The 57,671-nt window shown below is 62.8% G+C and carries 51 protein-coding genes and 1 pseudogene (2 of these 52 running past the window's edge); 22 read left to right on the top strand and 30 right to left on the bottom strand.

The annotated features are described in order from the left end of the window. The 8 genes and pseudogenes from AC6I6U_RS10175 to AC6I6U_RS10140 form a co-directional block, all read left to right on the top strand. A protein-coding gene (locus AC6I6U_RS10175; RefSeq protein ID WP_497881817.1) for a gamma-aminobutyraldehyde dehydrogenase crosses the window boundary here: on the top strand, positions 1–818 show its 3' portion. 673 nt of this gene lie to the left of the window's left edge; the window shows 818 of its 1,491 coding nt (coding positions 674–1,491); the start codon falls outside the window, past its left edge; its stop codon occupies positions 816–818. A gap of 86 nt (positions 819–904) precedes the next feature. Then, complete coding sequence (gene ydcS / locus AC6I6U_RS10170; protein ID WP_497881816.1) at positions 905–2,056, top strand: putative ABC transporter substrate-binding protein YdcS; 1,152 nt, start codon at positions 905–907, stop codon at positions 2,054–2,056. 195 nt (positions 2,057–2,251) lie between these two features. Further along, positions 2,252–3,277, top strand: coding sequence for an ABC transporter ATP-binding protein (locus tag AC6I6U_RS10165; RefSeq protein ID WP_497881815.1), 1,026 nt, complete (start codon positions 2,252–2,254; stop codon positions 3,275–3,277). 1 nt (position 3,278) lies between these two features. Then, complete coding sequence (locus tag AC6I6U_RS10160) at positions 3,279–4,226, top strand: ABC transporter permease (RefSeq protein ID WP_497881814.1); 948 nt, start codon at positions 3,279–3,281, stop codon at positions 4,224–4,226. Next, positions 4,216–5,040, top strand: coding sequence for an ABC transporter permease (locus tag AC6I6U_RS10155; RefSeq protein ID WP_497881813.1), 825 nt, complete (start codon positions 4,216–4,218; stop codon positions 5,038–5,040). The genes AC6I6U_RS10160 and AC6I6U_RS10155 overlap by 11 nt, the downstream gene beginning before the upstream one ends. Before the next feature lie 147 nt (positions 5,041–5,187). Next, a complete protein-coding gene (locus AC6I6U_RS10150; RefSeq protein WP_497881812.1) occupies positions 5,188–6,612 on the top strand; it encodes a gamma-aminobutyraldehyde dehydrogenase in 1,425 nt (474 codons plus the stop codon). Between the two features lie 297 nt (positions 6,613–6,909). Next, entirely contained in the window at positions 6,910–8,391 is a 1,482-nt protein-coding gene (locus AC6I6U_RS10145; protein ID WP_497881811.1) for an APC family permease, read from the top strand. 64 nt (positions 8,392–8,455) lie between these two features. Continuing rightward, positions 8,456–9,965 (top strand): annotated as a pseudogene (locus tag AC6I6U_RS10140) (NAD(P)-binding protein). A 12-nt stretch (positions 9,966–9,977) separates the two neighbouring features. On the opposite strand, the gene AC6I6U_RS10135 reads toward AC6I6U_RS10140, so the two are convergent. The 4 genes from AC6I6U_RS10135 to AC6I6U_RS10120 form a co-directional block, all read right to left on the bottom strand. After that, positions 9,978–10,169, bottom strand: a complete 192-nt coding sequence (locus AC6I6U_RS10135) for a hypothetical protein (protein WP_497881810.1) — start codon at positions 10,167–10,169, stop codon at positions 9,978–9,980. Between the two features lie 257 nt (positions 10,170–10,426). Further along, positions 10,427–11,533 (bottom strand): NADH:flavin oxidoreductase/NADH oxidase, encoded by a 1,107-nt coding sequence (locus AC6I6U_RS10130; protein ID WP_497881809.1) that lies wholly within the window; start codon positions 11,531–11,533, stop codon positions 10,427–10,429. 186 nt (positions 11,534–11,719) lie between these two features. After that, on the bottom strand, positions 11,720–13,429 hold the full coding sequence (recJ, locus tag AC6I6U_RS10125; protein ID WP_497881808.1) for a single-stranded-DNA-specific exonuclease RecJ: 1,710 nt from the start codon (positions 13,427–13,429) through the stop codon (positions 11,720–11,722). Between the two features lie 52 nt (positions 13,430–13,481). Next, positions 13,482–14,024, bottom strand: a complete 543-nt coding sequence (locus AC6I6U_RS10120) for a YaeQ family protein (RefSeq protein WP_497881807.1) — start codon at positions 14,022–14,024, stop codon at positions 13,482–13,484. Between the two features lie 138 nt (positions 14,025–14,162). On the opposite strand from AC6I6U_RS10120, the gene AC6I6U_RS10115 reads away from it, so the two are divergent. Both AC6I6U_RS10115 and AC6I6U_RS10110 read left to right on the top strand, forming a co-directional pair. Beyond that, positions 14,163–15,362 (top strand): CaiB/BaiF CoA transferase family protein, encoded by a 1,200-nt coding sequence (locus AC6I6U_RS10115; protein WP_497881806.1) that lies wholly within the window; start codon positions 14,163–14,165, stop codon positions 15,360–15,362. Positions 15,363–15,413: 51 nt separating this feature from the next. Then, positions 15,414–16,298, top strand: a complete 885-nt coding sequence (locus AC6I6U_RS10110; protein ID WP_497881805.1) for a TIGR02285 family protein — start codon at positions 15,414–15,416, stop codon at positions 16,296–16,298. 162 nt (positions 16,299–16,460) lie between these two features. Here the strand turns inward: AC6I6U_RS10110 and AC6I6U_RS10105 are convergent, their stop codons facing one another. Then, entirely contained in the window at positions 16,461–16,751 is a 291-nt protein-coding gene (locus AC6I6U_RS10105) for a DUF3509 domain-containing protein (RefSeq protein WP_497881804.1), read from the bottom strand. Between the two features lie 307 nt (positions 16,752–17,058). On the opposite strand from AC6I6U_RS10105, the gene AC6I6U_RS10100 reads away from it, so the two are divergent. Further along, on the top strand, positions 17,059–17,721 hold the full coding sequence (locus AC6I6U_RS10100) for a response regulator (protein ID WP_497881803.1): 663 nt from the start codon (positions 17,059–17,061) through the stop codon (positions 17,719–17,721). Positions 17,722–17,749: 28 nt separating this feature from the next. Here the strand turns inward: AC6I6U_RS10100 and AC6I6U_RS10095 are convergent, their stop codons facing one another. From AC6I6U_RS10095 to ffh, 11 genes are all read right to left on the bottom strand, one after another. Beyond that, the gene (locus AC6I6U_RS10095) at positions 17,750–18,979 is read right to left on the bottom strand and encodes an EAL domain-containing response regulator (RefSeq protein WP_497881802.1); all 1,230 of its coding nucleotides are present in this window, start codon (positions 18,977–18,979) and stop codon (positions 17,750–17,752) included. A gap of 88 nt (positions 18,980–19,067) precedes the next feature. Next, positions 19,068–22,589 (bottom strand): ATP-binding protein, encoded by a 3,522-nt coding sequence (locus AC6I6U_RS10090; RefSeq protein ID WP_497883013.1) that lies wholly within the window; start codon positions 22,587–22,589, stop codon positions 19,068–19,070. Between the two features lie 188 nt (positions 22,590–22,777). Beyond that, a complete protein-coding gene (gene thrC, locus AC6I6U_RS10085) occupies positions 22,778–24,187 on the bottom strand; it encodes a threonine synthase (protein WP_497881801.1) in 1,410 nt (469 codons plus the stop codon). A 31-nt stretch (positions 24,188–24,218) separates the two neighbouring features. Then, the gene (locus tag AC6I6U_RS10080; protein ID WP_497881800.1) at positions 24,219–25,523 is read right to left on the bottom strand and encodes a homoserine dehydrogenase; all 1,305 of its coding nucleotides are present in this window, start codon (positions 25,521–25,523) and stop codon (positions 24,219–24,221) included. A 140-nt stretch (positions 25,524–25,663) separates the two neighbouring features. After that, the gene (locus AC6I6U_RS10075; protein WP_497881799.1) at positions 25,664–26,395 is read right to left on the bottom strand and encodes a DsbC family protein; all 732 of its coding nucleotides are present in this window, start codon (positions 26,393–26,395) and stop codon (positions 25,664–25,666) included. Positions 26,396–26,491: 96 nt separating this feature from the next. Next, positions 26,492–27,388 (bottom strand): site-specific tyrosine recombinase XerD, encoded by an 897-nt coding sequence (gene xerD / locus AC6I6U_RS10070; protein WP_497881798.1) that lies wholly within the window; start codon positions 27,386–27,388, stop codon positions 26,492–26,494. Between the two features lie 111 nt (positions 27,389–27,499). After that, on the bottom strand, positions 27,500–27,850 hold the full coding sequence (rplS, locus tag AC6I6U_RS10065; protein ID WP_497881797.1) for a 50S ribosomal protein L19: 351 nt from the start codon (positions 27,848–27,850) through the stop codon (positions 27,500–27,502). Positions 27,851–27,895: 45 nt separating this feature from the next. After that, a complete protein-coding gene (gene trmD / locus AC6I6U_RS10060) occupies positions 27,896–28,648 on the bottom strand; it encodes a tRNA (guanosine(37)-N1)-methyltransferase TrmD (protein ID WP_121137017.1) in 753 nt (250 codons plus the stop codon). Between the two features lie 3 nt (positions 28,649–28,651). Then, a complete protein-coding gene (gene rimM / locus AC6I6U_RS10055) occupies positions 28,652–29,188 on the bottom strand; it encodes a ribosome maturation factor RimM (RefSeq protein ID WP_497881796.1) in 537 nt (178 codons plus the stop codon). Positions 29,189–29,193: 5 nt separating this feature from the next. Continuing rightward, complete coding sequence (rpsP, locus tag AC6I6U_RS10050) at positions 29,194–29,445, bottom strand: 30S ribosomal protein S16 (protein ID WP_497881795.1); 252 nt, start codon at positions 29,443–29,445, stop codon at positions 29,194–29,196. A 250-nt stretch (positions 29,446–29,695) separates the two neighbouring features. After that, positions 29,696–31,072 carry a signal recognition particle protein gene (ffh, locus tag AC6I6U_RS10045; protein ID WP_497881794.1) on the bottom strand — a complete coding sequence of 459 codons (1,377 nt, stop codon included), beginning with the start codon at positions 31,070–31,072 and terminating at the stop codon, positions 29,696–29,698. A gap of 188 nt (positions 31,073–31,260) precedes the next feature. Between ffh and AC6I6U_RS10040 the strand changes: the two genes are divergently transcribed. From AC6I6U_RS10040 to AC6I6U_RS10030, 3 genes are all read left to right on the top strand, one after another. After that, a complete protein-coding gene (locus AC6I6U_RS10040; RefSeq protein ID WP_497881793.1) occupies positions 31,261–32,073 on the top strand; it encodes a cytochrome C assembly family protein in 813 nt (270 codons plus the stop codon). A gap of 12 nt (positions 32,074–32,085) precedes the next feature. Further along, positions 32,086–33,336 (top strand): HlyC/CorC family transporter, encoded by a 1,251-nt coding sequence (locus AC6I6U_RS10035; RefSeq protein ID WP_497881792.1) that lies wholly within the window; start codon positions 32,086–32,088, stop codon positions 33,334–33,336. A gap of 263 nt (positions 33,337–33,599) precedes the next feature. Further along, positions 33,600–34,916 carry an MFS transporter gene (locus tag AC6I6U_RS10030; RefSeq protein ID WP_497881791.1) on the top strand — a complete coding sequence of 439 codons (1,317 nt, stop codon included), beginning with the start codon at positions 33,600–33,602 and terminating at the stop codon, positions 34,914–34,916. Between the two features lie 130 nt (positions 34,917–35,046). Here AC6I6U_RS10030 and purT read toward each other — a convergent pair whose 3' ends face one another. The 5 genes from purT to AC6I6U_RS10005 form a co-directional block, all read right to left on the bottom strand. Further along, the gene (gene purT, locus AC6I6U_RS10025; protein ID WP_497881790.1) at positions 35,047–36,228 is read right to left on the bottom strand and encodes a formate-dependent phosphoribosylglycinamide formyltransferase; all 1,182 of its coding nucleotides are present in this window, start codon (positions 36,226–36,228) and stop codon (positions 35,047–35,049) included. Between the two features lie 121 nt (positions 36,229–36,349). Next, on the bottom strand, positions 36,350–36,820 hold the full coding sequence (locus AC6I6U_RS10020; protein ID WP_497881789.1) for a preQ0 transporter: 471 nt from the start codon (positions 36,818–36,820) through the stop codon (positions 36,350–36,352). Between the two features lie 101 nt (positions 36,821–36,921). After that, positions 36,922–37,137, bottom strand: coding sequence for a DUF1289 domain-containing protein (locus tag AC6I6U_RS10015; protein WP_497881788.1), 216 nt, complete (start codon positions 37,135–37,137; stop codon positions 36,922–36,924). Then, positions 37,134–37,658, bottom strand: coding sequence for a gamma carbonic anhydrase family protein (locus tag AC6I6U_RS10010; protein ID WP_497881787.1), 525 nt, complete (start codon positions 37,656–37,658; stop codon positions 37,134–37,136). The genes AC6I6U_RS10015 and AC6I6U_RS10010 overlap by 4 nt, the downstream gene beginning before the upstream one ends. A gap of 52 nt (positions 37,659–37,710) precedes the next feature. Next, on the bottom strand, positions 37,711–38,310 hold the full coding sequence (locus AC6I6U_RS10005; protein WP_010444041.1) for a CoA pyrophosphatase: 600 nt from the start codon (positions 38,308–38,310) through the stop codon (positions 37,711–37,713). A gap of 140 nt (positions 38,311–38,450) precedes the next feature. Between AC6I6U_RS10005 and AC6I6U_RS10000 the strand changes: the two genes are divergently transcribed. From AC6I6U_RS10000 to nagE, 7 genes are all read left to right on the top strand, one after another. After that, entirely contained in the window at positions 38,451–39,008 is a 558-nt protein-coding gene (locus tag AC6I6U_RS10000) for an NUDIX hydrolase (protein WP_497881786.1), read from the top strand. A gap of 34 nt (positions 39,009–39,042) precedes the next feature. Beyond that, positions 39,043–39,546 carry a L,D-transpeptidase family protein gene (locus tag AC6I6U_RS09995; RefSeq protein WP_497881785.1) on the top strand — a complete coding sequence of 168 codons (504 nt, stop codon included), beginning with the start codon at positions 39,043–39,045 and terminating at the stop codon, positions 39,544–39,546. A gap of 178 nt (positions 39,547–39,724) precedes the next feature. Further along, complete coding sequence (locus tag AC6I6U_RS09990) at positions 39,725–40,456, top strand: GntR family transcriptional regulator (protein ID WP_497881784.1); 732 nt, start codon at positions 39,725–39,727, stop codon at positions 40,454–40,456. A 19-nt stretch (positions 40,457–40,475) separates the two neighbouring features. Beyond that, a complete protein-coding gene (nagA, locus tag AC6I6U_RS09985) occupies positions 40,476–41,582 on the top strand; it encodes an N-acetylglucosamine-6-phosphate deacetylase (protein WP_497881783.1) in 1,107 nt (368 codons plus the stop codon). Continuing rightward, positions 41,563–42,585 carry an SIS domain-containing protein gene (locus tag AC6I6U_RS09980; RefSeq protein ID WP_497881782.1) on the top strand — a complete coding sequence of 341 codons (1,023 nt, stop codon included), beginning with the start codon at positions 41,563–41,565 and terminating at the stop codon, positions 42,583–42,585. The genes nagA and AC6I6U_RS09980 overlap by 20 nt, the downstream gene beginning before the upstream one ends. A 13-nt stretch (positions 42,586–42,598) precedes the next feature. Next, positions 42,599–45,100 carry a phosphoenolpyruvate--protein phosphotransferase gene (gene ptsP / locus AC6I6U_RS09975; RefSeq protein ID WP_497881781.1) on the top strand — a complete coding sequence of 834 codons (2,502 nt, stop codon included), beginning with the start codon at positions 42,599–42,601 and terminating at the stop codon, positions 45,098–45,100. A gap of 25 nt (positions 45,101–45,125) precedes the next feature. Beyond that, the gene (gene nagE / locus AC6I6U_RS09970; protein WP_497881780.1) at positions 45,126–46,868 is read left to right on the top strand and encodes an N-acetylglucosamine-specific PTS transporter subunit IIBC; all 1,743 of its coding nucleotides are present in this window, start codon (positions 45,126–45,128) and stop codon (positions 46,866–46,868) included. Here the strand turns inward: nagE and AC6I6U_RS09965 are convergent. Both AC6I6U_RS09965 and purL read right to left on the bottom strand, forming a co-directional pair. Further along, on the bottom strand, positions 46,807–47,118 hold the full coding sequence (locus tag AC6I6U_RS09965) for an NGG1p interacting factor NIF3 (RefSeq protein WP_497881779.1): 312 nt from the start codon (positions 47,116–47,118) through the stop codon (positions 46,807–46,809). The two genes, nagE and AC6I6U_RS09965, sit on opposite strands and share 62 nt — an antisense overlap. Before the next feature lie 7 nt (positions 47,119–47,125). Then, positions 47,126–51,022: a phosphoribosylformylglycinamidine synthase gene (gene purL, locus AC6I6U_RS09960; protein WP_497881778.1), complete on the bottom strand. Its 3,897-nt coding sequence runs from the start codon at positions 51,020–51,022 to the stop codon at positions 47,126–47,128. 287 nt (positions 51,023–51,309) lie between these two features. Between purL and mltF the strand changes: the two genes are divergently transcribed. After that, positions 51,310–52,770 carry a membrane-bound lytic murein transglycosylase MltF gene (mltF, locus tag AC6I6U_RS09955; RefSeq protein WP_497881777.1) on the top strand — a complete coding sequence of 487 codons (1,461 nt, stop codon included), beginning with the start codon at positions 51,310–51,312 and terminating at the stop codon, positions 52,768–52,770. 45 nt (positions 52,771–52,815) lie between these two features. On the opposite strand, the gene pdxJ is transcribed toward mltF, so the two are convergent. The 7 genes from pdxJ to lepA all read right to left on the bottom strand — a co-directional run. Continuing rightward, the gene (pdxJ, locus tag AC6I6U_RS09950; protein ID WP_497881776.1) at positions 52,816–53,562 is read right to left on the bottom strand and encodes a pyridoxine 5'-phosphate synthase; all 747 of its coding nucleotides are present in this window, start codon (positions 53,560–53,562) and stop codon (positions 52,816–52,818) included. Positions 53,563–53,665: 103 nt separating this feature from the next. Then, positions 53,666–54,355, bottom strand: a complete 690-nt coding sequence (gene recO, locus AC6I6U_RS09945) for a DNA repair protein RecO (RefSeq protein ID WP_497881775.1) — start codon at positions 54,353–54,355, stop codon at positions 53,666–53,668. Between the two features lie 119 nt (positions 54,356–54,474). Further along, positions 54,475–55,377, bottom strand: coding sequence for a GTPase Era (gene era, locus AC6I6U_RS09940; protein ID WP_497881774.1), 903 nt, complete (start codon positions 55,375–55,377; stop codon positions 54,475–54,477). Further along, positions 55,370–56,059, bottom strand: coding sequence for a ribonuclease III (rnc, locus tag AC6I6U_RS09935; protein ID WP_497881773.1), 690 nt, complete (start codon positions 56,057–56,059; stop codon positions 55,370–55,372). The genes era and rnc overlap by 8 nt, the downstream gene beginning before the upstream one ends. Then, positions 56,056–56,433, bottom strand: coding sequence for a DUF4845 domain-containing protein (locus AC6I6U_RS09930; protein WP_497881772.1), 378 nt, complete (start codon positions 56,431–56,433; stop codon positions 56,056–56,058). Before AC6I6U_RS09930 ends, rnc begins: the two co-directional genes overlap by 4 nt. Positions 56,434–56,500: 67 nt before the next feature. Further along, a complete protein-coding gene (gene lepB / locus AC6I6U_RS09925) occupies positions 56,501–57,355 on the bottom strand; it encodes a signal peptidase I (RefSeq protein WP_497881771.1) in 855 nt (284 codons plus the stop codon). Positions 57,356–57,360: 5 nt separating this feature from the next. Then, a protein-coding gene (lepA, locus tag AC6I6U_RS09920; protein ID WP_497881770.1) for a translation elongation factor 4 crosses the window boundary here: on the bottom strand, positions 57,361–57,671 show its 3' portion. The gene runs 1,489 nt beyond the window's last position; the window shows 311 of its 1,800 coding nt (coding positions 1,490–1,800); its start codon lies off the right edge, out of view; it ends in the stop codon at positions 57,361–57,363.

Genomic DNA, 57,671 nt, shown 5'->3' with positions numbered 1-57,671 from the left:
TCGGCAGCCACCTGGTCAGCCACCCCAGGGTGCGCATGGTGTCGCTGACCGGCGATATCGTCACCGGGCAGAAAATCCTCCAGGCTGCGGCAAAAAGCGTGAAGCGCACCCATCTGGAACTTGGCGGCAAGGCGCCGGTGATCGTCTGCAACGATGCCGATATCCAGGCGGTGGTCGAAGGCGTGCGCAGCCACGGCTACTACAACGCCGGCCAGGACTGCACCGCTGCCTGCCGGATCTACGCCCAGACCGGCATTCATGACAGGCTGGTGGCCGAGCTCGGCGCGGCGGTAAGCAGCCTGCGCTTTGCCGGCAAGCGCGACGCCGACAACGAGATCGGCCCGCTGATCAGCACGCGCCAACGCGACCGCGTCGCCAGCTTCGTCGAACGCGCCCTCGGCCAGCCGCACATCGAACGGGTGACCGGCGCCGCGGTGCATTCCGGCCCCGGCTTCTACTATCAGCCAACCCTGCTCGCCGGCTGCCGACAGAGCGACGAAATCGTCCAGCGCGAGGTGTTCGGCCCGGTGGTCACCGTGACCCGCTTCGACGAACTGAGCCAGGCGGTGGACTGGGCCAACGATTCCGAATACGCCCTGGCCTCGTCGGTCTGGACCCAGAACCTGGAGAAGGCGATGCAGGTCGCTTCGCGCCTGCAGTACGGCTGCACCTGGATCAACAGCCATTTCATGCTGGTCAGCGAGATGCCCCACGGCGGCCTCAAGCGCTCCGGCTACGGCAAGGACCTGTCCAGCGATTCGCTGCAGGACTACAGCGTGGTGCGCCACATCATGGCGCGTCACGGCCAACATCTGTAACACGCACTACCCTAACAACAAGCCGCCAGCGGCATGCAGCACCCCGTTCGACTGCCCCGACCATAATTAAAGAAGAGGGAAAACCGATGTCCGCGCACAAGACCGCACTGCTCAGTGCACTGACCACCGCCCTGCTGGCCAGCGCCAGCCTGCAGGCCGCCGAGCCACTGAAAGCCGTCGGCGCCGGCGAAGGCCAACTCGATATCGTCGCCTGGCCGGGCTACATCGAACGGGGCGAAAGCGACAAGGCCTATGACTGGGTCACCGGCTTCGAGAAGGAAACCGGTTGCAAGGTCAGCGTGAAGACCGCCGCCACCTCCGACGAGATGGTCAGCCTGATGGCCAAGGGCGGCTACGACCTGGTCACCGCTTCGGGCGACGCCTCGCTGCGCCTGATCGTCGGCAAGCGTGTGCAGCCAATCAACCCGGAGCTGATCCCGAACTGGAAGAACCTCGACCCACGCCTCAAAGACGCGCCATGGTACGTGGTCAACAAGCAGACCTACGGCACCCCCTACCAGTGGGGCCCGAACGTGCTGATGTACAACACCAACGTGTTCAAGCAGGCACCCACCAGCTGGAATGTGGTCTTCGAAGCGCAGAACCTGCCGGACGGCAAGCCGAACAAAGGCCGCGTACAGGCCTATGACGGTCCGATCTACATCGCCGATGCGGCGCTGTACCTCAAGTCGGCCAAGCCGGAGCTGGGCATCCAGAGCCCCTACGAGCTGACCGAGTCCCAGTACAAGGCCGTGCTCGACCTGCTGCGCGCCCAGCAGCCGCTGATCCACCGCTACTGGCACGACGCGACCGTGCAGATGAGCGACTTCAAGAACGAAGGCGTCGCCGCCTCCAGTTCCTGGGGCTACATGGTCAACGGCCTGCAGGCCGACAAGCAGCCGGTGGCCTCGACCATTCCCAAGGAAGGCGTGACCGGCTGGGCCGACACCACCCTGCTGCATGCCGAGGCCAAGCACCCCAACTGCGCCTACAAATGGATGGATTGGTCGCTGCAACCCAAGGTCCAGGGCGACGTGGCCGCCTGGTTCGGCTCACTGCCGGCAGTACCGGCGGCGTGCAAGGAGAGCGAACTGCTCGGTGCCGAAGGCTGCAAGACCAACGGCTTCGAGACCTTCGACAAGATCGCCTTCTGGAAGACCCCGCAGGCCGAGGGCGGCAAGTTCGTGCCGTACAGCCGCTGGACCCAGGACTACATCGCGATCATGGGTGGCCGCTGATTCTCCCCCAGCAATAACGAAACCTGTGGCGAGCGGGCTTGCCCGCGCTGGGGCGCAAAGCGCCCCTGAATCCGGCTGCCCGGTTACATCAGATAAAACGCAGTAGTCGGCCTACGGCTGCTTCGCAGCCGAGCGGGGCGGTTCGGCGATCCGACAAGCCCCCTCGCCACACATGTCTTCTTGGAGCACCGCATCATGACGCTTGCAGTCCAGTTCACCCACGTTTCCCGTCAGTTTGGCGAAGTGAAGGCCGTTGACCGGGTTTCCATCGATATCCAGGACGGCGAGTTCTTCTCCATGCTCGGCCCTTCCGGCTCAGGCAAGACCACCTGCCTGCGCCTGATCGCCGGCTTCGAACAACCCAGCGCCGGTTCGATCCGCATCCACGGCGAGGAAGCCGCCGGGCTGCCGCCGTACCAGCGCGACGTGAATACCGTGTTCCAGGATTACGCGCTGTTCCCCCACATGAACGTGCGTGACAACGTCGCCTACGGCCTCAAGGTCAAGGGTGTCGGCAAGGGCGAACGCCTGGCCCGCGCCGAAGAAGCCCTGGCCATGGTCGCCCTGGGCGGTTACGGCGAACGCAAGCCGGTGCAACTGTCCGGCGGCCAGCGCCAGCGCGTGGCCCTGGCACGCGCCCTGGTCAATCGCCCACGGGTGCTGCTGCTCGACGAGCCCCTCGGCGCCCTGGACCTCAAGCTGCGCGAACAGATGCAGAGCGAACTGAAGAAACTGCAACGCCAGCTCGGCATCACTTTCATCTTCGTCACCCACGACCAGACCGAAGCCCTGTCGATGTCCGACCGCGTGGCAGTGTTCAACAAGGGCCGTATCGAACAGGTCGACACCCCACGCAATCTCTACATGAAGCCGGCCACCGCCTTCGTCGCCGAATTCGTCGGCACCTCCAACGTGATCCGTGGCGACCTGGCCCGGCAGTTGGGTGGCAGCGACCTGCCCTTCTCGATTCGTCCGGAGCACGTGCGCTTTGCCGAAGGCCCGGCCGAGGGCAACGAAGTCGAAATCAGCGGCGTGCTGCACGATATCCAGTACCAAGGCAGCGCCACCCGCTTCGAGTTGAAGCTGGACAACGGCCAGACCCTCAACATCAGCCAGCCCAACACCCAGTGGCTGGACACCAGTGCCCGTCACCAGCCCGGCCAGCGCATCACTGCCCGCTGGGCGCGGGAAGCCATGACCCCGTTGGCGAGCGAGGTGTGACATGAGCAGCCTCACGCTGACTTCGTCGACGGCCAGTCCGTCACCCCTGCGGCGGTTTGCCAACCTGCTCTACCGCCGCCCCAACTTCTACCTGGCCCTGCTGCTGGTACCGCCGCTGATCTGGTTCGGCGCGATCTACCTGGGCTCGCTGCTGACCCTGCTCTGGCAAGGTTTCTACACCTTCGACGACTTCACCATGGCGGTCACGCCGGACCTGACCCTGGCGAACTTCGCGGCGCTGTTCAACCCGGCGAACTTCGACATCATCGTCCGTACCCTGGGCATGGCCGTGGTGGTATCGATCGCCGCCGGCATCGTCGCCTTCCCGATCGCCTACTACATGGCGCGCTACACCACCGGCAAGACCAAGGCGTTCTTCTACATCGCGGTGATGATGCCGATGTGGGCCAGCTACATCGTCAAGGCCTACGCCTGGACCCTATTGCTGGCCAAGGGCGGCGTCGCCCAGTGGTTCGTCCAGCACCTGGGCCTGGAACCGCTGCTGCAGCTCGTGCTGGGCATCCCCGGCGTGGGTGGCAGCACCCTGTCGACCTCGCACCTGGGGCGCTTCATGGTGTTCGTCTATATCTGGCTGCCGTTCATGATCCTGCCGATCCAGGCCTCCCTGGAACGCCTGCCGCCCTCGCTGCTGCAAGCCTCAGCCGACCTCGGGGCGAAGCCGCGCCAGACCTTCATGCAGGTGATCCTGCCACTGTCGGTGCCCGGCATCGCCGCCGGCTCGATCTTCACCTTCTCGCTGACCCTGGGCGATTTCATCGTGCCACAGTTGGTCGGCCCGCCCGGCTACTTCGTCGGCAGCATGGTCTACGCCCAGCAGGGCGCCATTGGCAACATGCCGATGGCAGCCGCCTTCACCCTGGTGCCGATCGTGCTGATCGCCGTCTACCTGTCCATCGTCAAACGCCTGGGGGCCTTCGATGCACTCTAAGTCAGAAAAGCATGGAGAGCGCGCTTCCCTCGGTCTGCGTATCGCGGCCTGGGGCGGGCTGGTGTTCCTGCACTTCCCGATCCTGATCATCTTTCTGTATGCCTTCAATACCGAAGACGCGGCGTTCAGCTTCCCACCCCAGGGCTTCACCCTGAAGTGGTTCAGCGTGGCCTTCTCGCGGCCGGACGTGCTGGAAGCGATCAAGCTGTCGCTACAGGTCGCGGCCATCGCCACGCTGATTGCCATGGTCCTCGGCACCCTGGCTTCGGCGGCCTTGTACCGCCGCGAGTTCTTCGGCAAGCAGGGCATCTCGCTGATGCTGATCCTGCCGATCGCCCTGCCGGGGATCATCACGGGTATCGCCCTGCTGGCGACCTTCAAGTCGCTGGGCATCGAGCCCGGCATGTTCACCATCGTCGTCGGGCACGCGACCTTCTGCGTGGTCATCGTCTACAACAACGTCATCGCCCGGCTGCGGCGCACATCCCACAGCCTGATCGAGGCGTCGATGGACCTGGGCGCCGACGGCTGGCAGACCTTCCGCTACATCATCCTGCCGAACCTCGGCTCGGCGCTGCTGGCCGGCGGCATGCTGGCGTTCGCCCTGTCGTTCGACGAGATCATCGTTACCACCTTCACCGCAGGGCACGAACGCACCCTGCCGATCTGGCTGCTCAACCAGCTCAGCCGACCGCGGGACGTGCCGGTCACCAACGTGGTCGCGATGCTGGTGATGCTGGTCACCATGCTGCCGATCCTCGGCGCCTACTACCTGACCCGAGGCGGTGAAAGCGTGGCCGGCAGCGGCAAATAACCGATTACCCAGGATGAACGTCGAACCTGTAGGAGCCGGGCTTGCCCGCGAAGCTGTTGGCGACCCTGAATACGTCTTCGCGGGCAAGCCCGGCTCCTACAAATCGGCGCTCATCGGAACCAGTGATTGCTCCATGAGGATATCGATATGCAAACCAAACTGCTGATCAATGGCCGCCTCGTCACCGGCGAAGGCCCTGCCCAACCCGTGTACAACCCGGCCCTGGGCCAGGTCCTGGTGGAAATCCAGGAAGCCAGCGAAGCCCAGGTCGATGCCGCAGTGCGCGCCGCCGACGCGGCCTTCGACAACTGGTCGCAGACCGCGCCGAAAGACCGCTCGCTGCTGCTGCTCAAGCTCGCCGATGCCATCGAGGCCCACGGCGAGGAACTGGCGAAGCTGGAGTCGGACAACTGCGGCAAGCCACTGAGCGCCGCGCTCAACGACGAGATTCCGGCGATTGCCGACGTGTTCCGTTTCTTCGCCGGCGCCAGCCGCTGCATGAACGGCTCGGCCGCAGGCGAGTACCTGCCGGGCCACACCTCGATGATCCGCCGCGACCCGGTTGGCGTGATCGCTTCCATCGCGCCGTGGAACTACCCGCTGATGATGGTCGCCTGGAAAATCGCCCCGGCCCTGGCCGCCGGCAACACCGTGGTGCTCAAGCCTTCGGAGCAGACGCCGCTGACCGCCCTGCGCCTGGCCGAACTGGCTGCCGAGATCTTCCCGGCCGGCGTGCTGAACCTGGTGTTCGGCCGTGGCCCGAGCGTCGGCAGCCCGCTGGTGACCCATCCGAAAGTGCGCATGGTGTCGCTGACCGGCTCGATCGCCACCGGCTCGAACATCATTTCCAGCACCGCCGACAGCGTCAAGCGCATGCACATGGAACTGGGCGGCAAGGCGCCGGTGATCATCTTCGACGACGCCGATATCGATGCGGCCGTCGACGGCATCCGCACCTTCGGCTTCTACAACGCCGGGCAGGACTGCACCGCCGCCTGCCGCGTGTATGCCCAGGCCGGCATCTACGAGAAGTTCGTCGAGAAACTCGGTGCGGCCGTGAGCAGCATCAAGCCTGGCCTGCAGGCCGATCCGTCGACCGAGCTCGGCCCGCTGATCACCGCCCAGCATCGCGACCGGGTCGTCGGCTTCGTCGAGCGGGCGATCGCCCAGCCGCACATCCGCCTGGTGACCGGTGGTAAAGCAGTGGAAGGCCCCGGATTCTTCTTCGAACCGACCGTGCTTGCGGATGCCCAGCAGGACGACGAGATCGTCCGGCGCGAAGTGTTCGGCCCGGTGGTTTCGGTGACCCGCTTCAGCGACGAGGCGCAGGTGCTGGAGTGGGCAAACGATTCGGACTACGGCCTGGCGTCGTCGGTCTGGACCGCCGATGTCGGCCGCGCCCATCGCCTCTCGGCACGCCTGCAATACGGCTGCACCTGGGTCAATACCCACTTCATGCTGGTCAGCGAAATGCCCCACGGCGGGCAGAAACTGTCCGGCTACGGCAAGGACATGTCCATGTATGGCCTGGAGGACTACACCACCGTACGCCATGTGATGTTCAAGCACTGACCCCCGGACCCTGTGGCGAGCGGGCTCGTCGGGACGCCGCACCGCCGCGCTCGGCTGCAAGGCAGCCGCAAACCAGGCGCTGGAGTTCATCCTGATGCACTGCGATTGCTGGTTTGAGGGCCGCTTTGCGGCCCAGCGCGGGCAAGCCCGCTCGCCACGGGTTCACTCGACAAGACTGATGTTCAGGCAGTAAGCGACACAACCTACGACACAACAACATCGAACCGGGACGGGCCCCATGGCCCGGCCACGGTTTCGAACGGCCAGAATCCGCCGATACTCCGGAGCAATACCGTCATGAGTGCACACCCCCACCTCGGCGCAGATGCCGACAGCGATGCCGAACAACTGCGGCAACTGGGCTACACCTCGAACTTCAATCGCAGCATGAGCCTGTGGGAAAACTTCGCCCTGGGCTTCACCTACCTGTCGCCGGTGGTCGGCGTATACACCCTGTTCGGCCTGTGCCTGGCCGCCGGCGGCCCGCCAATGTTCTGGGCCTACCTGCTGGTGGGCTGCGGGCAACTGCTGGTGTGCCTGATCTTCGGTGAAGTGGTCTCGCAGTTCCCCATCTCCGGCGGCGTCTATCCCTGGGCCCGGCGCCTGGTCGGCAAGCGCTGGGCATGGATGGTCGGCTGGATCTACTCGATCGCCCTGTGCGTGACCATCGCCGCCGTCGCCGTGGGCGCAGGCCCCTACCTCGCGGCCATGCTCGGCTTCGAACCGAGCAACAACACCAACATCGTCATCGCCCTGGTACTGACGCTATTCGCCACCCTGGTCAACCTCAGCGGCACCAAGACCCTGGCACGTATTGCCATGTTCGGTTTTCTCTGCGAGCTGGTCGGCGCGGTGATCGTCGGCGTCTACCTGCTGGTCTTCGAGCGCCACCAGCCCCTGAGCGTGCTGCTCGACACCTTCGACATTCGCGTCGACGGCTCCTACCTCCCGGCGTTCCTCACCGCCTCCCTGGCCGGCATGTTCCTCTACTACGGTTTCGAAGCCTGCGGCGACGTGGCCGAGGAAACCCCGAACCCGAGCAAGCGCATTCCGGTGGCCATGCGCATGACCATCTACATCGGCGGCATCGCCGCGATGTTCGCCTGCCTGGCGCTGATCCTCGCCGTGCCGGACATGCAGGCGGTGATCAACGGTACCGACAAGGACCCGGTAACCACCATCCTCAACAACGCCTTCGGCAGTGTCGGCTCGAAAGTGGTGATGGGCGTGGTGATGATCTCGTTCATCTCCTGCGTGATCAGCCTGCAAGCCGCCGCCAGCCGGCTGCTGTATTCCTACGCCCGCGACGAGATGGTGATCGGCAGCCAGTTGCTCAAGCGCCTCTCGCCGACCACCCAGGTGCCGGTTGCGGCGCTGTTCGTCTCCGGCGTGCTGCCGGGGCTGATCATCGCCCTGGGCTTCTTCCTGCAGGACGCGGTGGCGACCATCGTCAGCTTCGCCGCCATCGGCATCTACCTGGCCTTCCAGATGATCGTGCTCGCCGCGCTGTTCGCCCGGGCCCGCGGCTGGAAACCCAGCGGCAAGTTCAACCTCGGCGCCTGGGGCCTGCCGGTGAATATCGGCGCACTGCTCTATGGCGTCAGCGCCATCGTCAACATGGCCTGGCCACGTACCCCGGATGCGCCCTGGTACACCAACTACGCGATGGTCCTGAGTACCGCCATCGTCATCGGCCTCGGCCTGCTCTACATGTGGCTGGGCAAACCCTACGACCGCGGCACCGCTCCAGCGGGCGACGCCTGGAAAATCAGCCGGTAACGGCAACTGCCCGGGCCGCTCGCCAGTTGCCCGGGCCCATTCCAATAATAAAAAGGAATTCATCATGGACATTACACGCCGCGACTTCCTCAACGGCGTTGCCATCACGATTGCCGCCGGCATGACCCCGCTGCAACTGCTCCAGGCCGCACCCGACGGGCGCTACTACCCACCGGCGCTGACCGGCCTGCGCGGCAGCCATGTCGGCGCATTCGAGGTGGCCCACCAGATGGGCTGGGAGAAAAAGGTTTTCGATACCGACCACCTGCCGATTGCCGCCGAGTACGATCTGGTAGTGGTCGGCGGTGGCCTCAGCGGCCTGGCGGCAGCGTGGTTCTAGCGTGAAAAACACCCGAAAGCGCGCATCCTGATCCCCGAGAACCATGACGACTTCGGCGGCCACGCCAAGCGCAACGAGTTCTCCGCCGGCGGTCGCATGATCCTCGGCTACGGTGGCAGCGAGGCCTTCCAGTCGCCGAACCATCTCTACAGCAAGCAGGTCAACGGCCTGCTGAAAAAGCTCGGGGTCGATATCAAGCGTTTCGAAACCGCCTTCGACCGCTCGTTCTATCCGGAGCTGGGGCTATCACGTGGGGTATTTTTCGACAAAGAGAACTTCGGTGAAGACAAGCTGGTGACGGGCGACCCGACACCAATGGTCGCCGACGACATCGCCCCCCGGCAGTTGAACGCCCGCCCCATCAGCGAATTCATCAACGACTTCCCGCTACCACCGGCCGATCGCCAGGCGCTGGTCGACCTGCACCAGGCCCCCCGCGCCTACCTGGCGGGCAAGAGCGCCAAGGAGAAAGCCGCGCACCTGGCTGCCACCAGCTACCGCGACTTCCTGCTCAAGGATGTCGGCCTGTCGGAAAACGCCGTGAAGTATTTCCAAAGCCGCACCAACGACTTCTCGGCCCTGAGCATCGATGCGGTGGCGGCACTGGACGCCTACAACGTCGGCTTCCCCGGTTTCGGCGCAATGGGCCTCGCCCCAGGCCCACGCACTGAGCCAGAACGTGAAGTTCCCGCTGGTGTACACCAAGGTGGTCGTGCGCAACTGGCAGGCGTTCCAGAAACTCGGCGTGCACGAGATATACGCGGCCACCCAGCCCTACAGCCGGATCAAGCTCGACTACCCGGTGAGCATGGGCGGCTACGAGCATCCGCGCGACCCAGGTCAGCCCATCGGCCTGCACATGGTCTACGTGCCGACCAGCCCGAACAGCGGCATGAACGCCCGCGACCAGGCCCGCGTCGGTCGCGGCAAGCTCTACGGCCAAACCTTCGAGCAACTGGAGGCGCAATTGCGCGGCCAGTTGCAGCGCATGCTCGGCCCCGCTGGTTTCAACCACGAGACCGACATCCTGGCGATCACCATCAACCGCTGGTCCCACGGCTACGCTTACTTCTCCAACAGTCTGTTCGACGATGCCGACGAAAGCGAAAAGCTGATGAAGCTGGCGCGCAAGCCGGTGGGACGGGTGAGCATCGCCAACTCCGATGCGGCGTGGAGCGCGTATGCCCATGCGGCGATCGATGAGGCCTGGCGAGCGGTGGGGGAAACAGGTTAAGCCCAATCGCAGTCAGAACCGCGAAACGCTGCCCATCTGGTTCAGCAGGCAGAACAGCGCGTCGCGGTCTGTTTCAGAGAGTGTCCGATAACGCTCGACCAGTTCCCGCTCCTGCGGACTGAGCCGATGTACCCGCGGTGCGGGCGGCGCCCTGAAACGCCAGAGAAACAGCATGAAACCGAAAACGCTCCGCTCCTTTGCCATGGACCACTTCCTTCTGCGACAGAACAGGGAACTGTCTGGGCCGAGCGCCTCAGACTTAGCCTAAGGGTAGGAAGGATCAGCATCTGGCTAAGATCTTTTCGAAATTTGAAGCAGGAGAAATCACACAGATTGCTGCGTCCGTTGCCTGGATGGTGGCTTCAGTGCAGCTCGAAATACAGTTTGAAGCAGCGGAGCAGGATCAACTCTTCCTGCTCCGCCTCGCCCTCGGACCAACCTTCCACGGTATGAATGGCCCTTTACTCGCGCAAATCCGACTCATGGATCGGCTGGTCACGATGGGTCGCGCGCTGGTACTGCGCCGGCCAGACCGCCTTGCGCCCGCCCAGGTCATCGTCGGCATGCAGCGGCCAGTAAGGGTCGCGCAGCAGTTCGCGGGCCAGCAGGATGATGTCGGCCTGGCAGGTACGCAGGATGTGTTCGGCCTGCGCCGGCTCGGTGATCAGGCCAACCGTACCGGTGGCGATGCCGGATTCCTTGCGCACGCGCTCGGCGAAACGGGTCTGGTAGCCGGGCCCGGTGGGAATCTCCGCATTGGCGGCGGTGCCGCCCGATGACACGTCGATCAGGTCGGCTCCGAGCGCTTTCAGGCGTCGTGCCAGCTCCACGGTTTCATCCGGGTTCCAGCCATCCTCTACCCAATCGGTGGCAGAAACACGGACGAACAGCGGCAGCTCTTCGGGCCACACGGCACGTACCGCCTCGGTCACCTGCAGGACCAGGCGGATGCGGTTTTCGAACGAACCGCCGTACTGGTCGCGACGCTGGTTGCTCAGCGGCGAGAGGAACTGGTGCAGCAAATAGCCGTGGGCCGCATGCACCTCGACCACTTTGAAGCCGGCGACGAGGGCACGCCGTGCCGCCGCGACGAACGCCTGGATCACCTCGGTGATCTGCCCCTCGTCAAGTTGCAGGGGTTGGGTGTGCTGTGGATCGAAGGCGATTGGCGACGGCCCGACCGGTATCCAGCCGCCCTCTTCCGGCTTGACGCTGCCGTGCTTGCCCAGCCAGGGCCGATGGGTGCTGGCCTTGCGGCCGGCATGGGCCAGCTGGATACCTGCCACCGCGCCCTGGGCCGCAATGAACCGGGTGATGCGTTGCAACGGCTCGATCTGTTCATCGCTCCACAGGCCCAGGTCCTGGGCGGTGATGCGGCCATCGGCCGTCACGGCCGTGGCTTCGGTGAAAACCAGGCCGGCACCGCCCACCGCACGGCTGCCCAGGTGAACGAGGTGCCAGTCGTTGGCCAGGCCATCGACGCTGGAGTATTGGCACATGGGCGAAACTGCGATGCGGTTCGGCAGGGTCAGTTGGCGAAGGGTATAGGGTTCAAGCAGCAGACTCATGGGGCACCTCTCAAATCAAGTGGGCTGGCTCCAGGGTTCTGTGAGAACGTCGGCGAGTGACATGAACGAAGGTGAAGACCCGCCCCCCGGCGGGTGGAAAAGAAGACAATGTCACAAGACCATTCAGACAGTGCTTAGAGCCTAGTCGACAATGGGAGAGCCCGGCGGGTTCAACCGCGGCAAATCTCAGCGCGGTTCGATATGGGCGATCAGCAACTGCACGCTTTCCTTGCCACGGAACTCGTTGAGATCGAGCTTGTAGGCCAGCTCGACCCAGTCGACCCGGGCATTCGTCCAGACTTCCGGGTCGATGCTGAAGGCAATGCCGTCCAGCTTCAGCGAACCACATTCGCTCTTGAGCACCACCTTCAGGTGGCGCTCGCCGACGATGCGTTTTTCCACCAGTTGAAAGACGCCGTGAAACAACGGTTCGGGGAAATGCTGCCCCCACGGGCCGGCATTGCGCAGCGCCCGGGCCAGTTCCAGGTTGAACTCTTCGAGGGCCAGCGAGCCATCGGTCTGCAGGCGGCCAGTGAGGTCATCCTCGCTGAGTTGACGGCGCACCTCGGCATCGAAAGCCTCGGCGAACAGCGGGAAGTTCTCCTGTGGCAGGCTCAGGCCCGCAGCCATGGCGTGACCGCCGTACTTGTTCATCAGGTCCGGGTGCTGCGCCGCCACTACGCTTAGGGCATCGCGAATATGAAAGCCGGCGACCGAACGGCCGGAGCCCTTGAGCATGCCATCGCCCGCATCGGCGAAGGCAATGGTCGGACGGTGGTAACGGTCCTTCATGCGTGAAGCGAGAATACCGATCACACCCTGGTGCCAGTCCGGATCGAACAGGCACAGGCCGAACGGCATCGACTCCACCGGCAGTTCCTTGAGCTGGGCCAGGGCCTCGCGCTGCATGCCCTGCTCGATGGATTTTCGATCCTTGTTCATCTCATCCAACTGGCTGGCCATTTCCAGGGCCAGGGCAGGATCCTCACAGAGCAGGCATTCGATGCCCAGGCTCATGTCGTCCAGGCGCCCGGCGGCATTCAGCCGCGGGCCGATGATGAACCCGAGGTCGGTCGAGGTCAGGCGGGCCTGCTCGCGCTTGGCCACTTGCAGGATCGCCTTGATACCTGGACGGGCGCGGCCCACGCGTATCCGCTCCAGCCCCTGGTGCACCAGGATGCGGTTGTTGGCGTCCAGCGGCACCACGTCGGCCACGCTGCCCAGCGCCACCAGGTCCAGCAGTTCGCCGATGTTCGGCTGCGGCCGGCTGTCGTACCAGCCCAGGCTGCGCAACCGCGCGCGCAGGGCCATCAACACATAGAAAATCACTCCGACACCGGCCAGCGCCTTGCTCGGAAACTCACAGCCAGGCTGGTTCGGATTGACGATGGCATCGGCCGCCGGCAGTTCGCTGCCTGGCAAGTGGTGATCGGTGACCAGCACGCTCAAGCCTGCGGCCTTGGCCGCCTGCACGCCATCGATGCTGGAGATGCCGTTATCGACGGTAATCAGCAACTGCGGTTCGCGCTGCAGGGCCACGGCGACGATTTCCGGCGTCAGGCCATAGCCGTAGTCGAAACGGTTGGGCACCAGGTAATCGACATGGGCGGCCCCAAGCAGACGCAGCCCCAGCACACCGACCGTGCTGGCAGTGGCGCCATCGGCATCGAAGTCGCCGACGATCAGAATCCGTTGGCGTTGCTCCAGCGCAACCACCAGCAGGTCCACTGCCGCCTCGATGCCCTTGAGTTGCTGAAAGGGGATCAGCCGCGCCAGGCTCTTGTCCAGTTCGGCCTGGGACTCGACGCCCCGCGCCGCGTACAGGCGGGTCAGCAGTGGCGGCAGGTCGCCGAGGAATGGCAGGGTGGCGGGCAGTGGGCGGGGTTCGATACGCATAACGCTGGTGGAATTTCTCTTCAATGCACAGGGGTTGAAACGGGAGCGGGACTCAGCCCCGCTCGCCCAGCAGCCACTGGAGCTGGACTTCGTGCTGGCCACGGTCGTCGGTCACGAAGACGGTTCCGTCGCTGATCATCACGTCCCACTTGATCACCCGCGGCATGTCCTGGGCGAGGGTTTCCAGTACGTCCTGGGGGACCGCGGCGATATTGACGTTTTTCAGGTTCTTGACCGCAGGAACCACCTTGCCTTCCCAGACCCGCAGGCTACCGTAGGCCAGCAGGCTGGTACGTTCGGTGCGGCGCGAGCACCAGGTCAGGCGATCGGCATCCGGCTGGCCGACTTCGATCCAATGCAGCACCCGATCGTCCAGGCTTTTTTCCCACAGCGCTGGTTCGTCTACATCTGAAAGGCCTCGACCAAAGGCCAGCAGTTCGTTGTACCAGAGGGCGTAGGCCAACAGCCGTACAGCCATCCGCTCTTCGGTTTCCGAAGGATGGCGGGCAATGGTCTGCTTGACGCTCTCGTAGACGTTGCGGTCCATGTCGGTGAGGTTGAGTTCGAACTTGTAGGTCGTGGACGGCTGGGCCATGAACGGGGCTTCTAAAGACGGGAAAGGTGCCAAGTCTAACCGATACGCAGGGTAATCAACGACTACCGATGGTTATGAAGATGGCGCGCGCCATGTTAAAAGGCTCTACATTGCTTATTTTGTCCTACAGGATCGCCCATGCCATTCGCCGCCAAACCTCTCTCCGGCCTGAAAGTCATTGAGCTCGGAACGCTGATCGCCGGTCCCTTCGCCTCGCGGATCTGTGCCGAATTCGGCGCGCAGGTAATCAAGGTCGAATCGCCGGATGGCGGCGATCCGCTGCGCAAGTGGCGCAAGCTGTACGAAGGTACCTCGCTGTGGTGGTTCGTCCAGGCACGGAACAAGAAATCCCTCACACTGAACCTGAAAAACCCTGACGGACTGGCGATTCTCAAACAGTTGCTGAGCGAAGCCGACATCCTGATCGAGAACTTCCGCCCCGGAGTCCTGGAGAAACTCGGCCTGGGTTGGGAAACCCTGCATGCACTCAATCCCAGGCTGGTGATGGTGCGGTTGTCGGGCTTCGGCCAGACCGGACCGATGAAGGACCAGCCAGGCTTCGGCGCGGTCGGCGAATCCATGGGCGGGTTGCGCTACATCACCGGCTTCGAGGATCGTCCGCCGGTACGTACCGGCATTTCCATCGGCGACTCGATCGCCGCGTTGTGGGGCGTGATCGGCGCGCTGATGGCCCTGCGTCATCGCGAAGTGAACGGTGGACAGGGCCAGGTAGTCGATGTCGCCCTGTATGAAGCCATCTTCGCGATGATGGAAAGCATGGTGCCGGAGTTCGACGTCTTCGGTTTCATCCGCGAACGCACCGGCAACATCATGCCCGGTATCACCCCGTCGTCGATCCACACCACGGCCGATGGCCGGCATGTGCAGATTGGCGCCAACGGCGATGCGATCTTCAAGCGCTTCATGCTGGCCATCGGCCGCGATGACCTGGCAAACGACCCGGGACTGGCCAGCAACGACGGCCGCGACAGTCGACGTGACGAGCTGTACGGGGTGATCGACCGCTGGGTCAACTCACAACCGCTGGACGCGGTACTCGCCGTGCTGGCGGCGGCCGAGGTTCCTGCCAGTCGGATCTACAGCGCTGAAGACATGTTCGGCGATCCGCAATTCCTCGCCAGGGAAATGTTCCTGCAGGCCAAGCTGCCGGATGGCAAGGATTTCAAGATGCCGGGCATCGTGCCGAAACTCTCGCAGACACCCGGCTCCAGCGAATGGGTCGGGCCGCAGTTGGGCGAACACAACACCGAAGTGTTGAGTGACCTGGGCTACGATGAGACACAGATTGCCCGCCTGCGTGAAAACGGCGCCATTTGACGTGTCACGGTAACCAACGACTGGTTTCAAGCCGAGGAAGGTATCCACCTCATGACCCCCAGTGCCTTGTGGCGACGCCTCGCTCCCGCGCTGTTGACGATGCTGCTCGGCGCACTTTCGACAGGAGCGCAGGCCAGGGAAACCCTGGTCTGGCTGCTGCGGGACTTGCCGCCCCTGAGCATTTTCGACGGGCCGCAGGAGGGCCAGGGTGCCGTCGACCGGATGCTGCCGCTGCTGATGGAGCGGTTGCCGGAGTACGACCACACCATCCTGCGGGTCAACCGGGCACGGGGCATGCAAATGCTCGGTGGGGCATCGTTCACCTGCGATCCGGCGCTGTTGTGGACCGCCGCACGCGCACAGAAGATGCTGTTCTCCATCCGCAGCATGGGCACCACCAGCAACGGCCTGGTGGTGCGTCAGCAGGATCGGGCACTGATCGAGCCGTTTCTGCTCGATGGCCAGGTCGATCTCGCCGCGCTGCTGCACAGCGATAGCCTGCAACTGGGGATCATCGCCGAACGCAGCTACGGCCATCCCATCGATGATGTGCTGGCCCAGACCAGCGAGCAACACCTGGTACGCCATTATGGCAATGATGCCCTCGGCAGCCTGTTGCAGATGCAACGCGTGGGGCGCCTGAAGGCCTTGCTCGGCTACGGGGTGGAGGTCCGCTACCAGGCCCATCAGCAGCATATCGATGATGACCAGCTGGCGTTCTACCCCATCAAGGGCACGGCAAGCTATCAGTTCATCCGGGTCGCCTGCTCCAACACGCCGCAAGGCCGGGCGGCGATTCCCCATATCAACGAGATTCTGCGCGAATTGCGTCGGGACCAGTTGGTGGAGCTCTATGCCCACTGGCTGGCGCCTGCCGAGCAGGGAAAATATCGGGACGATGCCAAGCGCTTTTTTCTTGCCCCCGAGGACCAGTGACAAATTCCAGGCAAAAGAAACCCCGAGAAGTGGGGAGACGACTCGGGGTTAAACATGGCCTACAAAGACCAGTACGACAAGCCACATACACCGGAGCACAATGCCTGCTCTTGCCGTTATAAAGTCTGACAGTACCTTGGGAAGGAAGGTTCCAAAAAAAATCTACAGGCTGGCGCTACGTGCGCCACCCTGTTCGGCAGCGTTGCGCCAGGCGGCAATCATGCACGGCTCCAGACGCCCTTCAGCGATTCGAAGATCACGATGCAGGCCATCGACCACATCCGTCAGCAGGCGCTTGTCGGTCAACTGGGCCTGATTCACCTCGCGTTCCACCAGGACCGGCCCGGCAACACCGCTCACGCTCACTACACATTCACCATGGCCACCGGACGGTGTCAGGGTAACGGAATACGGGCTCAGCGCCTCACTGAGCAACAGGCTGATACTTTCCATCTCGATCACCACTCAATAGTCAAAACCCGAAGGTCGAAAACAAAGGTGCCTGGAGTCAGTGACCGCCAGCCGGTGAAGAAAGTTCGCCGAGTCCGTTCAAGTCCTGCGAACTGATCGACGTCTGTCGAACATGAACGAGAAAGATGACAAGGAAAAAACAGTGGGGAAAGCGCGGCTAAAATCAGATCAGCGGTTTTTAGACTTTCACTACAAGCCACATCGGCTTTACTCACAGACATGAGCCAATACATCTGTTTTTTTGCTTTGCCTTCATCCGCACCACCGCCGTGCCCATCGGAGACCTGCCTTGAGTTCCTTCCCCAATACGCCCCTACGGATCGTCCTGGCGGATGATCATCCGATTTTCCTGATCGGCTTGCGGGCTGTCCTCGACCGGGTTCCCGAACTGCAGGTCGTAGGCGAAGCCAGCAGCCCCGGAGAACTCTTCGACCTGCTTGCACATTGCCCCTGCGACACGCTTATCACTGATTTCATGATGCCGACCACCGAGGGCAACGATGGCCTGCGGATGATCGAAGCCCTGTTGCGCCACTATCCGCAGCTTCCGATCGTGGTCGTGACCATGCTCAACAACGCCGGACTTTTTCGCTACATCCTGGATCAGGGAGTCAGGGGGCTGCTGAGCAAGGCCAGCCTCGCGGATGAACTTCCGGTTGCCATTCAGCATGTCCGCCAAGACAAACCATTCGTGGCCAATTCCGTGCGCCAGACCCTCGCCCAGGCTGGGGAAGTGGGCACGCACCGGCTGGGTGACCGCGAGTTGCTCTCTCCTCGCGAGCTGGAAGTCACCCGCCTGCTGGCGGCGGGCCGAACGGTCGGAGAGATTGCCACCAGCCTGTGCCGCAGCAAACAGACCGTCAGCGCCCAAAAGATCAGCGCGATGCGCAAGCTCGGGCTGTCCAACGATGCGGCCCTGTTTCTGTACCTCCAGGAACAGGGGCTGGCCTAGGCTCTGTATGAAAAACCTGGTGTGGGGGCTAGTTCGCACACTCGGGAACACTGGTAATGCCGGCCATCGTCAGCCACGGTAGCAGTTCCATGCGACTCATCGGCGCGGCAATGAAGCGCCCCTGGACCAGCACGTTACCCAACGCCTGGACCAGCCGATACTCCTCGTCGGTTTCAATCCCGGTGATGACCGCCCGCAAGCCCATGCCCTGGGCAATGCTCAAGACCCCAGCAACGATCGAGCGCTTGCGCGAGTCCTCGGCCATGCCACTGACGAAGCGCGGGGCGATCCGGAGTTCCGAAAACGGCAGTTCAAGCAAACGTTGCAGACCTGCACTCGCCACGCCGAAATCGCCGATCGACAACTGGCACCCAAGCATTCGCAGACGCAGCATCCCCTCAGCCTGTGCTGCCTCGCTGGTGCAGTCTGCGCCGTCGAGCACTTCCACGGTCAGCCACTCGGCGGGCAGACCGAAGCGCCCCAACAGTTCGCCCAGGCGTGTGGCGAAGTCCGCCTGCTCAACCATCAGCCCGGCTACATTGACCGTCACTGACAGATACTGTCCGGTGCCCAGGTATACTTCGGCTGACAGACCTATGGCCTGCTCGAACATATGCCAGGCAAGGGCCTGGGACAAGCCGGCATACTCGAGCACCGGGATGAAGGTATCCGGCAGCAGCATGCCCTGCTCCGGGTGCCGCCAGCGAGCCAGGGCCTCGACGCCCTGCACCCGACCATCGCAACTCACCTTGGGCTGGAAAAAGGCTTCGCAGTGTTTCTGGATCGCCCCGGTCCCGGCGCCCGCCTGAAGCTCATGCAGCGAGAGCAGCTCGCAGACCTGCGCCAATGGCAGACCAGGGCGCTGGCGGCCGAAACGTCGCTGATAGGTGGCCAGCAGTTCGCCCAGTATGGCTGCCGATGCGGGTTTGAGCAGACAGCCCAGCACATGCAGCCCCTGCTGCCGGGCGATGTGTGCAGCCCCTTCACGCAATTCCGCCTCCAGGCTACTGAGGATGATCAACGCCTGGGCCTCGCGGGTTTCAGCCAGGTGCCTGATCAGTTCCAGGCCGTCGCCATCCTCCAGGTACAGATCGCAGATGGCGACATCGATCGGCCCTCGATTGGCCAGAGACTGGCGTGCACTCTCGACGTTTTCGGCAGTAAGCACATCGAAGACACCATTGGCATTGAGCATCTGGTGCAACGCCATGAGTTGAAAAGGGTTGTCTTCAAGAATCAGGATCCTGAGCGCACGCATCGATGATCTCCGCAGGTGGAAGCGGTCATTTATCCGCAAAGGCCTTCCACCTTAGCCATGCAGATCGGCGTTCCCCATAGGACAAGTCCTAAAATGCCGGTTTCTCCTGCAAATTCGGCTCGATGTCGGCAATCATCCGGTCTATCACGGCCTTGAGTATTTGCCAGTGGGCACGCAAACGCTCGCCCTGCTTCAGCTTGATGCAACTGTCCATGTCGGCGCAGGCCTGCGCCAGCGTAAAGGCATCGACGAGGCAGGCGATTCCCTTGAGGCGATGGACACAGGCCGCCACACCGCCCCAGTCATCCCTGTCGACCAGGGTTTCCAGTTCACGACGCTCATCACGCAGGTTCTTCCAGAGTTCCAGCAGCATGTGCTGGAGTACGTTCGCATTGGCATGGGTCATGTGCCTGAGCGTCTGGATATCGAAGGACTTTTGCCGAGAATCGATCTGCGCAAGCAAGCGGGTCAGGTCTTCGAGAAGCACCGGCTTGACCAGCAGGTCGTTCATGCCGGCCTGCTGGCAGCGTTGACGTTCGTCACTGACGGCGTTGGCCGTACAGCCGATGATCACACACGCAGGCCGCTGCTCCTCGGTCTCGGCCTGTCGTAGAGCCCTGGCCAGCTCATAGCCGCTCATCCCGGGCATGTTGCAATCGCTGATGAGCAGGTCGAAGCGCCCGGTTCTCCAAGCCTGCAAGGCGGCCTGTGCGGTCGAACAGGCCTCTACGCGCTGCCCAAGGAAACTGAGCTGCTGCTGCAGGACCAGGCGATTGGCGGACAGGTCATCGACAATCAGTACATCAAGACAAGGCAACCGGGAGGTCGTGCCGTCGAGCGACGCCTGCAGCGAAGGCTGGGTTTCATGCTTGAGCGGCAGCTCGATGTGCACGCGAGTGCCTTGCCCCACATGGCTTTCGAGGGCGATGGTGCCATCCATCAATTCCACCAGCTGTTTGCAGATGCTCAAGCCGAGGCCGGTACCCTCATGCTCCTCATCGGCTTCGCTACGGGCCTGCATGAACGGGGCAAACAGGATCGCCTGCTGTTCCGGGCCTATTCCCCTGCCAGAGTCCTCGATATCGATGGACAACCGATCGACCTCCATCGATTGCCAGAGGCGCGACACCCGAACACGGACAACCCCCTTGCTGGTGAACTTCAATGCATTGCCGATCAGGTTGTGCAGAATCTGGCGCAAACGCAACGGATCGAGCCGGTAGAGGCCTTCCAGGGGAAGATCGATATCCAGGCTCAAGACAATCTCCTTCTCTCTCGCCACCGCCTCGAACAGTTGCACGACACCCGCGAGCAGTGCCCTCAAGTCGGTCGGTTGCAGCACCAGGCGCATGCCTCCGGCCTCGATCTTGGCAAGGTCAAGGCTGTCGCCGATCAAGGCGGTCAGTTCCCGGGCCGACTGATAGGCGACCTGGAGCCCTTGCGGGAACACCTGCCCACGGGCCAGCGCCTGCTCACGCTCCACTTCGAGCAAACCGATGATCGCCCCCATGGGCGTGCGTATCTCGTGGCTCATGGTTGCCAGGAACGCACTCTTGGCGTGGCTGGCCCGCTCGGCCTGCCGCCGGGCTTCAGTCAATTGAACCTCAAGCTGCTTTCTTTCGGTGATATCGATCCAGCCACCCAGCAATCCCTGCAACTGCGCACCGGCCGAGTGGAACGGCACCATCCACAGGTAGACGTCCATGCTACCGTCGGGAAACGCCAGTTGGCGGTCGCTGAACACCGGCTGCTGGCTCTCCAACAGCAACAGGAATTCGCGGTGCAACGCCTCGGCAACCTCCGGCAGCAACGCACCCTCTTCGGTGATACGGCGTCCCGCAACCTGCTCCAGTGTTGTCGAAAGGCGTTGCTCATAACTGCGGTTGCAAGTGATCAACCGTCCCTGCAGATCGCGGACGAAAATCGGATCGGGGATACCGTCGAGCAAGGCACGCTGGAATGCCAATCGGTCGTTGAGTTCCTGTTCGGCCAGGCGACGCTGGCCAATCTGGATGTTCAGACGGCGGTTCCAGCCCAGCGAGACGCCCCCCAGCAACAACAGGGCAGCGGCAAGGCCATAAACCCAGCGCGGCACCCGCGCCCAGACCGATGCCGGCGGTGCCACGGGAACGGCGCCCAACCACTTGATCCGTAGCGCCCGCAGCTCCGCGACAGGAAAGGCCTCCAGGGATTTGTTGAGAATGCCAAGCAGCTCGGGAGCGCTCTTGACCACCGAGAAGTTGTCCGCAGACCAGAGACCTTCGACGCTGCGTCCGACCTTCAGTTTGCCCGGCGGATACAGATAGGCTCGGGCATCACTCTGGATGGTAGCCGCCGCCTCGCCGCGCTCGACCAGTGACCTGGCATCCTCCTGGGTCTTGACGCTGCGCAGCACGACATCCGGATACTCCCGGCGAATCAAGCCTTGCAGCGCATGCTCCTCGGGTAATGCCAGTACCCGGCCAGCCAGTTGCCTGAACGAGCCCAGCGAACCGTCATGGGCCGGCACGACAAACACCCAGGAACTGCCACCAAACGCATAGGTGAAATTCAGGAACGCCTTGCGCTCGGGGCTTTCCGCCAGCGAGCCATTCATCAGCGCCCGGCCATCCTTGAGCATGTCGAGGGTCTGGACCGTGGAAAAACTCTCCTCGAAGACGAACTGCAACCCGGTCATCCGGGATATGCGTGCCAGCAGGTCCGCATTGAGGCCAACCCAACGACCATGGACATCCTTGTAGATGTAGGGGGGGTACTGCTGGGAAGCGACGGTCACCCGCGGATGGCTGTCGATCCAGGCCTGCTCCGCTGAAGCCAGCTTGACCCGGGACTGGGCGATATCGGAACCGAACCCGGTGGTCCAGCGCGCCAGTATCTCGCGTCGCACCGCTTCGTCGAGGCTGTCCAACACTCGCTGGACCAGGCCACTGAGCAGCGGCTCGGAACGGCGCGTGGCGAACGCGAACCCGATCGAAGGCAGGGCGCTTTGCCCACGGATCTGCAAGCCCAGGTGTGGACGCATGGTTTCGTAGGCGCGAACGATGACCTCGTTGCCGATAAACGCATCAACCTCGCCCTGGACCAATGCTTCCAATGCACTGTAGAGGGTCGGCGCCAGGATGACCCGGCTCTTGGGGTAAGTGGCATGTACCACCTGCGCATCGGCATAACCTTCCAGCAGCACCACCTTGCAGCCATCGAGACTGTCCCGCTCGGGAGCGTCGCTGCGCGTGACAATTACCGAGCGATCCGGCATGTAGTCGGAAGTGAATGCCAGCTCTGGAAAACCTCGCTCAAATCCGTTGGCGCTGGTCAGCAGATCGATATGCCCGTTTCGCAGCGCCTCCACGGCCTGGTCGCGCTCGGCAAAGCCCAGAACCTCCACCGCCACCCCCAGCCGATCACGAATCAGCCCCACATAGTCGGCGCTGATGCCCTGATAGCGATTGCGGTCGCTGGTGATATCGACCGGCTCATAGTCGGCCACCGAGATACCGACCCGCAGCTTGCGGCCGGTCCCCAGCCAGCGCTGTTCGTCCGCACTGAGAGGCAAGCGGGAGAACTCGACAAAGGACTTGGGCAGATTGAACGGCAGCCCCTGGGCGGCCATCAATGGGCCAGACAGGTTCGCAAGAACTACCCAGGCCAGAATGAAATAGATCGATCGCCGCAGAAACGCCATGACGAACTTCTCGCCCCCCCTGATTCAATGAAATGAAAAAACAGGGGAAAGTTTGTCACGCAAAAACGATAAAGCCCGCCAAGGGGCGGGCTCTAAAGTGTGACCGTTCTAGTCGGTCAGAGCGGCTTGCCACGGTTGCCATGCTGGCTGACAAAGGCCTGCATGACTTTCAGGTCATTGGCCAGAACGGTGCAACGCTCATCTCGCTCAAACAAATCTGAAAGGTGTGCAGGTAGTTCAAGCGCTTTTCCTACGCCAGCTTTCTCAACTGCCTCAGGGAACTTGACCGGATGCGCAGTACCGAGGATCACCATCGGGATGTCCAGGCTACGACGGCACTCACGGGCTGCCTTCACGCCGATGGCGGTATGCGGGTCGAGTACTTCGCCGGTCTGGGCAAAGACCTCGGCGATGGTCTCGCAGGTTTGCGCATCGTCCACCGCCAGGGAATCGAACAGCTTGCGCGCTTCAGTCCAGCGATCCTGCTCGACGCTGAAGCCGCCACCCTGCCTGAAGGTGTCCATCAGGCCGGCAATGGCTGCACCGTTGCGACCGTGCAGGTCGAACAGCAGGCGCTCGAAGTTCGACGAGACCATGATGTCCATGGACGGCGACAGCGTGGCATGCAGGGTTTCCTTGACGTACTGGTTGCCGCTCATGAAACGGTGCAGGATGTCATTGCGGTTGGTCGCGACGATCAGCTGGTTGATCGGCAAGCCCATGTTGCGCGCCAGGTAACCGGCGAAGATGTCGCCGAAGTTGCCGGTCGGCACCGAGAACGAGACCGAACGCGCCGGGCCACCCAGTTGCAGCGCCGCGTGGAAGTAGTAGACGATCTGGGCCATGATCCGCGCCCAGTTGATCGAGTTCACCGCCACCAGGCGCGTCCCCTTGAGGAAGCTCTGGTCGGCGAAGCTGTTCTTGACCATCTCCTGGCAGTCGTCGAAGTTGCCTTCGATGGCGATGTTGTGGATGTTCTCGCCGAAGAGAGTGGTCATCTGCCGACGCTGCACTTCCGACACCCGCTGGTGCGGGTGCAGGATGAAGATGTCGACGTTTTCGCAGTGCTTGCAGCCTTCGATCGCCGCCGAACCGGTATCGCCGGAGGTCGCACCGATGATCACCACGCGCTCGCCGCGCTTTTCCAGCACGTAGTCGAGCAGGCGACCCAGCAGTTGCAGGGCGAAGTCCTTGAAGGCCAGGGTCGGGCCGTGGAACAGCTCCAGCACCCACTCGTTGCCGTTCAACTGGCGCAGTGGCGCAACAGCGTTGTGGGCGAAGACACCGTAGGTTTCCTCGAGGATCTTCTTGAAGTCCGCATCCGGAATGCTGCCGGTGACGAACGGACGCATGACCCGGAAAGCCAGCTCGTGGTAGGGCAGGCCGGCCCAGGAAGCGATTTCCTCCTGGGTGAAACGTGGCAGGTTCTCCGGCACGTACAGGCCGCCGTCGCTGGCCAGGCCGGCCAGCAACACGTCTTCGAAATTCAGCGCGGGCGCCTGGCCGCGGGTACTGATGTAACGCATGAAAAATTCCTCTCCAGTCGGCGACGCCAACTCAGTTCAAATGCTCGACGCGGATCCGCACGACAGGGCCGACCACGCCCTGCAGGGCCTCCAGCGCTTCGATGGCATCGTTGATGCGTTGTTCGACCACGCGATGGGTCAACAGTATCATCGGCACCAGCCCGTCCTGCTCCTCGACTTCCTTCTGCATGATCGACTCGATGTTGATCCCGCGCTCGGACAGGATGCTCGCCACCTGGGCCAGCACACCCGGATGATCCTTGGCCTGGATACGCAGGTAGTAGGCGCTTTCACACGCGTCGATCGGCAGGATCGGGTGAGCCGACAGCGAGTCCGGCTGGAAGGCCAGGTGCGGCACGCGATTCTCCGGATCGGAGGTCATGGCACGCACCACGTCGACCAGGTCGGCGATCACCGAGGACGCGGTCGGCTCCATGCCGGCACCGGCGCCGTAGAACAACGTCGAACCGGCGGCATCGCCATTGACCATGACCGCGTTCATCACGCCATTGACGTTGGCGATCAGGCGATCGGCCGGGATCAGCGTCGGGTGAACCCGCAGTTCGATACCGGCGGCGGTGCTGCGCGCCACGCCCAGGTGCTTGATGCGATAGCCCAGGGCCTCGGCATAGTTCACGTCGGCGGTGGTCAGTTGGGTGATGCCTTCGGTGTAGGCCTTGTCGAACTGCAGCGGGATACCGAAGGCGATGGATGCCAGGATGGTCAGCTTGTGCGCCGCATCGATCCCCTCGACGTCGAAGGTCGGGTCGGCCTCGGCATAACCCAGGGCCTGGGCTTCGACCAGCACGTCCTCGAAGGTGCGACCCTTCTCGCGCATTTCGGTGAGGATGAAGTTGCCCGTGCCGTTGATGATGCCGGCAACCCAGTTGATGCGGTTGGCCGACAGGCCTTCGCGAATCGCCTTGATCACCGGGATACCGCCCGCCACTGCGGCCTCGAAGGCCACGATGACGCCCATTTCACGGGCCTTGGCGAAAATTTCGTTACCGTGCACGGCGATCAGCGCCTTGTTCGCGGTGACCACGTGCTTGCCGTTCTCGATCGCTTTGAGTACCAGCTCACGGGCAACGGTATAGCCGCCCATCAACTCTACGACGACGTCGATCTCAGGGTTCGTGGCCACTTCGAAGACATCGTTGGTAATCGCAATACCGGTCGTTTGGAACTGAGGCTTTGGCGTGCGAATGGCAATTTGCGCCACTTCGATCCCACGCCCGGCACGACGAGCAATTTCCTCGGCGTTACGCTGAAGTACGTTGAAGGTGCCGCCACCGACGGTACCTAACCCACAGATGCCTACTTTGACCGGTTTCACTCTTGACTCCCCATGAAACGGCCGACACAAGGTCGGCCGTGAAAAACAGCCGCTGATCCACCAGCGGCTTGCTGTTTAAGACCGACGGGCCAGATGCCTGTGGTCGTGCTCGTCTGAAGGCTGACTGCGACGAGACTGAATTACTTGGCTGCCAGCGCCAGTTTGGCAACTTGTGCGGCCGGCTGGTAGCCCGGAATTACCTGACCGTCGGCCAAAACGATGGCCGGTGTACCGTTGACCCCGATCGACTGGCCAAGGGCGAACTGGCGGGAGACCGGGTTGGCGCACTTGGCAGCCTTGATCTCCTCGCCTTCGACCATCTTGTCCATGGCCGCGCGCTTGTCGGTCGAGCACCAGACCGCCTGCAATTGCTGGTCACCCGGCGAGCCCAGGCCCTGGCGCGGGAACGCCACGTAGCGAACCTCGATGCCCATTTTGTTCAAGGCCGGCACTTCGGCGTGCAGCTTGTGGCAGTACGGGCAGGTCGTGTCGGTGAACACGGTAATGTGCGACTTGGTTTCGCCGACCGCCGGATAAACCACGGTCTCGGCCACCGGAATGCCGTTGATCAGCTTCGAGATACCCAGGCGCTCGGTCTTCTCGGTCAGGTTGACCGGCTTGCCATCCTTGAGCTGGAACAGGTAACCCTGCATGACGAACTGGCCGTCGGCACTGGCGTACAGCACGCGACTGCCCTTGAGCTTGACTTCATACAGGCCACTCAGCGGACTGGCAGTGATGCTCTCCACCGGGGTTTCCAGCTGGAGGCTGTCAAGGCTCTTGCGGATCGCCTGCTCGGCAGCGTCGTCGGCCAGGGCGAAGGTACTGGCCAACGCCAGGGCGGCGGCGGCGAAAATCTGAGTCAAGCGCATGGGAACTCCTGATAGCGGGCAACGGGGATCAGGCACCCGCATTGCAAACCGATAGAGCCTAACACATAAGCCCGGCGTGGCCGAACCCCGTATACCTTAGCCACGCGGGTGATGCCGAGCGTGCATGTCCTGCAGACGGGCACGGGCGACATGGGTGTAGATCTGGGTCGTCGACAGGTCGCTGTGACCGAGCAGCATCTGCACCACCCGCAGGTCCGCGCCATGATTGAGCAAGTGGGTAGCAAAGGCATGTCGCAGGGTATGTGGCGACAGCGACTTGGAGATACCGGCAACCTGGGCCTGGTGCTTGATCCGGTGCCAGAAGGTCTGGCGGGTCATCTGTTCGCCACGCAGGCTGGGGAACAGCACGTCGCTGGGCCGCCCAGCAAGCAGTTCGCCACGGGCATCGCGCAGATAGCGCTCGATCCAGACGATCGCCTCCTCGCCCATCGGCACCAGCCGCTCCTTGCTGCCCTTGCCCATCACCCGCAACACACCCTGGCGCAGGTTGACCTGTTCGAGGGTCAGGCTGACCAGTTCGGTCACCCGCAACCCGCAGGCATACAGCACTTCGAGCATGGCACGGTCGCGCTGGCCGATGGCCTCGCTCAGGTCCGGAGCCTGGAGCAGCGCTTCAACATCGGCTTCCGACAGGGACTTGGGCAATGGCCTGCCCAGTTGCGGCATCTCGACCTGCAGGGTCGGGTCGATGTCGATCAGTTTTTCCCGCAACAGGTAGCGATAGAAGCCACGCGCACCAGAGAGAAAACGAGCGGTGGAGCGCGGTTTATAAGCTTGCTCCAAGCGCCACGCCAGGTGATCGAGGATCAGTTCACGCCCGGCATTGGGCAGTTCAACGCCCTTCTCCTGCAACCAGCCGTTGAACAGCATCAAATCGCTTCGGTAGGCATCACGGGTATTGTCCGAAAGGCCTTTCTCCAGCCAAAGGGCGTCGAGGAACTGGTCGATGAGGGGATGATCGATGGCGGGCATAAGGACTCGAAAAGCGTATTACGGCAAACGCAGCCAGAGTTTCCAAGGATAAAAATCCAGGCAACAAAAAAGCAGCCCGTAGGCTGCTTTTTTCTGCATCGGAAGCTGGACTCAGGCCAGTTTTTCCTTGATGCGAGCTGCTTTACCCGACAGGTCGCGCAGGTAGTACAGCTTGGCTTTACGTACGTCACCGCGACGCTTGACAGCCATGCTGTCGATTTGCGGGCTGTAGGTCTGGAAAGTACGCTCTACGCCAACACCGTTGGAGATTTTACGTACGGTGAACGCGCTGTTCACACCGCGGTTACGCTTGGCAATTACCACGCCTTCGAATGCCTGCAGACGCGAACGGTCGCCTTCCTTCACTTTCACCTGAACGACAACGGTGTCGCCCGGGGCAAAGGTAGGGATCTCTTTGGCCATCTGCTCGGCTTCGAGTTGCAGAATGATTTTGTTGGTCATGCTGTGCTCCTAAGGTAAATCGTCGGATCTACCATCGATACGTTGTTAACTATCGTCCCGCTCGCGGATATATTCCTCGAGCAGCTTCTTCTCTTCTCCAGAAAGCGAGCGGCTTTCCAGAAGATCGGCGCGTCGTTCCGAGGTCCTGCCAAGGGACTGCTTCAGACGCCAACGCCGGATGTGTGCGTGGTTGCCACTTAGCAACACGTCGGGAACACGCTGATCCGCATACACCTCCGGACGGGTGTAGTGCGGGCAATCCAGCAGACCATCCGTGAAGGAATCCTCCTCCGCGGAATCCGCATGCCCTAAAGCTCCGGGCAGCAGTCGTGTAACCGCATCTATCAGGACCATCGCCGGCAGCTCGCCACCGGAGAGAACATAGTCCCCAATCGACCACTCTTCATCGACATGAGCGTCTATAAAGCGCTCGTCAATGCCTTCATAACGACCAGCAATGAGGATCAAGGCATCCTCTTTCGCCAGGTCGCGAACCGCCAACTGATTCAGTTGCCGACCCTGGGGCGACAGGTAGATCACCTTCGCCGCCTCCCCCGCTGCTGCCTTGGCCTGAACCAGGGCGTCCTCGAGGGGCTTGATCTTCATCACCATGCCCGGACCACCGCCAAATGGGCGATCATCCACAGTGTGATGTCGATCCGTCGTGTAGTCCCGCGGATTCCAACAGGTCAGTTGCAACAACCCCTGTTTCACCGCACGACTGGTGATGCCGTAGTCGCTGATGGCGGAAAACATTTCGGGAAACAGACTGATCACTTCTACGCGCAGGCTAGCCATTGCTTAGAAGTCCGCATCCCAATCCACCTTCATCTCGCCAGCGGCAAGGTCGACGGCCAACACGCATTGCCCGGTATAAGGCAACAGGCGTTCGCGATCATCCAGGCTGCCCGGACAAGGCTTGACCACCATGACATCATTCGAGCCGGTTTCGAGCAGGTGATCGATCTTCCCGAACAATTGCCCGAGGGTGTCGATGACCTTGAGACCTTCCAGCTGGTACCAGTAGTACTCGCCGTCAGTCAGCTCAGGGAACAGGCTGCTTGGCACGCAGATCTCATAACCGGCGAGAAGACGGGCTTCTTCGCGATCATCGAGACCCTTGAGCTTCGCGACCAGGAATTTGTCATTCCCACGTCCGCTGACCAGCTCAACCTGTTTCACACTCCCTTCGCGCCGCAGCGTCCAGGTCTTGTAGTCCAACAGGTTCTTGATCGGATCAGTAAAGGAATACACCTTTACTTCGCCGCGAACGCCATGAACAGAATAGATCTTGCCGATAACGATCAGATCATCGGTAGAAGCAGGCGTCGCGTTCATATTGCTCAGGCCGCAGCCTTAGCGTTTTCCTTCAGCAACTGAGCAACGCGCTCAGAAGGTTGTGCACCAACGCTCAACCAGTAGTTGACGCGCTCTTGGTTCACGGACAGACGAACTTCCTGACCACGAGCAACCGGGTTGAAGAAACCCACTTGTTCTTTGTGCGAACCGTCACGAGCGTTGCGGCTGTCGGTTACGGTCAGGTGGTAAAACGGGCGCTTTTTGGAGCCGCCAAGGGCAAGACGGATTGTTAGCATGTGAACATCGTTCCTGTAGTCGGTGCTGCAAATCTAAATGCACAGCGGGCATGGGTGCCCGAAAGGCCGCATATTCTAAGGAATATCCGGACTTTTGCCAATGCCTTTTTCCGGCGCTCGACGCCGTGCAATGAAGATCTGCCGTGGAGCCGTTGTCATAAACGGCGGGTCAGCCCCGCATAATGCGGTTTTGCTGGAGTTCCCCGCTTCCCTGCGGGGCAACGCCGACACGACGGCCGGCGCAGATTCCTTACATTTTCGGCATGCCGCCACCAGGCATCATGCCGCCAAGACCGCGCATCATCTTGGCCATGCCGCCCTTGGCGGTGAATTTCTTCATCATCTTCTGCATCTGCTTGTGCTGCTTGATCAAGCGACCGATGTCCTGCACCTGAGTGCCGGAGCCCAGGGCGATCCGGCGCTTGCGCGAACCGCTGATCAGCTCAGGGTCGCGGCGCTCGGCCGGGGTCATCGAGTTGATGATGGCTTCCATCTGCTTGAATTGCTTTTCCGCCGCGTTCTGGGCGTTGCCCATCTGCGACAGGTTGACGCCGCCGATGCTCGGCAGCTTGTCCATCAGGCCGCCAAGGCCGCCCATGTTCTTCATCTGTTGCAACTGATCACGGAAGTCTTCGAGATCGAAGCCCTTGCCCTTCTTCAGTTTCTTGGCCAGCTTGTCGGCCTTTTCCTTGTCGAGGGTCTGTTCGGCCTGCTCGATCAGGCTGAGCACGTCGCCCATGCCGAGGATTCGCGAGGCGATCCGGTCCGGGTGGAAGGGGTCGAGCGCTTCGCTCTTTTCACCCATACCAATGAACTTGATCGGCTTGCCGGTAATGGCGCGGACCGACAGCGCGGCACCGCCACGGGCGTCACCGTCGACCTTGGTCAGGACCACGCCGGTCAGCGGCAACGCGTCGCCGAAGGCCTTGGCGGTGTTGGCCGCATCCTGGCCGGTCATGGCATCGACGACGAACAGCGTTTCCACCGGTTTGACCGCCGCGTGCAACTGCTGGATCTCGACCATCATCTCGGCGTCGACATGCAGGCGACCGGCGGTATCGACGATCACCACGTCGATGAACTTCAACCGAGCTTCCTTGATAGCCGCTTCGGCAATGGCCACTGGCTTCTGGCTGATGTCGGACGGGAAGAAGGTCACGCCGATGTCGCTGGCCAGGGTTTCCAACTGCTTGATCGCGGCCGGACGGTAGACGTCCGCCGACACCACCATCACGCTCTTTTTCTTGCGTTCCTTCAGGAAGCGCGCCAGTTTGCCAGCGGTCGTGGTCTTGCCCGCACCCTGCAGGCCGGCCATCAGGATGACCGCAGGCGGCACCGCGCTGAGGTTCAGGTCCTCGTTGGCGGCGCCCATCAGGCTTTCGAGTTCGGCCTGGACGATCTTCACGAATGCCTGGCCCGGCGTCAGGCTGCGCGAGACTTCGGTACCGACGGCGCGCTCCTTGACCGAGTTGACGAAGTCCTTCACCACCGGCAGGGCGACGTCGGCCTCGAGCAACGCCATGCGCACTTCACGCAGGGTGTCTTTGATATTGTCCTCGGTCAGTTTGGCCTTGCCGGTGACATGGCGCAGCGTCTGCGAGAGACGGTCGGTCAGGTTTTCAAACATGCGCGATCCTTTGAAGCCACTGGGGTAATGGGCCGCCGGCGAACGGAAAATCGCACCTGGCAAGCCTGCAGCGTGGGCAGATCGCGAATTATAGCGAGACTGCGTGCGCGGCACTAGCGCCACGGTCTTTCGTGGACTGGCGGATGTATGCCAAACTCAGCGCCTTTCAGGCTTGCTCCACAGGACTTATGTTTCCTCTGTCACCCAGCTTTCTGACCAGCATCGCCGCAGCCTGCCTTTACGCCGCAGCGGCCCTCTATCAAGGTGCGCGCCTGCGCCAACGCGCCAAGGCCGACAAACGCCTGCTGGTCGGGCTCGGCACTTTCGCCGTGCTGGCCCATGCCATCGCCCTGTGCACCCACCTGGCGACCCCGGTCGGCCTGGGCCTGGACTTCTTCAATGCCGCCAGCCTGATCGCCGTTGCGGTGATTGCGCTGACCCTGATGGCCTGCCTGCAGATCCCCGTGGAAAACCTGCTGCTGCTCCTGTTCCCCCTGGGCCTGCTGACGGTCCTGCTGGCACAGTTCGCGCCGACGGGCACGGTACAGATCATCGACGAGGAGCCGGGCATCCTCGCGCACATCCTGTTGTCGATCCTCGCCTACGGCATGTTCACCATTGCAGTGTTCCAGTCCCTGCTGTTGCTGCTGCAGGACCACCAGCTCAAGAACAAGCATCCGTCAGGCCTGATTCGCAACTTCCCGCCGCTACAGACCATGGAAAGCCTGCTTTTCGGTTTCCTCTGGGCCGGCTGGACACTGTTGTCGCTGTCGCTGATTTCCGGCTGGCTGTTCGTCGAAAACCTGTTTGCCCAACACCTGGTCCACAAAACCCTGCTGGCCTGCCTGGCCTGGGTAGTGTTCAGCGTGCTGCTGTGGGGACGCAACCGCCTCGGCTGGCGCGGACACAAGGCGATCCGCTGGACCCTGGCCGGCTTCTGCCTGCTGATGCTGGCCTACTTTGGCAGCAAGCTGGTCCGCGAATACATCCTGCACATCTGACGGGCCGAGAACATGGATAACCTGCCCGCCGGGCCGATGCTCGCCGTATTGGCCCTGCTGATCCTCTGGTCGGCACTGTTCACCGCCATTGAGGTCGCCCAGCAACTGCTCATGGCCCAACGCCCGGCCACCCGTTCCGGGGACAAGCCGGCCGCACGCCTGAGCTTCCCGCGGGAAAGCCTGATTTTCTGCAACACCCTGTGCCGCATCGTCGTGGTGATCATCGCCACCCTACTCTCGCTGCTGCTCTGGGGCAGCCATGGCGCCTGGCTGGCCTGCCTGGGCAGCGCCGTCACCCTGCTGGTCCTGGCCGACTACCTGCCACGCCTGCTCGCCGCGCGCTATCCCGAAGCCATGCTCGCCGTCGGCAATGCCCTGCTCGGCGTTCCGCTGAAGATCATCTACCCCGCGGCCTGGCTGCTGAACGGCACCGCCCGCCTGCTGTTGCGCCCGTTCATCAGCAAGGCCGGCGCGGTAAAGCAGAGCGACGAGGACATGCCACCAGTCGACCTGGAAGAGCCTGGCAAGGAACACGCAAGTCGACCACAACTGCTATCCGGGATTCACGCGCTGGACAACATCACCGTCAACGACATCCTGGTGCCACGCAGTGAAGTCGACGGGATCAACCTTGACGACCCGATCGAGGAAATCATCGAGCAGTTGCGCAACAACAAGCGTACGCGCCTGCCGGTGTTCCACAGCGATATCAATCAGGTCGAGGCGGTGCTCAACACTCGCCAGGTCCGTCACTTGTTGGCCGACGCCAGCCTGACCGTACCGGCCCTGTTGAGTGCTTGCCACGAGCCCTATTTCGTACCGGAAAGCACCCCACTGCAATTGCAGTTGCTCAATTTCCACAAGCAACAGCGGCGCCTGGGTATGGTGGTGGACGAATACGGTGAAGTGCTGGGCATCGTCACACTTGAGGACATTCTCGAAGAGATCGTCGGCGAATTCGAAAACGAGCACAGCCTCGACAATCCGCACATTCATCCCCAGGCCGATGGCCGACTGGTGATCGAGGGCGCGGCATCGATCCGCGAACTCAACAAGAGCCTGGGCTGGCACCTGCCCTGCGACGGCCCGAAGACCCTCAACGGCCTGGTGACCGAAGCCCTGGAAACCATCCCGGAAAGCGCGGTGTGCCTGAAGATCGGGCGCTATCGCCTGGAAATCCTCGAGACCGAGGACAACCGGGTCAGCCGAGTACTGGCCTGGCACACCAGCGCCACTCCCGCAGCGACCACCACCCCTCTCTAAAAGAAGCGCCGAGCCTGCTGCCCCAAGGGCAGCACAAGGCAATGATCGGCGCTCTTGTTCGATTCATGGCCAGCTTCCTATAATCGAACCGGCTTACCCAGCCCCACCGGATCGCCTGCCCACCCGCAACCCGCCCTCCGGCCCCGCATATGTTGCAACTCCCCCGCGCCGAACAGAACCCCCGTCCGGCCCGGGAAAAACCCTTATCCCTGGGTGTTCATTTCTAATAATTCGTACGAGCAAGACTTTCAGGGAATCGCGCAATGACCTCCAGCACCACCCTTGATGACGCCGGATCGACAACACCACTGAACTCCACGGCCCGGGTAGCGACCGCCAGCTTCATAGGTACCGCCATCGAGTTCTATGACTTCTACGTCTACGCCACCGCCGCCGCGCTGGTAATTGGCCCGGTGTTCTTCCCCCAGACCGATGGCACCGCCCAGATGCTGTCGGCGTTCCTGACCTTCGGCATCGCCTTTCTCGCCCGCCCGCTGGGCTCGATCCTGTTCGGCCACTTCGGTGACCGGATCGGCCGAAAATCGACCCTGGTTGCCTCGCTGCTGCTGATGGGCGTATGCACTACGCTGATCGGCGTCCTGCCCGGTTATTCCAGCATTGGTGCCTGGGCACCGCTGTTGCTGTGCGTGCTGCGCTTCGGCCAGGGTCTCGGGCTCGGCGGCGAATGGGGTGGTGCCGCGCTGCTGGCGACCGAGAATGCCCCCGAAGGCAAGCGTGCCTGGTTCGGCATGTTTCCGCAGTTGGGGCCTTCGATCGGTTTCCTGGCCGCCAATGGCCTGTTCCTGATCCTCGCCATGAGCCTCAGCGACGAGCAGTTCCGCTCGTGGGGCTGGCGGATTCCGTTCCTGCTCAGCGCCGTGCTGGTGATCGTCGGCCTCTACGTGCGCCTCAAGCTCGAGGAAACGCCAATCTTCACCAACGCCGTGGCCCGTCACGAGCGGGTGAAAATGCCCCTTATCGAGCTGTTCAGCCGTTACTGGGTGCCGGTGCTGCTGGGCTCGGTGGCGATGGTGGTGTGTTATGCGCTGTTCTATATCTCCGCGGTGTTCTCCCTGAGCTATGGAGTCGCCAACCTGGGCTACAGCCGCGAAACCTTCCTCGGCCTGCTGTGCTTCGCCGTGTTGTTCATGGCTGCGGCCACTCCATTGGCGGCCTGGGCCAGCGACCGTTTCGGGCGCAAGCCGGTGCTGATCGTTGGCGCAGTGCTGGCGCTGCTTTCCGGCTTCACCATGGAGCCGCTGCTGGGCCATGGCTCGACCTGGGGCGTGGCGCTGTTCCTGAGCCTTGAGCTGTTCCTGATGGGCGTGACGTTCGCGCCAATGGGCGCGTTGCTGCCAGAGCTGTTTCCGACCCATGTGCGTTATACCGGCGCCTCGGCGGCCTATAACCTGGGCGGCATCGTCGGGGCCTCGGCGGCGCCGTTCTTTGCCCAGAAACTGGTAACGATGGGTGGTTTGAGCTGGGTAGGCGGGTATGTGTCGGCAGCAGCGGTGTTGAGCCTGATTGCCGTACTGTGCCTGAAGGAGACGCGCTACAGCGATATGGACAAGGTCAGTTGATAACCGTGGGGAGGGCCGCCTCTGGCGGTTCGCCAGCAAGCCGGCTCCCACAGTGACCGAATTGTATTCGGACTTTTGTGGGAGCCGGCTTGTCGGGGCGCCGCATCGCCGCGAATAAGGCGACGCGGTTTTAGAGCTCTACGACGACCGCCTGGGCCGCACGGGTCGCCTTGGCCCGCGCCGCCTCGATCGACTCGTCACGCGCCAGGGCCACGCCCATGCGGCGCTGACCGTTGACTTCCGGCTTGCCAAACAGACGCAGCGCGGTATCCGGCTCGCTCAGGGCAGCACCGAGATTGGCGAAAGCGGTCTGGGTCGACTGCCCTTCCACCAGGATTACTGCCGAGGCCGACGGACCGAACTGACGGATCAGCGGGATCGGCAGGCCGAGAATCGCCCGCGCATGCAGGGCGAACTGCGACAGGTCCTGGGAAATCATGGTGACCATGCCGGTGTCGTGAGGACGCGGCGAAACCTCGCTGAACCAGACCTGGTCGCCCTTGATGAACAGCTCGACGCCGAACATGCCGCGCCCGCCCAGGGCTTCGGTGACCGCCTTGGCGACCCGCTCCGATTCAGCCAGGGCCAGCGGGCTCATGGCCTGCGGCTGCCAGGACTCCTGGTAGTCGCCCTTCTCCTGACGGTGACCGACCGGCGCGCAGAACGTGGTGCCACCGACATGACGCACGGTCAGCAGGGTGATTTCGTAGTCGAAGTCGATGAAGCCCTCGACGATCACCCGGCCCTTGCCGGCGCGTCCGCCTTCCTGGGCGTAGTCCCAGGCCTTCTGTACGTCATCAGCGCTGCGCAGCAGGCTCTGGCCCTTGCCCGACGAACTCATCACCGGCTTGACCACACAGGGGAAGCCGAGGTCCTGCACCGCCTTGCTGTAGTCTTCGAAGGTGTCGGCAAAGTGGTACGGCGAGGTCGGCAGCTTCAGCTCTTCGGCGGCCAGGCGACGAATGCCTTCGCGGTTCATGGTCAACTGCGCGGCACGAGCGGTCGGCACCACGGTGAAACCTTCAGTTTCCAGCTCCACCAGGGTGGCGGTGGCAATGGCTTCGATTTCCGGCACGATGAAGTGCGGCTTCTCCGCCTCGATCACGGCGCGCAGCGCCGCACCGTCGAGCATGTTGATCACGTGGCTGCGATGGGCGACCTGCATCGCCGGCGCATTCTCGTAGCGGTCGACGGCAATCACTTCGGCGCCCAGGCGTTGCAGCTCGATCACCACTTCCTTGCCCAGCTCACCACAGCCACAGAGCAATACTCGGGTCGCGGTTGGCGACAGTGGAGTTCCGATACGGGTCATTTCAGGTCCTCAAGGAAGCAGATCATCGAAGGCACCCGCTCACCGGGCACCTGCTGGGAAGAAAGGCGGGCATTTTACATGAACTGCGGCGGTTCGCCTGTATGGCCTGCGCCCACTGGGGTTATCCGTTCTGATGAACGGCGTTGCGCTGGCGCCAGGCCATGGCCAGCCAGACCACGGTGACCCCGGCGAACTTGGAACCCAGCGCCGTCAGGATCACACCGGGGGTCAGCGCGCCAATAAGGCCAAAGAAGATGAAAGTGTCCAGCGGGATACTCAGGGCCGAGCTGATCCACAGGCGGTCATGCAACGGCCGCCGGGTGACGGTGAACACCAGCCAGTCGATGCATTCGGACACGGCAAAGGCCGTGGCGCTGGCCAGGGCGATGGCCGGATCGGAAGTGACGTAGGACAGCAGCAGCGCGGCCAGCATGGCAACGATGGCGCCATGGCCGAAACGGGTTTGCACCATGTCCCGCAGCACGAACACCAAGCCACCCCAGGCCGACCAGATGATGTCCAGGTGCGGCGCGCTGGAAAACGCGAAGTTGATCAGCACGACGCTGGCGATGTAGGCGATGAGAAAGAGCATGGGCGGTGGAGCTACCTGTCGATATAGCCGCACAGATTACTGTAGAGGGCGAAATCGGGCCACCGATTCTGTAGGAGCGGGCTTGCCCGCGAAGGGGCCCGTCAGGACACCGCCGGGCTGGCCAACGTCCACACCAGCCCAGCCGCCTGGGCCCGCTCGTGGCAGCGCACGAGCACTTCGCGCCGCTCGGCGTTGTCCATCCGCCCCCAGCGGGTGATTTCCCCCGCCGTGCGCTGGCAGCCGGTGCAGATGTCCTGCTCGTCCAGCGCGCAAATGCTCACGCAGGGCGAGGCCACCGGGCGTTCCGCAGTGCTCATGCCTCGTCTTCCTGCAGGTCGCGGGCGTACCGTTGCGCGTTGTGCACATAATGCGCCGCGCTGGCTTCGAGCATCTTTTTCTGCTGCTCGGTCAGTTCACGCACCACCTTGCCTGGCGAACCCATCACCAGCGAGCCGTCGGGAATTTCCTTGTTTTCGCCGATCAGCGAATTGGCGCCGATGATGCAGTTCTTGCCGATCTTCGCGCCATTGAGAATCACCGCGTTGATACCGATCAGGCTGTAGTCGCCGACGGTGCAGCCGTGCAGCATGGCGTTATGACCGATGGTCACGCCGGTGCCGATGGTCAGCGGGTACCCTATGTCGGTGTGCATCACCGTACCGTCCTGCACGTTGCTGTTGCGGCCGATCAGGATCAGCTCGTTGTCACCGCGCAGCACGGCGTTGAACCAGACGTTGGCGCCCTCCTCCAGCTTGACCTTGCCAACCAGTACGGCGTTGGGGGCCACCCAGCTCTGCGGGTGGGTTTCGACGCGAAAGTCGCCCAGGCGGTATTTCATGCGGTAATCCTCACGGCTCAGTATGCAGCGCCATACTGACGATGGCTTGGCTTCAGATATTGATGAACCGCTCCGGCGGTTTGTGCAGGCTGATCTTGGCGTCGTACAACAGATTGATCAACTCGACGATCATGATTGCCGTCAGCCCCCAGATCTTGAACTCGCCATAACGGTAGCTGGGTACGTACCAACTGCGCCCCTGGTAGTCGATGCGGTGCGTGTGCTCACGCGGGTCCTGGCGGAAGAACTCCAGCGGGACATTGAATACCGCGGCGATTTCGGCGTCGTTGGCGCGGTAGTCGACAAAATCCGGGACCACTCCGACATAGGGCGTCACCTTGATGCCATGCAGGGAGATCAACGGACTGAGCGGACCGATTATCTCCACCAATCCGGGCGCCAGGCCGATTTCTTCCTCGGCTTCGCGCAGCGCGGTGAAGGCCAGGTCCGGGTCTTCCGGATCACGCCGCCCGCCAGGAAATGCCACCTCGCCACCATGCGTCGAAAGGCCACTGGCGCGCAAAGTCAACACCAGTTCCGGCTCCTCATGGCGCGTGATCGGCACCAATACCGCCGCCTCCGGAAAACGTCGGTCAGTCTCCAAAGGGCGCGGGGTATGCTCTCTTACACGTCGAAGTAGCTCATCCTGCATGGCTGATCTCGATGTCTGACTTACCCTGCATCATGCACCAAACCGTCGGAGCGCCCAACCCCTCAGCGGTCTCGTGAACACACAACTTGCCGACAGCCGACCCGGCACGCGAAGATAGGAGGCCACCCAGAGAATACAGCATGAAGTTCTGCAGCCAGTGCGGTAAACCGGTCAGTCAACGTATCCCCGAGGGCGACACGCGCCCACGCTTTGTCTGTGACCACTGCCAGACCATTCATTACCAGAACCCCAATATCGTCGCCGGCTGCCTGCCGGTCTGGGGCAGCCAGATCTTGCTGTGCCGCCGCGCCATAGAGCCGCGACTGGGCTACTGGACCCTGCCCGCAGGCTTCATGGAGAACGGCGAAACCGTCGAGCAGGCCGCACGTCGGGAAACCCTCGAGGAAGCCTGCGCACGGGTCGATAACCTGAGTATCTACACCCTGATCGATGTGCCGCACATCAACCAGGTGCATGTATTCTATCGCGCTGATCTGGCCGACCTGGAGTTCGCTGCCGGCCCCGAGAGCCTGGAGGTGCGTCTATTCGAAGAGCATGAGATCCCTTGGTCCGAGCTGGCTTTCAGGACGGTCGGGCGTACCTTAGAATGCTTCTTCGCCGACCGCCCTACCCAGGAATTCCCGGTACGCAGCGAAGCCGTGCCGCCGATGATGCCGAAGACGGCCGCCCCACAATAAGCCGCTCCGCCACCTTTCCAGGGATACCGTTTCAATGCGTTGGTTGTTAGCCGTCCTCTGCCTGTCGTTTGCCACGCTGTCCCAGGCCACCGCCGCCGACCCACTGCAGGGCCGGGTCATCGAAAAAGTCCTGGTTCTCAAGTCGCTCCACCAGTTGCAACTGATCAACGACGGCAAGCCGTTGAAGACCTACCGGATTTCCCTGGGCCGCAATCCCAGGGGGCCCAAGCTGATCGAGGGCGACCGGCGCACGCCGGAAGGTTTCTACTGGATCGATTGGCGCAAGACCAGCGAGAAATTCAACCTGTCGATGCACATCTCCTACCCGAATATCAGCGATGCCGCCCGCGCCCGCCGCGAAGGGGTCAACCCCGGCAGCATGATCATGATCCACGGCACTCCGGACTCCGAAGACTACCCGGAACAATGGCTGCACACCCTGGACTGGACTGACGGCTGCATCGGCATGCGGAATGTCGACATGCGTGAAGTGTGGAGCCTGGTCAAGGACGGCACCCTGGTAGAGATCCGCCCCTGAGCCCTGCGGTGAAACCACCCTGATACCAGCAACATCCCGAAAAGCCCGGAATGCCACGCATACCGGGCTTTTTTGTTAAATTCGAGCAGACCACTGGCATTGACATGGTATTCAAGTGGTATTAACTTAATGCCACTACCGAGCGCCAGAACTCCAATAACCGCATCGGAAAACCTGCATGGACAAGATACTCGCCCTACGCCCCGACGAATCCCAGGCGACACCGCTGTACCTGCAACTGGCGCGCAACCTCGAAGCCGCCATTCATGCCGGCCAGTGGAAAGCCGAACAGGCGCTGCCCTCGGAACGCAACCTCAGCGAGCTGCTGGGCATTTCCCGGGTGACTTCGCGCAAGGCCCTGGAAGTCCTGCTCGACCAGGGCCTGATCCGCCGTAACCAGGGTTCCGGCACCTTCATCACACCACGCCTGGAACAACCGCTGTCACGCCTTTCCAGCTTCAGTGAAATGCTTCGTTCCAAGGGTTTCGTCCCCACCTCCCACTGGCTTGAGCGCCATATCACCCTGCCCAGCCATGAGGAACTGATCCGCCTGGCCCTGTCCCCCAGCGCCGAAGTCGCACGCCTCAAGCGCCTGCGCAAGGCCGACGACACGGTGATGGCAATCGAGATGAGTACCTTGCCAGCCTTGCTGCTGCCCGAGCCGGAGAAGATCGGCGACTCGCTCTACGAATACCTGGACGGTATCGGCCGCCCTGTGGTGCGTGCACTGCAACATGTCCGCGCGATCAACGCCTCGGCGGAGTTCGCCGCGCTGGTCGGCATCGAGCCCGGCACCGCGATGCTGCTGATGACCCGCGTCGGCTATCTCGAAGACAACACCCCCATCGAGCTGACCGACACCTATTGCCGCAACGACTACTACGACTTCGTCGCCGAGTTGCGACGCTGATCCGCCCAGGAACGCCACCATGCCCGAAGACAATATCCTGACGCCCCAAGGCTGGATTCGCGGCCAGCTGATACACCAGCACGGCCGGGTGCTGCGCATCGAAGGCGAACGCTGCGACCCGACAACCAACGACCTGCCCTACCTGCTGCCGGGTTTCATCGACCTGCATGTCCACGGCGGCGGCGGCAAGGACATCATGCAGGGCGGCGATGCCTTCACCACCATCGCCCGCACTCACCTGCGCTTTGGCACGACCGCGCTACTGGCGACGACCATGACGGCACCACCCGATGAAATCGGTGCGATCCTCGCCCAGCTCGGCCCCTACTGCGAGCAACGCCAACCTGGCACGGCACGCATCCTTGGCGTGCACCTCGAAGGCCCGTTCATCAACCCTGGCAAGCTGGGCGCCCAACCGAATTTCGCGCACACGGCGATTGCCGCGCAAGTCGATGATTACCTGCGCCTCGCACCTATTCGGGTAATCACCATCGCCCCGGAAATCGCCGGCCACGCACAACTGATCAGCAACCTCAGCCGCCGCGGCATCCGTATGCAGATCGGCCACACTCTGGGCAGCTACGAAGAAGGTGTCGCCGCTCTGGCCGCCGGCGCCAGCAGCTTCACCCACCTGTACAACGCCATGAGCCCGCTGCACCACCGCGAACCGGGTATCGTCGGTGCCGCGCTGGCCCACGCCCGCTATGCCGAACTGATACCCGATCTGCTGCACGTGCATCCGGGGGCAATGCGCGTGGCCCTGCGCTCGATCCCCTGCCTCTATTGCGTGACCGACTCGACCGCCGCCGCCGGCATGCCCGATGGCGAGTACAGCCTCGGCAGCCACACCGTGACCAAGTGCCTGGGCGGCGTGAGATTGGCCGACGGCACCCTGGCCGGCAGCACCCTGACCATGGACCAGGCCCTGCGCAACCTGGTGAAGATCGGCCTGAGCGTGGCCGAAGCCTCGCAACGGATCTCGCAGTTCCCTGCCGACTACCTCGGCCTCGACGAACGCGGCCGCCTGCAGGCCGGAAGCTGGGCCGACTGCGTACGCCTGGATCGCTCACTGACACTGACCTCGGTAATGGTCGAAGGAGAAGCCATTGACTTGCAGGATGCTTGAAGAGGCGCTGTCCTCCCACGAGGCGGTCAGCCGCCAGTTACAAGAGCTCGATGATCGCCTGATCGCGATCGGTGCGCGCTTGCGCCAGCAGCCACCGCAGGTGGCAATGACCGTCGCCCGCGGCAGTTCCGACCATGCCGCGAGCTATTTCGCCTACCTGACCATGCAGCAGACCGGCGTGCCGGTGGCCTCGCTGCCGATGTCGGTGGTGACGCTGCGGCACTCGCCACTGCAGGTCGCCAACCAGGCGGTGTTCGCCTTTTCCCAATCCGGGCAAAGCCCCGACCTGGTCGACAGCCTGCACCTGCTGCGCGAACGCGGGGCCCTGAGCGTGGCCATGGTCAACGCCCCCGACTCGCCGCTGCAGGCCGCCTGCGAATACACCGTGCCGCTGCTGGCCGGACCCGAGCAGAGTGTCGCGGCGACCAAGAGCTTCATCGCCACCCTCAGCGCCAGCGCCCGGCTACTGGCCCATTGGCAATACGACGCGGCGCTGCTCGACGCCGGCCGGGGCTTGCCCGACAGCCTGCAGCAGGCCGCCGCCCAGGACTGGAGCCCGGCCCTGGAGGCATTGCGCGGCAGCGAACGACTGATGGTGATCGGCCGCGGCGCCGGTTTCGCCATTGCCCAGGAAGCAGCGCTGAAATTCAAGGAAACCTCGGCGATCCAGGCGGAAGCCTTCAGCAGCGCGGAGGTCCGCCATGGTCCGATGGCCCTGATCGACGCGGGCTATCCACTGCTGGTCTTCGCCCCGCGCGGCGCGGAACAGGCCGGGCTGCTCAAGCTTGCTGCCGAGATGCGCCAGCGTGGCGCCCGGGTACTGCTCGCCGCGCCCATCGATGTGGCCGAGCGCGACCTTGACCTGACCTGCGCCCGGCACCCGGCCCTCGACCCGATCCTGGCGATCCAGAGTTTCTACGTGATGGCCGCGCAATTGGCCATGGCTCGCGGCATGAACCCCGATCAACCGCGTTACCTGAGCAAAGTCACCCGTACCCACTGACGAGTACCGTGCCATGCATAACAACAATAACGAGCTCACCCTCGGCGCTCCGCTGAGCGGTCCCGTACTGCCACTCATCGCTATCGATGATGCCGTGTTCGCCAGCGGTGCCTTGGGCGAAGGCATTGCCATCGACCCTCTCAACGACAGCCTCCATGCACCCTGTGCCGGAGTGATCGTGCACGTCGCACGCACCCTGCATGCGCTGACCCTGCGCGCCGACAACGGCGCCGAACTGCTGCTGCACCTGGGGCTGGATACGGTCTCGCTGCAAGGCAAGGGCTTTGTCCTGCTGGTCGAGGAAGGTGCCCGGGTCGAAGCGGGCCAGGCCCTGCTGCGATTCGACCTGGACCAGGTCGCCCGCGACAGCAAGAGCCTGGTCAGCCCCCTGGTACTGACCAATGGCGAGCATTATGAGCTCCGGGCCCGATCGCTCACCTCGGTGAAGATCGGCGATCCACTGCTGCAGATCGTCCCGCGCCGGCCAACAGGACCATCGACCGCCGCACACGATACTGCCGAAGTGCGAGGCGCCGCCCAGGTTGCCCATCGTGGCGGCCTCCACGCGCGCCCCGCCGCCCTGTTGCGCCAGACCGTCCTGGGGTTCGCCTGCAACGCCCGACTGCACGTAGGCGAACGCAGCGCGTCACTCGATAGCCTGATCGCCATCATGGGTCTGGACGTCGCCGAGCAGGCCCGGGTGGAAATCAGCTGTCGCGGTGCGGATCGCGAGGTGGCCTTGCAAGCCCTGCTACGAGTGCTGCAAACGCCGCTGGCCGAAGACCAGCATCACGCTGCCCCAGCATCACCGGCCATCGCCGGGCGCCCCGTCGAGGCCGGAGTGTTGCACGGCGTATGCGCGTCTCCCGGACTGGCCAGCGGTCCGCTGGTGCAACTGCAGGGCATCCAGTTGCCTGTCGACAATCGCCAGCACATTGCCGAGGAACAACGGCAAGCCCTGAACCAGGCATTGGAAAAGGTTCGTGCCGAAATCCACGACACCCTGAAGCACGCCGCCCCTGAAGAACAGGCGATCTTCAATGCCCACCTGGCGCTGCTCGAAGACCCGGCATTGCTCGATGTCGCCCGGCAGGCGATCACCGACGGCAGCGCAGCCACCCATGCCTGGAGCCAGGCCATCGAGAGCCAGTGCCAGGTGTTGCTGAACCTCGGCAACCCACTGCTGGCCGAGCGGACCAACGACCTGCGAGACCTGCGCCAACGGGTGCTGCGCGCCCTGCTCGGCGACACCTGGCACTGCGAACTGCCGGCAGGCGCGATCGTTTGCGCCCAGGAACTGACCCCTTCCGAACTGCTGCTGATCAGCCAGCAGAACGTCGCCGGATTGTGCATGGCCGAAGGCGGGGCAACTTCCCATGTCGCCATCCTCGCCCGTGCCAAGGGCCTGCCCTGCCTGGTCGCCCTCGGCACGCCACTGCTGGAGATCACCACCGGCCAGCAAGTGGTGGTCGATGCCGACCACGGGCGCCTCGAACTGATACCGGACAAGGCCAGGCTTGAAGGCGTCGCCATCGCCCGTTGGCAGCAGCAACTGCGCCGGCAGCGCGAGCAGGAACGCTGCCAGTCGCCGGCCCGCACCCGCGACGGTCTGTCCGTCGAGGTCGCCGCCAATGTCGCATCGGCTGATGAAGCCCAACTGGCCTATCTGGGCGGCGCCGACAGCGTCGGCCTGCTGCGTAGCGAATTCCTCTTCGTCGATCGCCAGACCGCGCCCGACGAAGCGGAACAGCTCTGCGCCTACCAGGCGGTGGTCGATGCCATGGGCGACAAGCCGGTGATCATCCGCACCATCGATGTCGGCGGCGACAAGCAACTCGACTACCTGCCGCTGCCCATCGAAGCCAATCCGGTGCTTGGCCTGCGCGGCATCCGCCTGGCCCTGGCCCGTCCGGAACTGCTGGAGCAGCAACTGCGGGCGCTACTGCATGTCCGGCCCCTGGAGCGTTGTCGGATTCTGCTGCCCATGGTCAGCGAGGTCGATGAACTACTGCAGATTCGCCGCTGCCTCGAGCGCCTGACCGATGCACTGGGACTCCCCCAACGCCCTCAACTGGGCGTCATGATCGAGGTCCCTTCCGCCGCCCTGCTGGCCGAACAGTTGGCTGAGCATGCCGACTTTCTCTCCATCGGCACCAACGACCTGTCGCAATACACCCTGGCCATGGACCGTGACCACGCCGGCCTGGCCGCGCGGGTCGACGCCCTGCACCCGGCGGTGCTGCAACTGATCGCCAGCACCTGCGAAGGGGCCGCACGACACCAGCGTTGGGTCGGCGTCTGTGGCGCCCTCGCCTCGGACCCGCTGGCCACACCGGTGCTGGTCGGCCTGGGCGTCGCCGAACTGTCGGTGAGCCTGCCGCAGATCGGCGAGATCAAGGAGCGGGTGCGCAGTCTCGATGCCGCCGAGTGCCGACGCATCAGCCAGTCGCTGCTCCATCTCGGCAGCGCCGCGAGCGTGCGCGAAGCCTGCCGCCGACACTGGCCGCTGGGCTGACTACAACAATAAGGAGGGACCTGCCATGTACCAGCTGTTTATCGAAGGCCTGCAACGCCTCGGCCGGGCACTGATGCTGCCCATCGCCATCCTGCCAATCGCCGGCTTGCTGCTGCGCCTGGGTGATGCCGATCTGCTGAATATCGCGATCATCCACGATGCTGGCAACGCCATCTTTGCCAACCTGGCGCTGATCTTCGCCATCGGCATCGCGGTCGGCTTCGCCCGCGACAACAACGGCACCGCCGGGCTGGCCGGGGTGATCGGCTACCTGGTGTTGATTGCGACGCTCAAGGTCATCGACGCCGACATCAACATGGGCATGCTCGCGGGAATCATCAGCGGCCTGCTGGGCGGGGCCCTGTACAACCGTTTCAAGGACATCAAGCTGCCCGAATACCTGGCCTTCTTCGGTGGCCGGCGGTTCGTGCCGATCATCACCGGTTTCTCCGCCGTTGGCCTGGGACTGGTATTCGGCCTGGTCTGGCCGCCGATCCAGCACGGCATCAACAACCTCGGGCTGATGCTGGTCGAAAGCGGCAGCATCGGCGCGTTCATCTTCGGCGTGTTCAACCGCCTGCTGATCGTCACCGGCCTGCATCACATCCTCAACAACATGATGTGGTTCGTCTTCGGTAGCTTCACCGACCCGGACACCGGCCGGGTGGTCACCGGCGACCTGGCACGCTACTTCGCCGGCGATCCCAAGGCCGGCCAGTTCATGACCGGCATGTTCCCGGTGATGGTCTTCGGCCTGCCCGCCGCCTGCCTGGCGATGTACCGCAATGCCCTGCCCGAACGCCGCAAGCTGATGGGCGGGATCCTGTTGTCGATGGCGCTGACCTCGTTTCTGACCGGCGTGACCGAACCCATCGAGTTCGCCTTCATGTTCCTCGCGCCACTGCTCTTCGTGGTCCATGCACTGCTGACCGGGCTGTCGATGGCGGTCACCGACCTGCTGAACATCCACCTCGGTTTCACCTTCTCCGGCGGTGCCATCGACATGGCCCTGGGCTGGGGCAAATCCACCAATGGCTGGCTGGTGCTGCCGATGGGGCTGGCCTATGCGGTGATCTACTACATGGTCTTCGACCTCTGCATCCGCCGCTTCGACCTCAAGACACCCGGACGCGAAACCATCGCCAGCCCGGTGGCCGTCCAGGTACTGGACAACCATCAACGAGCGACGGCCTATATTCACGCCCTGGGCGGCGCCGACAATCTACTGTCAGTCGGAGCCTGCACCACCCGACTACGGCTGGAACTGCGGGAACGGAACAAGGCGGTGGACAGCGAACTGAAGGCGCTGGGCGCCATGGCCGTGGTCCGCCCTGGCCAGGGTGGCAGCTTGCAGGTGGTCGTCGGGCCGCTGGCCGACGCTATTGCCGACGAGATCCGCCTGGCGCTGCCGAACACCCTTGCGACCACCCCGACAGCCATTCCACATGCCGCCGTCGAGACGAGCGCAATAAACCCCGGCCAATTGCAACAATGGCTGGAAGCGCTGGGAGGCAGGAGCAATGTGCTGTCATTGGACTGTGTAGCCCAGACGCGGTTGAGGGTAACGCTGGAGGATGTAGAGAAGCTGTCCGAAGCTCAGTTGGACACCCTGGGTTGCCAGGGGGTCAGCCAACTGACAGGCGGTGCCTGGCATCTGCTGGTGGGAGCACGCGCCGCGGGCATCGGCGAGGCGCTTCAGGCAATACTCAAAAGTCAGCCAGACGCCAGACCTCATAGGCCGGCGTTTCGTAGGGATGGCTCTGCTTGAGGGCCAGCACTACAGACGAAATCAGTGAATCGTCGACAACCAGCTCGACCTTCCACTCCTCCACCCGCTCGACCAGGCCGGTCTGTCCGAGAAACGGCTGACTGCCGTCCAACGGGCGAAACTGGCCATGGCCCAGCACCTGCCATGCGCAGTGGTCATAGCTGCCGATCCGACCGCCACCGGCGGCGAATACGGCACTCTTGACCTGCTCCACATGGCTGGGAGGAACAAAGAAGGCGAGCTTGTACATCGCCGGCTTAGTTCACCCAGACGCGCGCGTTGCGGAACATGCGCATCCACGGTGCATCTTCGCTCCAGTCGTCCGAGCGCCAGGAGTTCTGCACGGCACGGAATACCCGCTCCGGGTGCGGCATCATGATCATGACGCGCCCGTCGCGGCTGGTCAGGCCGGTGATCCCGCGTGGCGAACCGTTCGGGTTGGCCGGATAGGTCTCGGTGACCTTGCCGTGGTTGTCGACATAACGCATGGCCACGCAACCCGACAGGTCGGCTTGCAGCAGCGCTTCCTCGCTTTCGAACTCGGCATAACCTTCGCCGTGGGCGATCGCGATCGGCATCCGCGAACCGGCCATGCCCTGCAGGAAGATCGAGTTCGACTCCTGGATCTGCACCATTGCCACCCGCGCCTCGAACTGCTCGGAACGGTTGCGCACGAAGTGCGGCCAGGATTCGCTGCCCGGAATCAGCTCGTGCAGGTTGGACATCATCTGGCAACCGTTGCACACACCGAGGGCGAAGCTGTCGTTACGCTCGAAGAAGCCTTGGAATGCATCGCGGGCACGACTGTTGAACAGGGCCGACTTGGCCCAGCCTTCGCCGGCTCCCAGGACGTCACCGTAGGAGAAGCCGCCACAGGCAACCAGGCCCTTGAACTCGTTCAGGTCAACGCGACCGGCGAGGATATCGCTCATGTGCACGTCGATGGCACTGAAGCCGGCGCGGTCGAACGCCGCCGCCATTTCCACCTGGCCGTTGACACCCTGCTCGCGCAGCACCGCCACCTGTGGGCGAATGCCCTTCTTGATGTACGGCGCGGCCACGTCCTGGTTGACGTCGAAGCTGGTGTTGTAGCCCAGGCCCGGGTTGCCTTCGTCGAGCAGGACATCGAATTCCTGGTCGGCACAGTTGGCATTGTCGCGCAGGCGCTGGATGCGGTAGCTGGTTTCAGCCCACTGGCGCTGCAACAGGCGACGCTCGCCGGTGAATACGGTTTCGCCGTTGAAGCTGATGCTGATTTCGCCGTTGTTCAACGGCTGGCCGATCACCGAGACACACTCGCCCAAGCCAGCGGCGCTGAACTGTGCCAGTACTTCGGCAGTGGCGTCCTGGCGAACCTGGATCACCGCACCCAGCTCTTCGTTGAAGAGGATGGCCGAGATGTCCGCGGCAGTTTCCGCCACGCCATCGAGGTTCAGGTTCAGGCCACAGTGACCGGCGAAGGCCATCTCCACGGCGCTGACCAGCAAACCGCCATCGGAACGGTCGTGGTAGGCCAGCAGGTGACCGTCGGCGTTGAGGCCCTGGATCACTGCGAAGAAGGCCTTCAGGTCCTCGGCGTCATCGACGTCCGGTGCCTGCTTGCCGAGCTTGCCGTGCACCTGGGCAAGAATCGAGGCGCCCATGCGGTTCTGGCCACGGCCCAGATCGATCAGGATCAGGTCGGTGATGCCCTTGTCCATGCGCAGCTCTGGGGTCAGGGTCTTGCGGATGTCGGTGACGGGGGCGAAGCCGGTCACGATCAGCGACAGCGGCGAGGTCACGCTCTTGTCGACACCTTCATCCTTCCAGCGGGTGGCCATGGACATGGAGTCCTTGCCCACCGGAATGGTGATACCCAGCTCAGGGCACAGTTCCATGCCGACCGCTTTCACGGTGTCGTACAGGCGGGCGTCTTCGCCCGGATGGCCGGCGGCGGACATCCAGTTGGCCGACAGCTTGATGTCGGAAATCTTGCCGATCCGCGAGGCGGCCAGGTTGGTCAGGGTCTCGCCGATCGCCATGCGGCCGGACGCCGGGGCATCGAGCAGGGCCAACGGAGTGCGCTCGCCCATGGCCATGGCTTCACCGGTGTAGACGTCGAAGCTGGTGGCGGTAACGGCCACGTCGGCTACCGGAACCTGCCATGGACCGACCATCTGGTCGCGGGCGACCAGGCCGGTGATGGAACGGTCGCCGATGGTGATCAGGAAGCTTTTGCTGGCAACGGCCGGGTGATGCAGGACGCGCTCGATGCTGTCGGTGAGTGCCAGGCTGCTTGGATCGAAATCGTCGCCCAGTTCCTCTTCACGCTTGACCGAACGGTGCATGCGCGGCGGCTTGCCCAGCAATACTTCAAGGGGCATGTCGACCGGACTGTTGCCGAAATGACTGTCGGTAACGGTCAGTTGCGGCTCGGCAGTGGCCTCGCCAACCACGGCGAACGGGCAACGCTCGCGTTCGCAGATCGCCTTGAAACGCTCGAAGTCGGCCGCGTCGACCGCCAGTACGTAGCGCTCCTGGGATTCGTTGCTCCAGATTTCGTGCGGGGCCATGCCCGGCTCGTCGTTGGGCACGTTGCGCAGTTCGAAACGGCCACCGCGGTCGCCGTCGTTGACCAGTTCCGGGAAGGCGTTGGACAGGCCGCCAGCACCCACGTCGTGGATGAAGCTGATCGGGTTCTTGTCACCCAGTTGCCAGCAGCGGTCGATCACTTCCTGGCAGCGACGCTCCATCTCCGGGTTTTCGCGCTGTACCGAAGCGAAGTCCAGGTCAGCCGAGCTGGTGCCGGTCGCCATCGACGAGGCCGCACCGCCACCCAGGCCGATCAGCATCGCCGGGCCACCAAGCACGATCAGCTTGGAACCTACGGTGATTTCGCCTTTCTGCACGTGTTCGGCACGGATGTTACCCATGCCGCCGGCGAGCATGATCGGCTTGTGGTAGCCGCGCACTTCTTCGCCGTGCGGAGTCTTGATGGACTGCTCAAAGGTCCGGAAATAGCCGGTCAGGGCCGGACGACCGAATTCGTTGTTGAACGCGGCGCCACCCAGCGGGCCTTCGATCATGATGTCCAGGGCGTTGACGATGCGCTCGGGCTTGCCGTATGGCACTTCCCAAGGCTGCTCGAAACCGGGGATCTGCAGGTTGGAAACGGTGAAGCCGGTGAGACCGGCCTTGGGCTTGGCACCACGACCGGTTGCGCCCTCGTCGCGGATCTCGCCACCGGAACCGGTGGAGGCGCCAGGGAACGGCGCGATCGCGGTCGGGTGGTTGTGGGTCTCGACCTTCATCAGGATGTGCACCGGCTCCTGCACCGCACCGTACTGGCGGGTTTCAGGGTCCGGGAAGAAACGGCCGGCAACGTTGCCGACGATCACCGAGGCGTTGTCCTTGTAGGCCGACAGGACGCCTTCGCTGTGCATCTGGTAGGTGTTCTTGATCATGCCGAACAGGCTTTTTTCCTGGCTCTCGCCGTCGATATCCCAACTGGCGTTGAAGATCTTGTGACGGCAGTGCTCGGAGTTGGCCTGGGCGAACATCATCAGTTCGATGTCATGCGGGTTGCGTGCAAGACCGGTGAAGGCGCTCACCAGGTAATCGATTTCGTCTTCGGCCAAGGCCAGGCCCAGCTCGACGTTGGCTTTTTCCAGGGCGGCGCGACCACCACCGAGGATATCGACCGCAGTCAGCGGCTTCGGCTCGGCGTGGCTGAACAGGCCGGCGGCCTGCTCCAGGCTGCCCAGGACAATCTGGGTCATGCGGTCATGCAGGACGGCGCTGACCAGCTCGGCTTCGGCCTCGCTGAACTGGCCAGTCACATAGAATGCGATACCGCGCTCCAGACGCTGGATTTTCCCCAGGCCGCAATTGCGTGCGATGTCGCTGGCCTTGCTCGACCAGGGCGAAATGGTGCCGAAACGCGGCAGCACCAGGAACAGACGGCCGGTAGGCTCCTGAACCGGCACGCTCGGGCCGTATTTCAGAAGACGGGCCAGCACTTGCTGTTCGTCGCCGGTCAGGTCGCCGGTCACTTCGGCGAAGTGGGCGAACTCGGCATACAGGCCACTGACAGCCGGGACTTTCTGGCTCAGTTGGTCGAGAAGTTTGCCGTGGCGAAAGGCGGAAAGGGCAGGAGCACCGCGCAGGATCAACATCTTCGGGACAGCCTCGGGAAGGGGGTGTGCTTTGAGGCCGTGCATTCTAGCCTAAACCGCCCGCGACGGCACCCGAAACGGCATCCTCGACCCTACCCGGATATCGGTCGGGACCCGGCTGCTTATTATTAATAGGCATCAAAGGCATTCAGGAAGGTTATTTTTGCTCTGTTGCCTGCTGGCGAAGCCCTATTCCCGCGGCCTGCAGCCCTTCCGGCAACTCACTAGCAGACCGGCAACCATCTGTCGAGATATGGCGGCCGGGGTCCTTTGCGTATACTGCGCAAATGTTTTCTCGAACTGCTTTCCGCCCGCGCTGTGCCAAGTGGCTCATCGCAACCGGACTCTTCCTGATGCTCGGCGCCTGTGTTGAGAAACCCAGCACGCTCGAGCGCGTAAAGGAGGACGGCGTACTGCGCGTGATCACCCGCAACAGTCCGGCCACCTACTTCCAGGATCGCAACGGCGAAACCGGCTTCGAATACGAGCTGGTCAAGCGTTTTGCCGATGACCTAGGGGTCAAGCTCGAGATCGAGACCGCCGACAACCTCGACGACCTGTTCAGCCAGTTGGGCAAACCCAACGGCCCGGTCCTGGCAGCTGCGGGGCTGGTCGGCAGCGACGAGCGCAAGCAGCAGGCGCGCTTCTCCCACCCGTACCTGGAAGTCACCCCGCAGGTCATCTACCGTAACGGCCAGCCGCGCCCCACCACACCCGCGGACCTGGCGGGCAAACGCATTACGGTTCTGAAGGGCAGCACCCACGCCGACCAGTTGGCCGAACTGAAAAAGCAGAATCCGGCAATAGAATACGAAGAGTCCGACGCTGTCGAAGTCGTCGACCTACTGCGCATGGTCGATGAGGGGCAGATTGACCTGACCCTGGTGGACTCCAACGAAGTGGCGATGAACCAGGTCTATTTCCCCAACGTGCGGGTTGCCTTCGACCTTGGCGACGCCCGCAACCAGCGCTGGGCCGTGGCCCCGGGGGAAGACAACAGCCTGCTCAACGAGGTCAATGCCTACCTCGACAAGGTGCAGAAAAACGGCACCCTGCAACGTCTGAAAGACCGGTATTACGGGCACGTCGACGTTCTCGGCTACGTCGGCGCCTATACCTTCGCCCAACACCTGCAGCAGCGCCTGCCCAAGTACGAGAAACACTTCCAGGCCGCAGCCAAGCAGGAAAAAATCGACTGGCGCCTGCTGGCCGCCATTGGTTACCAGGAATCGCTGTGGCAGCCGGACGTCACGTCCAAGACCGGGGTACGCGGCCTGATGATGCTGACCCAGAACACCGCCCAGGCAATGGGCGTGTCCAATCGCCTGGATGCCAAGCAGAGCATCATTGGCGGCGCCAAGTACCTGGCCTACATGAAGGACCAGCTCGACGACAAGATAGAGGAGCCGGATCGGACCTGGTTTGCCCTGGCGGCCTACAACGTCGGCAGCGGCCACCTCGACGACGCGCGCAAGCTCGCCGAAAACGAGGGCCTGAACCCGAACAAGTGGCTGGATGTGAAAAAGATGCTGCCGCGCCTGTCGCAGAAACAGTGGTATCGCAAGACTCGCTACGGCTACGCCCGTGGTGGCGAGCCCGTGCACTTCGTCGCCAACATCCGCCGCTACTACGACATCCTGACCTGGGTAACCCAGCCGCAGCTCGAAGGCAGCCAGGTCGCCGAAGGCGCATTGCACATCCCGGGCGTGGACAAGACCAAGCCGACCGAGCAGCCGTCACAGCTCTGATTGCGGGAGCCGCCAGCCGGCTCCCGCATCAAGGTTTACGAGGATTCAGGCCTTGGCAGCCGCCGCCAGGATCAGCGCCTTCATTTCCGCCACAGCCCCCTTGAAGCCGACAAACAACGCATGGGCCACCAGCGCATGGCCGATGTTCAGCTCATTGATCCCGGCAATTGCCGCCACCGCCTCGACGTTATGGTAGTGCAGGCCGTGCCCGGCATTGACGATCAGCCCCTGGGAAACGCCGAACGCCACGCCATCGGCGATGCGCTTGAGCTCTTCAGCGACCTCTGCTGGCGTCTCGGCATCGGCATAACGCCCGGTGTGCAACTCGATCGCCGGCGCACCGACCTGCTTGGCCGCCGCAATCTGCCGCTCATCGGCATCGATGAACAGCGATACTTCGCTACCAATCCGGCTCAGGCGTTCGACCGCCGCCTGGATTCGCTCGATCTGACCGGCCACGTCCAGCCCGCCTTCGGTAGTCAATTCCTGGCGGGTTTCCGGCACCAGGCAAATGTGCGCCGGGCGAATGCGCTCGGCAAACGCCATCATTTCTTCGGTCACGCCCATTTCAAAATTCATGCGGGTTTGCAGCACGTCCTTGAGCAGCAACACATCACGCTCCTGGATATGCCGGCGATCTTCACGCAGGTGCACGGTGATGCCATCGGCTCCAGCCTCCTCGGCGTCCAGCGCGGCCTTGACCGGATCGGGGTAGCGAGTGCCCCGGGCCTGACGCAGGGTGGCAACGTGGTCGATGTTCACGCCGAGAAGAATGCGGGTGCTGGTACTCACGGAAAGGCTCCTGGAGAGTTGAGGAATCGGTCCACAGCATACACGGGACATGGCCATGCACGCGCAGTTGCATCGATCAAATTCATGCAACCACCCTGCTCGCTCAAGGCTTGCGGAACAACTCGCGACTGACCAGCGGCTTGCCACCCAGATGCACTGCAAGCGCCTGGCGCATCAGGCGCTTGGCGGCGGAAAGGGCCCCGACCGCACTCCAGTCGGCCTCGGCCATGGCCAACAGCTCGCTCCCCTGGAACAGGCCAGGCTGCAGCAGGTAGACCCGCTCCAGACCGGCATCGACCTGCAGCCGGTACATGCCGTCTGCCGCCAACGCGTCGCCATGAATATCCACATTCAAGGCAAAGCCATAGCCGAGATCATCCAGCAGTCGCCATTCGAACGAGCGCAGCAGTGGCTCCAGCGGGCGGCCTTCGGCCAGGGCCAGCAGGGTCAGGGCGTAATGTTCGAACAACACCGGGTGCGGGTCTTCGGCGGGGAGCAGGCGGATCAGCAACTCGTTGAGATAGAGGCCGCTGAACAGCGCGTCACCACTCAACCAGACGGCGACCCCGGCACTCTCCATGCGACCGACATTTTTCAGCTCGCTGCGACCGCGGAATTCGACTTCCAGTGGCACGAACGGCCTCGCCAGGGTCCCGGCCTTGCCTCGCGCATTGCGCAGCACCGCCCGCAGCCGGCCCTGGGGCGTGATGAAATCCACCAGGGCGCTGTTTTCGCGATAGGCACGGGAGTGCAGGACGTAGGCCGGTTGGCCGGGAGGAGGATTGCTGGACATTGGCCTGTGAACATTTCTGAAGATAGGATGGCAATGAACCTTGTGGCGAGCGGGCTTGTCGGGACGCCGCACCGCCGCGCTGGGGTGCAGGGCACCCCACAAGACAGCACCTTCAGACCTTACAGGTCGCCGTAGCCCAGGGAACGCAGGGCACGCTCGTCATCGGACCAGCCGCCCTTCACCTTGACCCACAAGTTGAGCATGACCTTCGAATCGAACAGCAGCTCCATATCCTTGCGAGCCTCGCTGCCGATGCGCTTGATACGCTCGCCCTTGTCACCGATGATGATCTTCTTCTGCCCGTCACGTTCGACGAGGATCAGCGCATGGATGTGCAAGGTAGCACCCTGCTGCTTGAATTCCTCGATTTCCACGGTGATCTGGTAGGGCAGTTCCGCCCCCAGCTGGCGCATGATTTTCTCGCGCACCAGTTCGGCGGCGAGGAAACGGCTGCTGCGGTCGGTGATCTGGTCTTCCGGGAAGAAATGCTCGTTCTCGGGCAGTTGCTGGGCAATCAGCCCCTCAAGCGTGTCGAGGTTGTGCCCCTGCTGCGCGGAAATCGGCACGATCTGCGCTTTCGGCAGCTGCTCCTGCAACCAGCTCAGGTGCGGCATCAGCTCGGCCTTGTCCTCGATCCGGTCGGTCTTGTTCAGGGCAACGATCACCGGCCCCTCAACGTACTGGATACGTTCCAGGACCAACTGGTCCTCATCGGTCCAGCGGGTGCGGTCGACTACAAAAATCACCACGTCGACGTCTTTCAACGCCGCCGAGGCGGTCTTGTTCATGTAGCGGTTCAGCGCCTTGTCGTTGCTCTTGTGCATGCCGGGAGTATCGACATAGATCGCCTGGATATCTCCCTCGGTCTTGATACCGAGCATATTGTGACGGGTGGTCTGCGGCTTGCGCGAGGTGATCGCCAGCTTCTGGCCGAGGATGTGGTTCAGCAGCGTGGACTTGCCCACGTTCGGCCGGCCAACGATGGCGACATAGCCGCAGCGTGTTGCAGTTGAATCAGTCATTGCCATTCTCCACGCCCAGGGCGATCAGTGCTGCGGCGGCCGCCACCTGTTCGGCGATACGGCGGCTCACGCCCTGCCCTCGGCTTTTCTCGTTCAAAAGGGTGACTTCGCACTCGACGAAGAAGGTCCGGCAGTGCGGCTCACCCTGGATATCCACCACTTCGTAACGCGGCAGCTCGCAAGCCCGCGATTGCAGGAATTCCTGCAGCCGGGTCTTGGGGTCCTTGTTGGTGTCGACCAGCGTCAGGCTGTCGAACTCCGAAGCCAGCCAGGCCAGCACGCGCTCGCGCGCCACGTCGATACCCGCGTCCAGGTAGATAGCACCGATCAGTGCCTCCAGGGCATCGGCGAGGATCGACTCGCGGCGAAAACCGCCACTCTTCAACTCACCGGAGCCCAGGCGCAGGTAATCGCCGAGTTCGAAACCACGGGCCAGCACTGCCAGTGTTTCACCTTTTACCAGGCGTGCGCGCAAACGCGACAACTGGCCTTCGCGAGCCTGTGGAAAGCGCTCGAACAACGACTCGCCGGCCACGAAGTTGAGAATCGCGTCGCCAAGGAACTCCAGGCGCTCGTTGTTGCGCCCGGCAAAGCTGCGGTGTGTCAGGGCCAGGAGCATCAGCTCCTGGTCCTTGAAGGTATGGCCGAGCTTACGCTCGAGACGGCTCAAGGACAGGCTCACGGTTTACCCACGCTGAATTCGTGATCGAACTTAACCACCAGATCGATATTCTGGACCAGCGCGACACGCTGCTCGTATTTCAGATGGGCAAGAAATCGGCTGCCCTCCACCGTTACGCTTAACGCTTTGTTCAAATCCACGTCCTGAATACTGTTGACCTGCATTCCGCGGGCAACATGGCTGTAAAAGTCGTTGACGGTGGTTACTTCCGCCGTCTTGTCGGTTTCCACCGACATGATGATTTTCTTCATCGACATGTAGTCGAGATAAATCGGGACCAGCTTGAATGCCGTGCTGCTGGCGAAGGCTACCAGGGCCAGGGCCAACAACCAGCCGACAAACGACAGGCCTTTCTGTGAGGCGGCGGACCGCATGGTCGTTCTCATCGTGCTCAAGTACCTGAAAAGCATTCGGCGCTGTATTCAACAGCGCCGTTTGGGGTTACTTGATCAGGCCGACCCGCGAGAAGTTCGGCAGGCGGCTGAACTTGGGACGGGGCCAGCTCATCCAGACTGCGAAGGCCTTGCCGACGATATTCTCGTCAGGAACCATGCCCAGCAGTTCCTTGGGAATGTTGGGATCGTCCCAGTAGCGGCTGTCATTGGAATTGTCACGGTTGTCGCCCATCATGAAGTAGTGCCCGGCAGGCACCGTCCATTCATGATCTGGCGGCGCGCGATAACGGCCCATCTCCTTGCGGATCAGGTGTTCGGCGGCGCCCAGCTTCTCTTTGTAGAGTTCGGCGCTGCCAAGCATGCCAGGCTCGTTGCCCACCAGTTGCTCGGCCACCGGTTCACCGTTGACGAACAGCTTCTTGTCGCTGGTGTAGCGCACCACGTCGCCCGGCAACCCCACTACACGCTTGATGTAGTTGACGTTCGGGTCGCTCGGGTAGCGGAACACCATGACATCGCCGCGTTGCGGATCACCCACCGGGATCACCTTCTTGTCGATCACCGGCAAGCGAATCCCGTAGGAAAACTTGTTCACCAGGATGAAGTCGCCTACATCCAGGGTCGGTTTCATCGAGCCGGACGGAATCTGGAACGGCTCCACCAGGAACGAACGCAGCACCAGAACGATGAACAGCACCGGGAAGAAGGATTTGCCGTATTCAACCAGCAAAGGCTCCTTGTTCAGCTTCTCGAGTACGACCACGTCAGGCTGCGCGACGCTGCCCTCGTAGGTAGCAATCGCCGAACGCCGACGTGGCGCCAGGAAGACCACATCGAGCAGCGCCAACAGACCGCAGACAGCGACGGCAATGACCAGCAACAGCGGGAAATTTAGTGACATAGGACCTAACTATCCAACCTGAGCACCGCAAGGAAGGCTTCCTGTGGAACTTCCACGTTACCTACTTGCTTCATGCGTTTCTTACCGGCCTTCTGCTTTTCCAACAGCTTGCGCTTACGGCTCACGTCACCACCGTAGCATTTGGCCAGTACGTTCTTTCTGAGCGCCTTGACGGTTGTCCGCGCCACGATCTGGCCACCGATAGCGGCCTGGATGGCAACGTCGAACATCTGACGAGGAATCAGTTCTTTCATCTTCTCGGTCAACGCACGACCTTTGTAGTGCGCGTTGTCCCGATGCACGATCAACGCCAGGG

The sequence above is a fragment of the Pseudomonas sp. UTLPPB19802 genome, from assembly GCF_059730225.1.
The sequence above is the reverse complement of the archived record's forward strand: the minus strand, read 5'-3'. Positions and strand labels throughout refer to the sequence as shown.

Excerpts from the sequence above, each read along its gene's own strand:
- ydcS (WP_497881816.1), top strand. The coding sequence starts at position 905 with ATGTCCGCGCACAAGACCGCACTGCTCAGTGCACTGACCACCGCCCTG.
- AC6I6U_RS10165 (WP_497881815.1), top strand. The coding sequence starts at position 2,252 with ATGACGCTTGCAGTCCAGTTCACCCACGTTTCCCGTCAGTTTGGCGAA.
- AC6I6U_RS10160 (WP_497881814.1), top strand. The coding sequence starts at position 3,279 with ATGAGCAGCCTCACGCTGACTTCGTCGACGGCCAGTCCGTCACCCCTG.
- AC6I6U_RS10155 (WP_497881813.1), top strand. The coding sequence starts at position 4,216 with ATGCACTCTAAGTCAGAAAAGCATGGAGAGCGCGCTTCCCTCGGTCTG.
- AC6I6U_RS10150 (WP_497881812.1), top strand. The coding sequence starts at position 5,188 with ATGCAAACCAAACTGCTGATCAATGGCCGCCTCGTCACCGGCGAAGGC.
- AC6I6U_RS10145 (WP_497881811.1), top strand. The coding sequence starts at position 6,910 with ATGAGTGCACACCCCCACCTCGGCGCAGATGCCGACAGCGATGCCGAA.
- AC6I6U_RS10135 (WP_497881810.1), bottom strand. The coding sequence starts at position 10,169 with ATGGCAAAGGAGCGGAGCGTTTTCGGTTTCATGCTGTTTCTCTGGCGT.
- AC6I6U_RS10130 (WP_497881809.1), bottom strand. The coding sequence starts at position 11,533 with ATGAGTCTGCTGCTTGAACCCTATACCCTTCGCCAACTGACCCTGCCG.
- recJ (WP_497881808.1), bottom strand. The coding sequence starts at position 13,429 with ATGCGTATCGAACCCCGCCCACTGCCCGCCACCCTGCCATTCCTCGGC.
- AC6I6U_RS10120 (WP_497881807.1), bottom strand. The coding sequence starts at position 14,024 with ATGGCCCAGCCGTCCACGACCTACAAGTTCGAACTCAACCTCACCGAC.
- AC6I6U_RS10115 (WP_497881806.1), top strand. The coding sequence starts at position 14,163 with ATGCCATTCGCCGCCAAACCTCTCTCCGGCCTGAAAGTCATTGAGCTC.
- AC6I6U_RS10110 (WP_497881805.1), top strand. The coding sequence starts at position 15,414 with ATGACCCCCAGTGCCTTGTGGCGACGCCTCGCTCCCGCGCTGTTGACG.
- AC6I6U_RS10105 (WP_497881804.1), bottom strand. The coding sequence starts at position 16,751 with ATGGAAAGTATCAGCCTGTTGCTCAGTGAGGCGCTGAGCCCGTATTCC.
- AC6I6U_RS10095 (WP_497881802.1), bottom strand. The coding sequence starts at position 18,979 with ATGCGTGCGCTCAGGATCCTGATTCTTGAAGACAACCCTTTTCAACTC.
- AC6I6U_RS10090 (WP_497883013.1), bottom strand. The coding sequence starts at position 22,589 with ATGGCCGCCCAGGGGCTGCCGTTCAATCTGCCCAAGTCCTTTGTCGAG.
- thrC (WP_497881801.1), bottom strand. The coding sequence starts at position 24,187 with ATGCGTTACATCAGTACCCGCGGCCAGGCGCCCGCGCTGAATTTCGAA.
- AC6I6U_RS10075 (WP_497881799.1), bottom strand. The coding sequence starts at position 26,395 with ATGCGCTTGACTCAGATTTTCGCCGCCGCCGCCCTGGCGTTGGCCAGT.
- xerD (WP_497881798.1), bottom strand. The coding sequence starts at position 27,388 with ATGCCCGCCATCGATCATCCCCTCATCGACCAGTTCCTCGACGCCCTT.
- rplS (WP_497881797.1), bottom strand. The coding sequence starts at position 27,850 with ATGACCAACAAAATCATTCTGCAACTCGAAGCCGAGCAGATGGCCAAA.
- trmD (WP_121137017.1), bottom strand. The coding sequence starts at position 28,648 with ATGGCTAGCCTGCGCGTAGAAGTGATCAGTCTGTTTCCCGAAATGTTT.
- rimM (WP_497881796.1), bottom strand. The coding sequence starts at position 29,188 with ATGAACGCGACGCCTGCTTCTACCGATGATCTGATCGTTATCGGCAAG.
- rpsP (WP_497881795.1), bottom strand. The coding sequence starts at position 29,445 with ATGCTAACAATCCGTCTTGCCCTTGGCGGCTCCAAAAAGCGCCCGTTT.
- ffh (WP_497881794.1), bottom strand. The coding sequence starts at position 31,072 with ATGTTTGAAAACCTGACCGACCGTCTCTCGCAGACGCTGCGCCATGTC.
- AC6I6U_RS10040 (WP_497881793.1), top strand. The coding sequence starts at position 31,261 with ATGTTTCCTCTGTCACCCAGCTTTCTGACCAGCATCGCCGCAGCCTGC.
- AC6I6U_RS10035 (WP_497881792.1), top strand. The coding sequence starts at position 32,086 with ATGGATAACCTGCCCGCCGGGCCGATGCTCGCCGTATTGGCCCTGCTG.
- AC6I6U_RS10030 (WP_497881791.1), top strand. The coding sequence starts at position 33,600 with ATGACCTCCAGCACCACCCTTGATGACGCCGGATCGACAACACCACTG.
- purT (WP_497881790.1), bottom strand. The coding sequence starts at position 36,228 with ATGACCCGTATCGGAACTCCACTGTCGCCAACCGCGACCCGAGTATTG.
- AC6I6U_RS10020 (WP_497881789.1), bottom strand. The coding sequence starts at position 36,820 with ATGCTCTTTCTCATCGCCTACATCGCCAGCGTCGTGCTGATCAACTTC.
- AC6I6U_RS10015 (WP_497881788.1), bottom strand. The coding sequence starts at position 37,137 with ATGAGCACTGCGGAACGCCCGGTGGCCTCGCCCTGCGTGAGCATTTGC.
- AC6I6U_RS10010 (WP_497881787.1), bottom strand. The coding sequence starts at position 37,658 with ATGAAATACCGCCTGGGCGACTTTCGCGTCGAAACCCACCCGCAGAGC.
- AC6I6U_RS10005 (WP_010444041.1), bottom strand. The coding sequence starts at position 38,310 with ATGCAGGATGAGCTACTTCGACGTGTAAGAGAGCATACCCCGCGCCCT.
- AC6I6U_RS10000 (WP_497881786.1), top strand. The coding sequence starts at position 38,451 with ATGAAGTTCTGCAGCCAGTGCGGTAAACCGGTCAGTCAACGTATCCCC.
- AC6I6U_RS09995 (WP_497881785.1), top strand. The coding sequence starts at position 39,043 with ATGCGTTGGTTGTTAGCCGTCCTCTGCCTGTCGTTTGCCACGCTGTCC.
- AC6I6U_RS09990 (WP_497881784.1), top strand. The coding sequence starts at position 39,725 with ATGGACAAGATACTCGCCCTACGCCCCGACGAATCCCAGGCGACACCG.
- nagA (WP_497881783.1), top strand. The coding sequence starts at position 40,476 with ATGCCCGAAGACAATATCCTGACGCCCCAAGGCTGGATTCGCGGCCAG.
- ptsP (WP_497881781.1), top strand. The coding sequence starts at position 42,599 with ATGCATAACAACAATAACGAGCTCACCCTCGGCGCTCCGCTGAGCGGT.
- nagE (WP_497881780.1), top strand. The coding sequence starts at position 45,126 with ATGTACCAGCTGTTTATCGAAGGCCTGCAACGCCTCGGCCGGGCACTG.
- AC6I6U_RS09965 (WP_497881779.1), bottom strand. The coding sequence starts at position 47,118 with ATGTACAAGCTCGCCTTCTTTGTTCCTCCCAGCCATGTGGAGCAGGTC.
- purL (WP_497881778.1), bottom strand. The coding sequence starts at position 51,022 with ATGTTGATCCTGCGCGGTGCTCCTGCCCTTTCCGCCTTTCGCCACGGC.
- mltF (WP_497881777.1), top strand. The coding sequence starts at position 51,310 with ATGTTTTCTCGAACTGCTTTCCGCCCGCGCTGTGCCAAGTGGCTCATC.
- recO (WP_497881775.1), bottom strand. The coding sequence starts at position 54,355 with ATGTCCAGCAATCCTCCTCCCGGCCAACCGGCCTACGTCCTGCACTCC.
- era (WP_497881774.1), bottom strand. The coding sequence starts at position 55,377 with ATGACTGATTCAACTGCAACACGCTGCGGCTATGTCGCCATCGTTGGC.
- AC6I6U_RS09930 (WP_497881772.1), bottom strand. The coding sequence starts at position 56,433 with ATGCGGTCCGCCGCCTCACAGAAAGGCCTGTCGTTTGTCGGCTGGTTG.
- lepB (WP_497881771.1), bottom strand. The coding sequence starts at position 57,355 with ATGTCACTAAATTTCCCGCTGTTGCTGGTCATTGCCGTCGCTGTCTGC.